This window comes from Nonomuraea sp. NPDC048901 (assembly GCF_040649695.1).
Taxonomy (GTDB): domain Bacteria; phylum Actinomycetota; class Actinomycetes; order Streptosporangiales; family Streptosporangiaceae; genus Nonomuraea.
Genome location: NZ_JBEZFW010000007.1, coordinates 340,144 through 396,616, shown reverse-complemented (window position 1 = coordinate 396,616; position 56,473 = coordinate 340,144). Strand labels below are relative to the sequence as shown.

The 56,473-nt window shown below is 69.4% G+C and carries 54 protein-coding genes (1 of these 54 cut by a window edge); 25 read left to right on the top strand and 29 right to left on the bottom strand.

Annotated features, from left to right (window positions below; genetic code table 11):
- On the top strand, positions 1-805 hold the 3' portion of the coding sequence (locus tag AB0C30_RS26455) for a methyltransferase domain-containing protein (protein ID WP_357949026.1). 413 nt of this gene lie to the left of the window's left edge; 805 of the gene's 1,218 nt are visible here — the last part of the coding sequence; the start codon falls outside the window, past its left edge; its stop codon occupies positions 803-805.
- A gap of 95 nt (positions 806-900) precedes the next feature.
- On the opposite strand, the gene AB0C30_RS26450 is transcribed toward AB0C30_RS26455, so the two are convergent.
- Positions 901-1,161 (bottom strand): WhiB family transcriptional regulator, encoded by a 261-nt coding sequence (locus AB0C30_RS26450; protein WP_214633495.1) that lies wholly within the window; start codon positions 1,159-1,161, stop codon positions 901-903.
- A 322-nt stretch (positions 1,162-1,483) separates the two neighbouring features.
- Positions 1,484-3,526, bottom strand: coding sequence for a hypothetical protein (locus tag AB0C30_RS26445; protein ID WP_357949024.1), 2,043 nt, complete (start codon positions 3,524-3,526; stop codon positions 1,484-1,486).
- A 193-nt stretch (positions 3,527-3,719) separates the two neighbouring features.
- Between AB0C30_RS26445 and cofD the strand changes: the two genes are divergently transcribed.
- The 3 genes from cofD (at position 3,720) to AB0C30_RS26430 (ending at position 6,764) form a co-directional block, all read left to right on the top strand.
- The gene (gene cofD / locus AB0C30_RS26440; protein WP_357949021.1) at positions 3,720-4,658 is read left to right on the top strand and encodes a 2-phospho-L-lactate transferase; all 939 of its coding nucleotides are present in this window, start codon (positions 3,720-3,722) and stop codon (positions 4,656-4,658) included.
- Positions 4,659-4,663: 5 nt separating this feature from the next.
- The gene (locus AB0C30_RS26435; RefSeq protein WP_357949497.1) at positions 4,664-5,944 is read left to right on the top strand and encodes a coenzyme F420-0:L-glutamate ligase; all 1,281 of its coding nucleotides are present in this window, start codon (positions 4,664-4,666) and stop codon (positions 5,942-5,944) included.
- An 88-nt stretch (positions 5,945-6,032) separates the two neighbouring features.
- Entirely contained in the window at positions 6,033-6,764 is a 732-nt protein-coding gene (locus AB0C30_RS26430; RefSeq protein ID WP_357949018.1) for a lytic polysaccharide monooxygenase, read from the top strand.
- 68 nt (positions 6,765-6,832) lie between these two features.
- Here AB0C30_RS26430 and AB0C30_RS26425 read toward each other — a convergent pair whose 3' ends face one another.
- The 7 genes from AB0C30_RS26425 to AB0C30_RS26395 all read right to left on the bottom strand — a co-directional run bounded on the left by AB0C30_RS26425 (position 6,833) and on the right by AB0C30_RS26395 (position 16,385).
- Complete coding sequence (locus tag AB0C30_RS26425; RefSeq protein WP_357949015.1) at positions 6,833-8,581, bottom strand: substrate-binding domain-containing protein; 1,749 nt, start codon at positions 8,579-8,581, stop codon at positions 6,833-6,835.
- Between the two features lie 79 nt (positions 8,582-8,660).
- Positions 8,661-11,219, bottom strand: a complete 2,559-nt coding sequence (locus AB0C30_RS26420) for a bifunctional FO biosynthesis protein CofGH (protein WP_357949013.1) — start codon at positions 11,217-11,219, stop codon at positions 8,661-8,663.
- 49 nt (positions 11,220-11,268) lie between these two features.
- On the bottom strand, positions 11,269-12,135 hold the full coding sequence (locus AB0C30_RS26415; protein ID WP_357949010.1) for a DNA-3-methyladenine glycosylase 2 family protein: 867 nt from the start codon (positions 12,133-12,135) through the stop codon (positions 11,269-11,271).
- Between the two features lie 201 nt (positions 12,136-12,336).
- Positions 12,337-13,428, bottom strand: a complete 1,092-nt coding sequence (locus AB0C30_RS26410) for an NDP-sugar synthase (RefSeq protein WP_357949007.1) — start codon at positions 13,426-13,428, stop codon at positions 12,337-12,339.
- A gap of 20 nt (positions 13,429-13,448) precedes the next feature.
- A complete protein-coding gene (locus tag AB0C30_RS26405; RefSeq protein ID WP_357949005.1) occupies positions 13,449-14,567 on the bottom strand; it encodes a glycosyltransferase family 1 protein in 1,119 nt (372 codons plus the stop codon).
- Positions 14,568-14,661: 94 nt separating this feature from the next.
- Entirely contained in the window at positions 14,662-15,561 is a 900-nt protein-coding gene (locus AB0C30_RS26400) for a lysylphosphatidylglycerol synthase transmembrane domain-containing protein (RefSeq protein WP_357949002.1), read from the bottom strand.
- Positions 15,558-16,385, bottom strand: coding sequence for a class I SAM-dependent methyltransferase (locus tag AB0C30_RS26395; RefSeq protein WP_357948999.1), 828 nt, complete (start codon positions 16,383-16,385; stop codon positions 15,558-15,560). The genes AB0C30_RS26400 and AB0C30_RS26395 overlap by 4 nt, the downstream gene beginning before the upstream one ends.
- A 92-nt stretch (positions 16,386-16,477) precedes the next feature.
- On the opposite strand from AB0C30_RS26395, the gene AB0C30_RS26390 reads away from it, so the two are divergent.
- Complete coding sequence (locus AB0C30_RS26390; protein ID WP_357948997.1) at positions 16,478-17,437, top strand: lysylphosphatidylglycerol synthase transmembrane domain-containing protein; 960 nt, start codon at positions 16,478-16,480, stop codon at positions 17,435-17,437.
- On the opposite strand, the gene AB0C30_RS26385 is transcribed toward AB0C30_RS26390, so the two are convergent.
- From AB0C30_RS26385 to AB0C30_RS26375, 3 genes are all read right to left on the bottom strand, one after another.
- Positions 17,338-18,399, bottom strand: a complete 1,062-nt coding sequence (locus AB0C30_RS26385) for a glycosyltransferase family 4 protein (RefSeq protein ID WP_357948995.1) — start codon at positions 18,397-18,399, stop codon at positions 17,338-17,340. The two genes, AB0C30_RS26390 and AB0C30_RS26385, sit on opposite strands and share 100 nt — an antisense overlap.
- A 1-nt stretch (position 18,400) precedes the next feature.
- Entirely contained in the window at positions 18,401-19,294 is an 894-nt protein-coding gene (locus AB0C30_RS26380; RefSeq protein ID WP_357948993.1) for a glycosyltransferase family 2 protein, read from the bottom strand.
- Positions 19,295-19,378: 84 nt separating this feature from the next.
- Positions 19,379-21,415 carry a hypothetical protein gene (locus AB0C30_RS26375; protein WP_357948990.1) on the bottom strand — a complete coding sequence of 679 codons (2,037 nt, stop codon included), beginning with the start codon at positions 21,413-21,415 and terminating at the stop codon, positions 19,379-19,381.
- 157 nt (positions 21,416-21,572) lie between these two features.
- Here AB0C30_RS26375 and AB0C30_RS26370 point away from each other — a divergent pair, with 157 nt between their 5' ends.
- From AB0C30_RS26370 to AB0C30_RS26355, 4 genes are all read left to right on the top strand, one after another.
- Positions 21,573-23,003 carry a hypothetical protein gene (locus tag AB0C30_RS26370; RefSeq protein WP_357948987.1) on the top strand — a complete coding sequence of 477 codons (1,431 nt, stop codon included), beginning with the start codon at positions 21,573-21,575 and terminating at the stop codon, positions 23,001-23,003.
- Between the two features lie 170 nt (positions 23,004-23,173).
- The gene (locus tag AB0C30_RS26365; protein ID WP_357948984.1) at positions 23,174-24,805 is read left to right on the top strand and encodes an LCP family protein; all 1,632 of its coding nucleotides are present in this window, start codon (positions 23,174-23,176) and stop codon (positions 24,803-24,805) included.
- 175 nt (positions 24,806-24,980) lie between these two features.
- Positions 24,981-26,186 carry an acyltransferase family protein gene (locus AB0C30_RS26360; RefSeq protein WP_357948981.1) on the top strand — a complete coding sequence of 402 codons (1,206 nt, stop codon included), beginning with the start codon at positions 24,981-24,983 and terminating at the stop codon, positions 26,184-26,186.
- Between the two features lie 57 nt (positions 26,187-26,243).
- Entirely contained in the window at positions 26,244-27,209 is a 966-nt protein-coding gene (locus AB0C30_RS26355; protein WP_357948978.1) for a glycosyltransferase, read from the top strand.
- A gap of 101 nt (positions 27,210-27,310) precedes the next feature.
- On the opposite strand, the gene AB0C30_RS26350 is transcribed toward AB0C30_RS26355, so the two are convergent.
- Positions 27,311-28,186, bottom strand: a complete 876-nt coding sequence (locus AB0C30_RS26350; protein WP_357948975.1) for a helix-turn-helix transcriptional regulator — start codon at positions 28,184-28,186, stop codon at positions 27,311-27,313.
- Between the two features lie 309 nt (positions 28,187-28,495).
- Between AB0C30_RS26350 and AB0C30_RS26345 the strand changes: the two genes are divergently transcribed.
- Entirely contained in the window at positions 28,496-29,515 is a 1,020-nt protein-coding gene (locus AB0C30_RS26345; RefSeq protein ID WP_357948972.1) for a zinc-dependent alcohol dehydrogenase family protein, read from the top strand.
- Between the two features lie 28 nt (positions 29,516-29,543).
- On the opposite strand, the gene AB0C30_RS26340 is transcribed toward AB0C30_RS26345, so the two are convergent.
- The 3 genes from AB0C30_RS26340 to AB0C30_RS26330 all read right to left on the bottom strand — a co-directional run bounded on the left by AB0C30_RS26340 (position 29,544) and on the right by AB0C30_RS26330 (position 31,655).
- On the bottom strand, positions 29,544-30,170 hold the full coding sequence (locus AB0C30_RS26340) for a TetR/AcrR family transcriptional regulator (protein ID WP_357948969.1): 627 nt from the start codon (positions 30,168-30,170) through the stop codon (positions 29,544-29,546).
- A 98-nt stretch (positions 30,171-30,268) separates the two neighbouring features.
- Positions 30,269-31,216: a hypothetical protein gene (locus AB0C30_RS26335; RefSeq protein WP_357948966.1), complete on the bottom strand. Its 948-nt coding sequence runs from the start codon at positions 31,214-31,216 to the stop codon at positions 30,269-30,271.
- On the bottom strand, positions 31,209-31,655 hold the full coding sequence (locus AB0C30_RS26330) for an RNA polymerase sigma factor (RefSeq protein ID WP_357949494.1): 447 nt from the start codon (positions 31,653-31,655) through the stop codon (positions 31,209-31,211). Before AB0C30_RS26330 ends, AB0C30_RS26335 begins: the two co-directional genes overlap by 8 nt.
- Before the next feature lie 104 nt (positions 31,656-31,759).
- On the opposite strand from AB0C30_RS26330, the gene AB0C30_RS26325 reads away from it, so the two are divergent.
- Entirely contained in the window at positions 31,760-32,473 is a 714-nt protein-coding gene (locus AB0C30_RS26325; RefSeq protein WP_357948963.1) for an acetoacetate decarboxylase family protein, read from the top strand.
- Here AB0C30_RS26325 and AB0C30_RS26320 read toward each other — a convergent pair.
- The 7 genes from AB0C30_RS26320 to AB0C30_RS26290 all read right to left on the bottom strand — a co-directional run bounded on the left by AB0C30_RS26320 (position 32,470) and on the right by AB0C30_RS26290 (position 39,090).
- Positions 32,470-33,261, bottom strand: coding sequence for an ATP-binding cassette domain-containing protein (locus AB0C30_RS26320; protein ID WP_357948960.1), 792 nt, complete (start codon positions 33,259-33,261; stop codon positions 32,470-32,472). The genes AB0C30_RS26325 and AB0C30_RS26320 overlap by 4 nt on opposite strands.
- A 48-nt stretch (positions 33,262-33,309) precedes the next feature.
- A complete protein-coding gene (locus AB0C30_RS26315) occupies positions 33,310-34,194 on the bottom strand; it encodes a glycosyltransferase (RefSeq protein ID WP_357949492.1) in 885 nt (294 codons plus the stop codon).
- A gap of 187 nt (positions 34,195-34,381) precedes the next feature.
- Positions 34,382-35,149: a CDP-alcohol phosphatidyltransferase family protein gene (locus AB0C30_RS26310; RefSeq protein WP_357948958.1), complete on the bottom strand. Its 768-nt coding sequence runs from the start codon at positions 35,147-35,149 to the stop codon at positions 34,382-34,384.
- Positions 35,127-36,167: an iron-containing alcohol dehydrogenase family protein gene (locus AB0C30_RS26305; protein ID WP_357949491.1), complete on the bottom strand. Its 1,041-nt coding sequence runs from the start codon at positions 36,165-36,167 to the stop codon at positions 35,127-35,129. The genes AB0C30_RS26310 and AB0C30_RS26305 overlap by 23 nt, the downstream gene beginning before the upstream one ends.
- Before the next feature lie 28 nt (positions 36,168-36,195).
- Positions 36,196-36,927, bottom strand: coding sequence for a phosphocholine cytidylyltransferase family protein (locus AB0C30_RS26300; protein WP_357647960.1), 732 nt, complete (start codon positions 36,925-36,927; stop codon positions 36,196-36,198).
- Positions 36,928-37,006: 79 nt separating this feature from the next.
- The gene (locus AB0C30_RS26295; protein WP_357948956.1) at positions 37,007-37,630 is read right to left on the bottom strand and encodes a DUF5941 domain-containing protein; all 624 of its coding nucleotides are present in this window, start codon (positions 37,628-37,630) and stop codon (positions 37,007-37,009) included.
- Complete coding sequence (locus AB0C30_RS26290; protein ID WP_357948952.1) at positions 37,627-39,090, bottom strand: CDP-alcohol phosphatidyltransferase family protein; 1,464 nt, start codon at positions 39,088-39,090, stop codon at positions 37,627-37,629. Before AB0C30_RS26290 ends, AB0C30_RS26295 begins: the two co-directional genes overlap by 4 nt.
- A gap of 95 nt (positions 39,091-39,185) precedes the next feature.
- On the opposite strand from AB0C30_RS26290, the gene AB0C30_RS26285 reads away from it, so the two are divergent.
- On the top strand, positions 39,186-40,577 hold the full coding sequence (locus tag AB0C30_RS26285) for a bifunctional cytidylyltransferase/SDR family oxidoreductase (protein WP_357948949.1): 1,392 nt from the start codon (positions 39,186-39,188) through the stop codon (positions 40,575-40,577).
- 38 nt (positions 40,578-40,615) lie between these two features.
- Here the strand turns inward: AB0C30_RS26285 and AB0C30_RS26280 are convergent, their stop codons facing one another.
- A complete protein-coding gene (locus AB0C30_RS26280; RefSeq protein ID WP_357948946.1) occupies positions 40,616-41,632 on the bottom strand; it encodes a glycosyltransferase family 2 protein in 1,017 nt (338 codons plus the stop codon).
- Between the two features lie 69 nt (positions 41,633-41,701).
- Here AB0C30_RS26280 and AB0C30_RS26275 point away from each other — a divergent pair, with 69 nt between their 5' ends.
- The 4 genes from AB0C30_RS26275 (at position 41,702) to AB0C30_RS26260 (ending at position 45,294) form a co-directional block, all read left to right on the top strand.
- Entirely contained in the window at positions 41,702-43,144 is a 1,443-nt protein-coding gene (locus AB0C30_RS26275) for an LCP family protein (RefSeq protein ID WP_357948943.1), read from the top strand.
- A gap of 34 nt (positions 43,145-43,178) precedes the next feature.
- Positions 43,179-43,526 (top strand): STAS domain-containing protein, encoded by a 348-nt coding sequence (locus AB0C30_RS26270; RefSeq protein ID WP_357949488.1) that lies wholly within the window; start codon positions 43,179-43,181, stop codon positions 43,524-43,526.
- Positions 43,527-43,627: 101 nt separating this feature from the next.
- Entirely contained in the window at positions 43,628-44,458 is an 831-nt protein-coding gene (locus tag AB0C30_RS26265; protein WP_357948940.1) for a GNAT family N-acetyltransferase, read from the top strand.
- A complete protein-coding gene (locus AB0C30_RS26260; protein ID WP_357948937.1) occupies positions 44,455-45,294 on the top strand; it encodes an LLM class flavin-dependent oxidoreductase in 840 nt (279 codons plus the stop codon). Before AB0C30_RS26265 ends, AB0C30_RS26260 begins: the two co-directional genes overlap by 4 nt.
- A 43-nt stretch (positions 45,295-45,337) precedes the next feature.
- Here AB0C30_RS26260 and AB0C30_RS26255 read toward each other — a convergent pair whose 3' ends face one another.
- Positions 45,338-46,210: a hypothetical protein gene (locus AB0C30_RS26255; RefSeq protein WP_357948934.1), complete on the bottom strand. Its 873-nt coding sequence runs from the start codon at positions 46,208-46,210 to the stop codon at positions 45,338-45,340.
- Positions 46,211-46,324: 114 nt separating this feature from the next.
- Here AB0C30_RS26255 and AB0C30_RS26250 point away from each other — a divergent pair, with 114 nt between their 5' ends.
- Both AB0C30_RS26250 and AB0C30_RS26245 read left to right on the top strand, forming a co-directional pair.
- A complete protein-coding gene (locus AB0C30_RS26250) occupies positions 46,325-47,083 on the top strand; it encodes a hypothetical protein (RefSeq protein ID WP_357948931.1) in 759 nt (252 codons plus the stop codon).
- 140 nt (positions 47,084-47,223) lie between these two features.
- Positions 47,224-47,412, top strand: a complete 189-nt coding sequence (locus AB0C30_RS26245; protein ID WP_357948928.1) for a hypothetical protein — start codon at positions 47,224-47,226, stop codon at positions 47,410-47,412.
- A gap of 73 nt (positions 47,413-47,485) precedes the next feature.
- Here the strand turns inward: AB0C30_RS26245 and AB0C30_RS26240 are convergent, their stop codons facing one another.
- Positions 47,486-48,166: a hypothetical protein gene (locus tag AB0C30_RS26240; RefSeq protein WP_357948925.1), complete on the bottom strand. Its 681-nt coding sequence runs from the start codon at positions 48,164-48,166 to the stop codon at positions 47,486-47,488.
- 524 nt (positions 48,167-48,690) lie between these two features.
- On the opposite strand from AB0C30_RS26240, the gene AB0C30_RS26235 reads away from it, so the two are divergent.
- Positions 48,691-49,392, top strand: a complete 702-nt coding sequence (locus AB0C30_RS26235) for a TetR/AcrR family transcriptional regulator (RefSeq protein WP_357948922.1) — start codon at positions 48,691-48,693, stop codon at positions 49,390-49,392.
- A gap of 8 nt (positions 49,393-49,400) precedes the next feature.
- Positions 49,401-50,552 (top strand): NAD(P)/FAD-dependent oxidoreductase, encoded by a 1,152-nt coding sequence (locus AB0C30_RS26230; RefSeq protein WP_357948919.1) that lies wholly within the window; start codon positions 49,401-49,403, stop codon positions 50,550-50,552.
- A gap of 14 nt (positions 50,553-50,566) precedes the next feature.
- Here AB0C30_RS26230 and AB0C30_RS26225 read toward each other — a convergent pair whose 3' ends face one another.
- Positions 50,567-51,079 carry a GNAT family N-acetyltransferase gene (locus AB0C30_RS26225; protein ID WP_357948917.1) on the bottom strand — a complete coding sequence of 171 codons (513 nt, stop codon included), beginning with the start codon at positions 51,077-51,079 and terminating at the stop codon, positions 50,567-50,569.
- Positions 51,080-51,269: 190 nt separating this feature from the next.
- On the opposite strand from AB0C30_RS26225, the gene AB0C30_RS26220 reads away from it, so the two are divergent.
- The gene (locus AB0C30_RS26220; RefSeq protein WP_357948914.1) at positions 51,270-51,461 is read left to right on the top strand and encodes a hypothetical protein; all 192 of its coding nucleotides are present in this window, start codon (positions 51,270-51,272) and stop codon (positions 51,459-51,461) included.
- A 362-nt stretch (positions 51,462-51,823) separates the two neighbouring features.
- Here the strand turns inward: AB0C30_RS26220 and AB0C30_RS26215 are convergent, their stop codons facing one another.
- Positions 51,824-52,240, bottom strand: coding sequence for a spore-associated protein (locus AB0C30_RS26215; protein WP_357948912.1), 417 nt, complete (start codon positions 52,238-52,240; stop codon positions 51,824-51,826).
- A 364-nt stretch (positions 52,241-52,604) separates the two neighbouring features.
- Here AB0C30_RS26215 and AB0C30_RS26210 point away from each other — a divergent pair, with 364 nt between their 5' ends.
- From AB0C30_RS26210 to AB0C30_RS26195, 4 genes are all read left to right on the top strand, one after another.
- The gene (locus tag AB0C30_RS26210) at positions 52,605-53,060 is read left to right on the top strand and encodes a hypothetical protein (protein WP_357948909.1); all 456 of its coding nucleotides are present in this window, start codon (positions 52,605-52,607) and stop codon (positions 53,058-53,060) included.
- Positions 53,061-53,130: 70 nt separating this feature from the next.
- Positions 53,131-54,126, top strand: coding sequence for a serpin family protein (locus tag AB0C30_RS26205; RefSeq protein WP_357948907.1), 996 nt, complete (start codon positions 53,131-53,133; stop codon positions 54,124-54,126).
- A 95-nt stretch (positions 54,127-54,221) separates the two neighbouring features.
- A complete protein-coding gene (locus tag AB0C30_RS26200) occupies positions 54,222-54,563 on the top strand; it encodes a metalloregulator ArsR/SmtB family transcription factor (RefSeq protein WP_357948904.1) in 342 nt (113 codons plus the stop codon).
- A gap of 123 nt (positions 54,564-54,686) precedes the next feature.
- Positions 54,687-55,577 carry a TIGR03620 family F420-dependent LLM class oxidoreductase gene (locus AB0C30_RS26195; protein ID WP_357948901.1) on the top strand — a complete coding sequence of 297 codons (891 nt, stop codon included), beginning with the start codon at positions 54,687-54,689 and terminating at the stop codon, positions 55,575-55,577.
- Here AB0C30_RS26195 and AB0C30_RS26190 read toward each other — a convergent pair.
- Complete coding sequence (locus AB0C30_RS26190) at positions 55,574-56,467, bottom strand: MBL fold metallo-hydrolase (RefSeq protein WP_357948899.1); 894 nt, start codon at positions 56,465-56,467, stop codon at positions 55,574-55,576. The genes AB0C30_RS26195 and AB0C30_RS26190 overlap by 4 nt on opposite strands.
- Between the last annotated feature and the right edge of the window lie 6 nt (positions 56,468-56,473).

Here is a 56,473-nt window from a genome sequence, read left to right as displayed (position 1 = left end):
GAACGTGACCTCGATCGAGGTCGACCCCATGGTGGCGGACCAGGCCGCCAAGAACCTGAGCGCGGCCGGCGTGCACCCGCATCTGATCGTCGGCGACGGCGCGGCCGGCTGCCCGGAGCGGGCGCCGTTCGATCGGGTTCACGTCACCTGCGGCATCCGCACCGTGCCGTACACGTGGGTGGAGCAGTGCCGTCCTGGCGGGGAGATCGTGCTGCCCTACTGTCCCGGGTTCGGCGACAACCACGCCCTGCGGCTCGTCGTCGCCCCGGACGGCACCGCGTACGGCCGCTTCCTCGGCTTCGCCTCGTACATGATGATGCGCTCCCAGCGTCCCGTCGCGGACCGCCCGGCCCGTGGCCCAGAGGACAAACACCGCTTCACCACGCGCGTGGACCCCCGCACGATCGCCTACGCTCCGTCCGGAGCAGACCTCGCCATCTCGTCGCTGACGGGCCTGACCTCGAGCGGCAGTGCGGAACCGGACGAAGACGGAGAGCTGTACCGGATGTGGGTGTCCGACCCCGACGAGGCGTACTCCTGGGCGACCGTGGCGTGGCGACCCAACACAGAGGAGTACGAGGTCTACCAGGTAGGCCGGCGGCCTCTGTGGGAGGAGGTCACCGATGCCTACTTCCGCTGGGTGAGCTGGGGCAAGCCCGGCCGCGACCGGTTCGGCATGACCGTCACTCCCCACGGCCAGCAGATCTGGCTGGACGCCACGCCCATCGGGGAAGCACGGATGACGTGGCCGTCGGCTTCGGGAGCGGGGTCCAGGTTCGGGCGGGTGCCAGCGGCTGTTCGGTGATCGGCGACCCGCCCACCACGCATGCGAAAAGGGGTCCCACGGCAGCCCGTGCGACCCCTTCTCATATATCCCATATATCGCTAACCCTTATATCCCTAAACGGCCTCTCGCTTGATCCTTCTGCGCTCCCGCTCGGACAGCCCACCCCAGATGCCGAACCGCTCATCGTGTTCGAGTGCGTACTCAAGGCACTCCGCACGTACTTCGCATGATCGGCAGACCTTCTTGGCCTCTCGGGTGGAGCCGCCCTTCTCCGGGAAGAACGCCTCCGGATCCGTCTGAGCGCACAGCGCACGCTCCTGCCAGCCGAGTTCTTCAGCGTCAAGCTCATCCTGTGCGATGACCAGATCGGTCACTGCACACCTCCCTGCCGCCCGCCCGCAATGGAGCCCCCCATGGAACGCCTTCCTTACTACCCACCCACAGGAAGGCGTAACAACATGGTTGTAATTACACGCGTGTGCCGTACGTGGAGTCAAGCGGCATGCCGGTATCCGGGGAAAGACCAGATCTCGCCCCGGTGTGCATGGCATGTGATGTTCGCACCCCGGCCTCGTCCCTGTTTCCATGGCGTTGGCCTGGGGTGTTGCAACGTCTGGCAGTGGTCCGAACCGTACCAGGGCGGGAGAGACTTCCGCCCGTGGCCCACCTTCTCTCTAGCCGTGCTTTAACGGTCTCTTACCTGCGTGGCTCGTTGGGGCTGTATATGGCCGTGGGGTCGATCGGGTCGTCTCCCTGCCGGGGCGCGTCGCCACCCAGCGCGTCACCACGGAACATCGACTGGTCGAGCCGGACAGTGGACTCCGCCGGGTGGTCGCCCCATCCGGCCGCCTGGGGCTGCGACTGGTGGTGCGGCTGGTAGGGCTGCGGCTCGTACTGAGCCGGCTGAGGCTCGTAAGGGACCTGATGGGCGGGCGCCTGGTGGGCCGGAGGCTGCGTCGGGTAGCCCGGCTGCTGTTGCTGCGGGTGCCCGAAGGGGTCGTCGTACGGCCTGGCCTGCTGCTGGCTCGCGTAGTCGGGAACGCGCAGGTCGGAGGGGGCGCCGGCCGCCGAGTGCTGGTAGGTCTCGGCCTGCTGGTAGGCGTCCAGGAGCTGCTGGGAACGCGGGTCCACCGGCGGGTCGGGCTCCTGGTAGGCGGCCGGGGTGGCGTACTCGTGACCCGAGAAGCCGGTGAAGGGCTGGCCCTGCGGTTGGCTCTGGGGCTGGCTCTGCGGCTGGTCGAAGGCGTTGTGGCCGAAAGGCTGCTGGCCGAACAGGGGCTGCGGCGGGGCTTGGTTCTGCGCCGGGGGTTGGGCTGGGTCGGCGGGCGCCCACGGGTTCGGCTGGCTGTCGACCGTCTGGTAGGCGTTCGCCTGGCTGTCCATGGGGGCGTAGGCGTTGGGCTTGCTGTCCGCGGGGACGTACGAAGCCGCCTGGCTGTCCGGTGTGCTGAACGGGATCAGCTGGTTGTCCGGCGTGTTGTACGGGATCGCCTGGCTATCCGGGGTGTTGTAGGTGATCGCCTGGTTGGCCGGTGTGTTGAACGGCTGGGAGAAGGCGCTCGGCTGGCTGTCCGCGGGGACGTAGGGGGCGGGCTGGTACTCGGGCTTCGGCTGGTGGCCGCCGTCGGGCGTCGGGAAGCTCGGGTCCGTCTGGCCAAAGCCAGGCTGGGGCTGGGGCTGGGGGAAGCCCTGGTCTGGCTGGTCTCGGTCGGTCGTGGCGGGGAATGCGACGGTGACCGGCTGGGGGGTCGAGGCCGGCTCAGGAGTGTAGGGGGGCTGCTCGGGCTGGCCGCCGAAGCTGGGCGGCTGCTGGCCGTAAGCGGGCTGCTCGGGCGCGCCACCATAACTCGGCGGCTGCTGACCATAGGCGGGCTGCTCAGGCTGGCCGCCAGGGCCCGGAGGCTGCTGGCCGTAGCCCGGCTGCTCCGCCGGAGCTCCGAAGCCGTCCGGCTGGCCACCGAAGCTGGGCGGCTGCTGGGCATAACCGGCCTGACCGGCCTGCTCCGCCACAGCCGGACCGCCGTAACTGGGTGGCTGCTGTCCATAACCCGGCTGCTCACCGCCGTAGCTCGGCGGCTGCTGGCCATAAGCAGGTTGCTCAGGCTGGCCGCCAGGGCCCGCAGGCTGCTGGGCGTAGCCGGGCTGCTCGGGCTGGCCGCCATAGCTGGGGGGTTGCTGACCGTAAGACTGCTGATCGGGGAGTTGCTGACCGTACGGCTGCTGCTGGCTGGGGGGCTGCTGACCGTAAGGGGCGTTGGGGAACTGCTGGCCGTACCCCTGCTGGGGCTGGACGGCGGGGCGGTCGGGCAGGACCTGTGGGAGCAGGTAGACCAGCGCGATGGCCGTCAGCGCGAGCACCGGCACGCCCCTGATCACGAACTCCGCCGTCAGCCGCGCACCGCTGCCCGCGAAGAGCCCGAGGATCAGCGTGATCGCGCCGAACAGGGTGGCGATGCCGAGCATGGCCGCCGCGCCGAACGCGACCGGCTTGGCCTGGGACGACGGTGTGCCGACCTTGGTGAGCAGCACTACCGAGCCGAGGAGCAGCGCCGTGGTGACGGGGCTGGTGAAGTTCGCGAAGTTGCTGAAGGCACGGTCCGCGAAGGAGAGGTCGGCGACCACGGAGCCCGAAGAGCTGACCAGGACCTTGCCGATGGCCACGAGGATGTTCAGTCCGCCGCCGGCGAGCATGAGCCAGGCGGCCGGCTCCCTCAGCCGGGCGACGTCAAGTTTGCTCACAAGTACCCCCATCGGACCCTTTGGCCCGAAGGGAGTTTGCCACATCGATGACTTTGGCGGCGGATGTCCGAGCAACCTCTTACGTGCTAGACGTCCACATAAAGCATGGTTTGCTGGGTTTTTCGGAGACCGAAGCGTTGTAAAGCCGCCTCCCGAGACAGGCGTGTCGGTGGCCGGTGCGAGACTGGTCCGCATGCACATCGTGTCCCTCGCCGGCGGCATCGGCGGCGCCCGCTTCCTGCGTGGCCTGCGGGCGACGGCCCCCGACGCCCAGATCACCGTCATCGGCAACACGGGCGACGACATCACCCTGTTCGGCCTGCGCGTCTGCCCTGACCTCGACACTGTCATGTACACCCTGGGCGGCGGCATCGACGAGGAACAGGGCTGGGGCCGCGCCAAGGAGTCCCATGCCGTCAAGGAGGAGCTGGCCGCCTACGGGGTCGAACCGCAGTGGTTCGGGCTGGGCGACCGCGACTTCGCCACGCACATCGTCCGGTCGCAGATGCTGGAGGCCGGCTACCCGCTCTCCCAGATCACCGAGGCGCTGTGCGCGCGCTGGCAGCCGGGCGTGCGCCTGCTGCCGATGAGCGACGACCGCTGCGAGACGCACGTCGTGGTCTCCGACGAGCGCGGGCGGCGGGCGATCCACTTCCAGGAGTGGTGGGTACGCCTGCGCGCCGCCATCCCCGCCGAGTCGATCGCGCTGGTCGGGGTCGAGACCGCCAAGCCGGCGCCCGGCGTGCTGGAGGCCATCGCGGAAGCCGACGTGGTGATCCTGCCGCCGTCCAACCCGGTGGTGAGCATCGGCACGATCCTTCAGGTGCCGGGCATCCGCGAGGCGCTGCTGGCCAAGACCGTGGTGGGCGTCTCCCCCATCATCGGCGGGGCGCCGGTGCGCGGCATGGCCGACGCCTGCCTGACCGCGATCGGCGTCGAGACCAGCGCCCAGGCGGTGCTGGACCTCTACGGCGCGGAGCTGATCGACGGCTGGCTGGTCGCCGAGGAGGATTCCGGCGTCGCTCTCGACGGGGTCAGGGTGGAGTCACGACCGCTGATCATGCACGACGCCGACGCGGCGGCCGACATCGCCCGCGCCACCCTCGACCTGGCCCTGGAGCTCGCCCGATGACCCCCATGAGTCCGGCCGGTCGTGTCGAGGTGTTCGGAGTCCCGGGCATCGGTGAGGTGCGGCCCGGTGACGACATCGCGGCCCTGCTCGGCGACGCCGACCTGCGTGACGGCGACATCCTCGTCATCACCTCCAAGATCGTGAGCAAGGCCGAGGGCCGGGTCCGCCAGGCCCCCGACCGCCTGGCCGCCATCGCCGAAGAGACCGAGCGCGTGGTGGCCAGGCGCGGCGACACCGTCATCTCGCAGACCCGCCACGGCTTCGTCATGGCCGCCGCCGGGGTCGACGCCTCCAACACCGCCCCCGGCACGGTCCTGCTGCTCCCCGAGGACTCCGACGCCTCCGCCCAGCGCATCCGCGCGGCCTTGGCCACCCGCGCACGGGTGGGCGTGATCATCTCCGACACCTTCGGCCGCCCGTGGCGCCACGGGCTGACCGACGTGGCGATCGGCGCCGCCGGCGTGACCCCGCTCGAAGACCTGCGTGGCGGCGCCGACACCCACGGCAACCCGCTCAGCGCCACCGTGACCGCCCTGATCGACGAGATCGCCGCCGCCGCCGAGCTGGTCAAGGGCAAGCTCGCGGGCGTGCCCATGGCCGTCGTACGCGGCCTGTCCCACCTGGTGACCGAGGAGGACGGGCCGGGCGTCCGGGCGCTGGTCCGGCCGGCCGACGAGGACATGTTCCGCTATGGCTCGCGTGACGTGGTGTTCGCCCGCCGGACGATCAGGGAGTTCTCCGCCGAGCCGGTCGACTCCGATGCCGTACGCCGGGCGGTGGCGGCGGGCATCGCCGCGCCGGCGCCGCACCACACGACCCCGTGGCGGTTCGTGCTCGTGGAGTCGGCGCAGACGAAGGTGAAGCTGCTCGACGCCATGCGTGATGCCTGGATCGCCGACCTGCGGGCCGACGGGTTCACCGAGGAGTCGATCACCAAGCGGGTCAGGCGCGGTGACGTGCTGCGCAACGCCCCCTACCTGGTCGTGCCGTGCCTGGTGATGGAGGGCTCACACACCTACCGTGACGAGCGGCGCAACGCCTCCGAACGCGAGATGTTCATCGTGGCGACGGGCGCGGGCGTCGAGAACTTCCTCATCCAGCTGGCCGTCGAGGGACTCGGCTCGGCGTGGGTGTCGTCCACGATGTTCTGCCGCCCGGTGGTGCGCGAGGTGCTCGACCTGCCGGAGTCGTGGGACCCGATGGGCTGCGTCGCGGTGGGCCACGCGGCGGCCCCGCCCCGGGACCGTCCGCCCCGCGATCCGCACGACTTCATCCTGACGCGCTGACAGCCAGTCAAAGGCAGTCAAGGGCCCATTTACCGTTAATAAGGTTTCCTTTACATTCGGAGCATCCCCCCATGTAAAGGAGCACTCCATGAGAAGGATGCTCACGTTACTCACCGTGGCGGTGGTCTCGATCGCCGCCACGGTCTACGTCGCCGAGCCGGCCCTGGCGCACGGCTACATCAACTCCCCGCCCAGCCGTCAGGCCTTCTGCGCGCAGGGTCAGGTGCCCAACTGCGGCGACATCATCTACGAGCCGCAGAGCGTGGAAGGGCCGAAGGGGCTGCGTAACTGCCACGCCAACAACGCCCGCTTCGCCCAGCTCAGCGACGAGTCCAAGCCCTGGCCGGTCACCTCGGTCGGCAACTCGGTGACCTTCAGGTGGACGCTCACCGCCAGGCACTCCACCAGCACCTGGGAGTACTTCATCGGCAACACCCGGGTCGCCTCGTTCAACGACGGAGGAGCCCAGCCACCGGCGACGGTCACCCACACCGTGAACTTCGCCGGCTACAGCGGCCGGCAGAAGGTCCTGGCGATCTGGAACATCGCCGACACGTCCAACGCCTTCTACTCCTGCGTCGACCTGAGGTTCGGCGGCGGCGGCGGGAACCCGACCCCCACGCCCACTCCGACCCCCACCCCGACACCCACGCCGACCCCGACGGTGACCTCGCCGGGTGGCACCTGGGCGCCGAATGTCGCGTACGCGGTGGGCGCGATGGTCACGTACGCCGGGCTGTCGTACAAGTGCATCCAGGCGCACACCTCACTCCCCGGATGGGAGCCGCCGAACGTACCGGCGCTATGGCAGCGCGTCTAGCGCGCGGAATTCACGAGCGAGCGAGGGGGTGCCGGGGCTTCCCGGCGCCCCCTCATTACGTGTCTTCCTCAATACGTCGTCGGCTTGCAGGTGGGGTGGCACAGGCGGCGGGCGAGCGCGGCGAGGAAGACGTCGATGATCTCGTCCGGCTGCTGGGCGATGTGCAGGGAGCCGTTCGTGACCGACGTGATGTCGGACAGGCTCGCCCGGTCCGCGTTGCCGAAGGCGATGATGACGATCTGGATGGGCTTGTTCGGGTCCCACTCCTCGCGGAGCTTGCTGATCAGCTGCGGCAGCTTGATGCCGCGACCGTCGTCCTTGCCCGCGGTGATCACCAGGAGCGTGTTGTTCATCTCCGCGCGATACTTGCCCGCGACCTCGTGGAAGCCGCCGAGTATCGCGTCGTAGAGCGAGCTGTCACGGTCGGGATGCGCGGTGATCGTGGTGGTGAGCTGGTCGAGTACGCTCCTGCGGACCAGCTGGCCGCTCTCGGGGCGGTTGATCGGTCCCATGCTGACGCGCTGCTGGTAGCCCTTGGCCTGGCCGAGCCCGACGGCGAACTCCCACAGCCCCATGTACGTGGTGTCGGGGAAGAGCCGCAGCCCGATCTTGGCCGCGGCCAGCGAGACGCCCAGCCGGGTGGTGTCCTTCAGCTTCTCGGCCATGTGCTTGGAGGTGTCGGCGAGCACCAGGATGTTCGTCGGCGGCGCCAGCCTGCTCCACGCCTGCAGTGCCTCGTCGATGTCCTCGGGCGACACCGAGGGCCGGGTCTTCGGGGCGCCCGTCGGGATCTCCGGCCCCGGCGAGATCGGGCCCTGCGCGCCGTCGCCCGAGTGGAAGCCGGCCCGCCGTACCAGATCCTGGGCCTCGGCGCCGCGTAGCCAGTCGGCGAAGAGCGTCGAGGCTTCGGCGACCGTGGGGTCGGTGGCGGTGACGACGTACGGGTAGTCGAGATTGATCGTGCCCTCACGCGGGCGCAGCGCTACGACGGGGTCAGCCGAGGGCTGCTGGTTGTGCGTCCACACCGACTGCTCGGGCACGATGACCACCGGCCGCTGCCAGAACGTGTGGTCGTCCACAGCGGCCAGCATCGAGCGATAGTCGGGCGCCGAGCCCGCCTGCGCCCAGCGGACGAACGCGGTCAGCGCCTTGTCGGCCTCGGGCCCGTTGCCCACGACGTCCCTGGCGGCGGCGACCGTGGCGATGCCCGCGCCGACCAGTGACGGGTCGGGGACGCGCACGATGTCGGGCTCGTTGGCGTTGGGCGTGAGCCGGCCCCGCACGGTGGAGGGGAAGACCATCCGCCAGTTCATCTCGGTCTTGCCGACGGAGAAGCGCTGCGCCAGCGACGACCGCGTGGCGAACACCAGCGGCGACGTCGCCACCACGCTCTCCCCCGTGGGCAGCGCGCTCGCGCCCTGCTTGCGGGCTAACCGGATCCAGGCGGAGGAGTCGGCGATCCAGCCGTCGGGCCGCTCGCGCAGCACGCCGGCCCGGTCGCCGATCAGCGTACGCAGCACGGTGGCCGGAGGCTGCTCGGTGACCTGGACGAGCACGCACCGGCCGCCGATCGAGTTCTTGGCGTCGTTGAACTTCCCGGCCGCCTCCATGGCCGCCGGAGCGATGTCCACCGCGGCGGCCACGCTGACCAGAACAGGCTCTCGTGTCGTGCACAGCGCGCCGGCTCCGCCGAAGAGCACGACCACGGTGGCGGTGACGATGGCCAGCGCCCCCGCCCCCGCCAGCAGGCCGCGTTGCAGTGCCTTCCTGCGGCGCTGCTCGGCGGGCAGCGCCGCCCGGTGTCGACCCAGCCGCACGGTGCACCTCTCTTCGGGGACTGCCGATTCTTCCAGCGTCGCCCACGACTGGCGCAAGACTCGGTAGAACTTGTTATAACTACGCCATCGGGAGTACCCGCCTGACGCTCTGGCAGACACCGTCGCTCGCCGCCGACGCGGCCAGCCGCTCGTCGTCGGGCCGGCCGTACTCCGTCGTCCGCTGCCGCACCGGCCGGCCGGTGACCTCGACCATCGCGCGCAGCTCGCTGATCGTCTTGTACGAGCCGTTCTCCGACCCGGCCATCCGGCTGATGGTCTCCTCCATCAGCGTGCCGCCGAGGTCGTTCACCCCGCCCTGGAGCACCTGGTGGCACAGGTCGTCCTGGAGCTTGACCCAGGAGCACTGGATGTTGGAGATCGCGCCGTGCAGCAGGATCCTGGCCAGCGCGTGCACGGCCCGGTTCTCCTGCGCGGTCGGGCCCGGCCGGGCGACGCCCGCCAGGTAGATCGGCGAGCTGGTGTGCACGAACGGCAGCAGCACGAACTCCGAGAACCCGCCGGTCTCCTCCTGCAGCCGCCTGATCAGCTTGATGTGCCTGACCCAGTGCACGTGGGTGTCCACGTGGCCGTACATCATCGTGGACGTCGTCGGGATGCCCACCCGGTGCGCGGTGGTGATGACGTCGATCCACTCCTTGGTGGGCAGTTTGCCCTTGGTGAGCACCCAGCGGACGTCGTCGTCGAGGATCTCCGCCGCGGTGCCCGGCAGCGAGTCGACGCCCGCCTCCTTGGCCGCGTGCAGCCAGTCCTCGATGGACAGGTTCGTCCGGCTGGCGCCGTTGATGACCTCCATCGGGGAGAAGGCGTGCACGTGCATGCCCGGCGTCCTGGCCTTGACCGCCTTGGCGAGGTCGAAGTAGGCGGTGCCCGGCAGGTCGGGGTGAATGCCGCCCTGCATGCACACCTCGGTCGCCCCGGCCCGCCACGCCTCCTCCGCACGGTCGGCCACCTGGTCCAGGCTGAGCGTGTAGGCGTCGGCATCGGTCCTGCGCTGGGCGAACGCGCAGAAGCGGCAGCCGGTGTAGCAGACGTTGGTGAAGTTGATGTTCCTGTTGACGACGTACGTCACCTCGTCGCCGACCGCCTGCGCGCGCAGGTCGTCGGCGATGCGGGCCAGCTCGTCGAGCGCCCCGCCGTCGGCCGACAGCAACGCCACGGCCTCGGCCTCACTCAACCCCGCCGGATCCGCCTCCGCCCGCCGCAACGCCGCCCGCACCTCGGACGGCGTATGCCCCCCAGCCGCGCCGGAGTCCAGGCGCTCGCGCAGGGCCTCCCAGTCTCCGTAGACGTTGTCGAAGTCGTCGCGCCGGTCGTTGGTCCGGCCCGTCGTGTCCACCTCGACGTGTAGATCCACCCGTCCAGAAGCCGCGAATCCCCCATCCGGCTCCTGCCACGGCCGCCCCTGGAGCACCGCGTCCTCCCGCGCCAGCCCCGTGACCGGATCCGCCAGCGCCGCCACGTGCGCGAACAGCCGAGGGTCCAGCCACGGCTCCCCCGCCAGCACATACTCCGGATAGATCGTCAGCCGCTCCCGCAGCTGGAACCCCGCCTCCCCGGTCCGTGCCGCCAGGTCGTCGATCTGCGGCCACGGCCGCTCGGGGTTGACGTGGTCGGGCGTCAGCGGCGACACCCCGCCCCAGTCGTCGATCCCGGCCCGGATCATCAGCTCGTACTCGGCGTCGACCAGGTTCGGCGGCGCCTGCAGCCGTACCCGGGGCCCCAGGACGAGCCGGGCCACCGCGATCGTGGCGGCCAGCTCCTGCAGGTCGGCGTCCGGCAGGCCGCGCATGGCGGTGTCGGGCTTGGCGCGGAAGTTCTGGACGATGACCTCCTGGACACCGCCGTACTCGCGCGCCACCCGCCGGATCGCGAAGATCGACTCGGCTCGGTCCTCGATGGTCTCGCCGATGCCGATCAGGATCCCGGTGGTGAACGGCACGTTCGAGCGGCCCGCGTCCTCCAGCACGCGCAGCCGTACCGCCGGATCCTTGTCCGGAGACCCGTAGTGGGCCGCCCCCTTCTCCTCGAACAGCCGCCGCGAGGTCGTCTCCAGCATCATGCCCATCGACGGCGCGACCGGCTTGAGCCGCTGCAGGTCGCGCCAGCTCAGCACGCCGGGGTTCAGGTGCGGCAGCAGCCCGGTCTCCTCCAGCACCCTGATCGCCATCGCGCGCACGTACGACAGCGTGTCGTCATAGCCGTGCGCGTCGAGCCACTCGCGGGCCTGGTGCCAGCGGTCCTCGGGCCGGTCCCCCAGCGTGAACAGCGCCTCCTTGCACCCCATCGCCGCCCCCTGGGCGGCGATCTCCAGCACCTCGTCAGGACTCAGGAACGGCGCGGGCAGTTTGTTCGGCGCCGTCGCGAACGTGCAGTAACCGCAACGGTCCCGGCAGAGCCTGGTCAACGGGATGAACACTTTCCTGCTGTACGTGATGACGCCTTCCCTCCCGACCGCCGTCAATCCGGCATCCCGGATCCGGGAGGCGTGTTCGAGCAACGCGTCAAGGTGCTCATCGCGGGCGTGGAGCAGCACGGCCGCCTCGGTGACGTCGAGGGTCTTGCCGTCGCGGGCCCGGGCGAGAGCACGGCGGAGTGCGGAATCACTTACGAGACTCATACCGGCACACTACGACGGGCTGGGTTCACGACCCGCACCTAGGGGAGGGTCAAAAGGCGCGGTAGTCGCGCACCGGCATTCTCGGCCCGCGCGCGGGCGGCCGCAGCCCGGTGAGGTAGATCAGGACCGTCGCCCGGTGCCGGTGGCCCATGTAGGGCTCCAGCAGCCGCATCATGCCAGGATCGTCGGTCTTCTCGCCGGTCAGCGTGTAGCCCACCAGCGTGGCCAGGTGGAAGTCGCCCACGCTCACAGCGTCGGGATCGCCGAAGGCCCGCTGACGCACCTCCGCCGACGTCCACACCCCGATGCCCGGCAGAGCCCGCAGCAACCGGTCGAGCTCCTCGCTGGTGGCGGCGGCCTCCAGCTTGGCGGCGTGCCAGGCCGCCGTGGCGATCGTCCTGGCCCGCACGGCCTCGGCACCGGCCCGATGCCAGTGCCAGGACGGCACCTCCCGCCACACGCCCGTCTCGGGCACGACCCGCATCCCGTCGGGCGCGGGTCCCGGAGCGGGCTCCCCATAGCGGTTCAGCAACCACCGCCAGGCCCGCCACGCCTCACGCCCGACGACCTTCTGCTCAAGTACGGCAGGCACCAGGGCCTCCATGACCCGGCCCGTCCTGCCGATGCGCAACCCCGCGTGCTTCCTGGCCACGTCCTCCAGCACGGCGTGTCGCACGCTGAACCCCGAGGCGTCGTCATCGGCCCCGAGCAGGGCGGGCAACGCCTCGAGCAGCCACGCGGCGCCCGGCCCCCATGCCTGCCCGCACACGCTCCCCGCCCGCACGCTCACCCGCAGGGTGCCAGGGCCGTCGGGGGTTCGGGAGGTGCGCCACACGGCACCGTCGTGCGTGGTGCGCCAGGTGGGATCGCCGGTGCCGCGCCGGTGCGGGCCCAGCACAAGGCCCAGGTCCAGCACACGCCCAGGCTCCCACCACCGCTCCATCACCCCTACAGTCTGCCGTCCCCGTACGCCTCCGGGCGCCGGTGGCCCTTGTCAGGGGCGCGCGTATCGGCGGCCGGCCATGTGCGGGTTCAGCGGGCGTATTCCTGGAGGCCCCCAGCCCTGTATGGCGGGTGGCGGGTGCCCACCGCTTGCCGTACAGGAAGAAAAAAGGGTTTAGACGTCGCTTGAATAGCGAACAGCGCGCTCAGGAAGCTCGATGCCAGGCCAAATGCGTACACCTGCCTGGAGTTCGTTGCCCGGGCCCACCACCGCGCCGTCGCCGATCACCGCGTCGCACACCACCGCGCCCGCGCACACCCGCGCCCCCCGGCCCACCACCGAGTCCGTCACGGACGCGCCCGCGTGGATCACGCAGTCGTCGGCCAGCACGCTGCCCAGCACCGAGGCGCCCGCCTCGACCACGACGCGCGCCCCCACCGTCGAGCCGCCCTGCACCTTGGCCTCCGGCGAGACCACGGCCCCGTCGAGCGCCAGGTATTCGCCGGTCGGGCCGGGCAGCGCGGGCGAGGCCAGCCGGCCGAGCACCAGGTCGCGCGAGCCGCGGACGAACGCGGCGGGCGTGCCGACGTCGAGCCAGTAGGTGCGGTCGGCGTAGCCCAGCACGAGCTCGCCCGACTCGATGAGCCCCGGGAAGGTCTGTCGCTCGACGGACACGACCTCGCCCCTGGGGATCTGGTCGATGACCGAGCGGGTGAACACGTAGCAGCCCGCGTTGATGCGGTTGGTCACCGGGTTGGGCGTCTTCTCCAGGAAGTCGGTCACCCGCCCGTCGTCGTCGGTGGGCACGCAGCCGAACCGGGTCGGATCGTCGACCTCCGTCAGATGGAGCGTTACAGCAGCGGAACGGTCCACATGGGTGCGAACCTGGTCGCCTATGTCGTGGCCGGACAGGATGTCGCCGTTGAGTATGAGCACGGGATCGCCAGGACCCGAGGTGAGCGCCTCGGCGGCGTTGCGGATCGCGCCGCCGGTGCCGAGCGGCGTCTCCTCGGTCATGTATTCGAGCGAGAGCCCGAACGCCTCCCCGTCACCGAAGACGGGCTCGAACATCGAGGCTTTGTAGGAGGTCGCGAAGACGATCCGGCGCACCCCGAAGGATCGGGCACGGGCCAGTTGATGTGCCAGGAACGGCACTCCGGCGGTGGGAAGCAGCGGCTTGGGCGTGCCCAGTGTCAGCGGACGCAGGCGCGTGCCCTGCCCTCCGACCAGGAGGATCGCCTCAAGGTCTGGCAAAGAGCTCTCCATCACTCGGTGAGGTTATCCAACTATTCGATCGCGCGCTGGTAGGAGCTGAGATGCGCCTCCACGGACGCCTCCCAGGTGAACTCGCGGGCTCTGGCCAGACCCGCCTCGCGTAGCTGCAGCCGCCGCTCGGTGGAGGCGAGCAGCTGGCCCAGCTCTCTGGCGATGCTGTCGGCGTCGGGCTCGGTGTAGGCGACCGCGTCGCCGCCCACCTCGGGCAGCGAGGTGCGGTGGGTGGTGAGCACCGGCGCGCCGCAGGCCATCGCCTCCAGCACGGGCAGCCCGAACCCCTCGCCGCGCGACGGGAACGCCACCACGACCGCCCCGCCGAGGAACCCCGGCAGGTCCGGGATGCTCAGGTAGCCCGGCCGCACCACCTTGACGGTGGCCTCGACCTCCCGGCAGGCCTCGTCGACGTCGTCCTCGTGGACCCCGCCGCCGAGCACCAGCGCGGGCGGGTGGTCCAGGCTCTTGACGGCCATGGCGAAGCCGCGGATCAGGTTGGGCACGTTCTTGCGCGGGTCGAGCGCGCCGAGGAAGGCCACGTACGGCTGGCCGTGCAGGCCGCACCTGGTGACCGCGCGGAGCATCTCGGCGTCGCTCGGCGGGTGGAAGACCCGCTGGTCCACGCCGTGGTAGGCGACGTCGATGCGGGTCGGATCGGCGGCGAGCACGCGGATCAGCTCGTCCCTGGTCGCCTTGGACGGCACGATGACGCGGGTGGCGTGACGTACGGAGGTGCGGGTGGCGGACCTGAAGAACGAGGCCCGGACCGGGCTGTGCTGGTCGGGCTCGGTGAACCAGGTGACGTCGTGCACGGTCACCACCGTGGGCAGGCCCGCGCGGATCGGCATCGAGTAGTAGGGGGCGTGGATGACCTGCGCCCCCGCCTGGCGGGCGAGCAGCGGCACTCCGGTCTGCTCCCAGGCGAGCCTGGCCGCCCGGTTGGTGATGGCGACGGGGCCAGGCATGATCCGGGCCGAGGGCGCGAGCCGCCCATAGCGGTCGGCGTCGGCGCGCTGGCAGACCACCGCGAGGTCGGCACCCGCCCGGTCGAGACCGGCGACGAGCCCGTCCACGTATCTGATCAACGCCCCACGGTCCGCGGGGACCGCCGCGGCGTCGACGAGCACTCGAGGCATTACGAAGATCTTCTCCCCTCAAGATCAACGTGGGACCTTTCGCCCCCCTCTACGGTTCAGCTTATGACCACTGAGCCCCAAATCGTGGTCCAAATCACACCGAGTCGCGCCGAGCTGCGATTCCCGCCATACCCGCGCAGATCAGGTCGCCAATGATGATGACGATCCGCGATGAAAGAGCCACGGCGATGGCCGGCCCGGCGGGCATCACCGGCGACAGCACGCCCACCATGACCACTTCCCGCACACCGGCACCGGCGGGAACGACGAACGACATGATGCCCAGGGACCACGACAGGGCGAAGGCGCCGATGGCGAAGAGCAGGCCGCTCTGCGGCACGATGAAGTAGAGGTGCACGCCGTAGGAGATCCAGCCGGCCAGGGCCCAGCCGAGCGCGGTGAGCATGCCGCGCCGGGTCAGCCGGCGTTCGAGGGGCTCGCGCTTGAGCTTACGCAGCCCGAACCCGATCAGCCCGTTGATCACCTTGGGCTCCAGCAGCACCAGCAGCACGGGGACGAGGAGCAGCAGCCAGCCGAACCGGTCCCAGCCGAGCATGGCCAGCGTGACGAGCAGGCCGCTGGCCAGCTGGATCGGCATCATCAGGAAGAACGCCGCCGCGCTGCGCGGGCGGGGCACGCCGAGGTCGCGGCCCATCTCCATTTGGGCCAGGACCGGCCAGACCGCGCCGGGGATGTACTTGCCGAGCTGGCCGACGAAGAACACCTTGGCGGCGGGGCGCAGGGGCAGCGGCGAGCCGAGGTCGGCCAGCAGGGTGCGCCAGGTCATCATGGCGCACAGCAGCGCGGCCACCACCCCGACCAGGGAGGCGGCGAGCAGCGGCCAGCTCAGCCGGGCGAACCCGGCGACCACGGCGTCCCACTGCGACGCCACGGCCCACCCGCCGAACCCGAGGGCGACCAGCAGGAACCCGAACCGCACGGCCTTCCGCAAGCCGGGCGCCTTGCCGGATGTGCCGGGCTTGATGGTGCTCACAGCGGGCGGACCCGCTCGGGCGGCTGCGGGAGGTCGGCGCCCGCCGGGCGCCGGGGCGTCTTCGTCGCCACCCACAGGTAGGTGGGCACGATCGGCAGGAGCAGGCGCAGCACCGCGCGCGGGGTGCGCGCCAGCACGGTTCGCACCACGCGGCCCAGCGCGCCGGGGAACAGCTCGGACCCGGCGAACCGCGTCGGCGTGGCCAGCACCGGGAAGGTGTAGTCCCACACGTGGAAGGCCCGCAGCATCCGGCGTAGCCCGCGCCGGGTGCGGTAGCGCTCGTAGTAGTGGTCGGCGCGGCCGAAGGCGCGCACGTAGCGGTCGGCGAGCGCGGGCGGCAGGTAGGACAGGAAGGGCAGCTTGTAGTGCGGCTCCATGACGCCGAGCCGGTTGCCCAGCCCCAGGTAGAGCACGCCGTCGTCGGACAGCACCCGGTGCATCTCGGCGACCACGGCGTCAGGGTCGACCACGTGCTCGTAGATGTGGTTGAACACCAGCACGTCGAGCGACCCGTCGGGGAACGGCAGCGCGGTGCCGTCGCCGCAGACGAACGCCACCCGCTCACCGAACCGGTCGGCCGCCTTGCGCAGCCCGGGCACGTCGATGTCGATGCCCAGCGTGTGCTCGGCCCCGGCGCCGGCCAGCTCGTCGGCGATGAACCCGGCCGAGCAGCCGACGTCGCCGACGGTCAGCCCGCCGAGCGGGCCGTGGAAGTGCTCCACCACCGCGATGATCTTGGCGGCCTTGCGCCGGCGTTTCTCCTCGTCAAGCATCGCCGACTGGAACTCGGAGTACTCCAACTGCGCGACCCGTTCCTTACCCACGCCGCCCAACAGTACCCGCGTACGAGAGGCGCCGAACGATCGAAGACCCGATCGTCTGGCTATCCGTGACCGCCCCCGGTTAGCCTTGGCCAATGCTCCGCCGCCTGCTGCGCGTCGTCCTGGCGCTGGTCGCGCTCGGTTTCCTCGGCTACGGACTGGCCAGGAACTGGGGTGAGACCACCGCGGCCGTGACCGCGCTGTCGCCGTGGGCGGTGCTCGGGGCGTTCGCCGCGGTGCTGGCCGGGCAGTTCTGCATGCTGCTCGCCTGGCGTGGAGTGCTGGCCGGGCTCGGGTCGCCGCTGCCGTTGCCGGTGGCCGGGCGGATCATGTTCGTGGGCCAGCTCGGCAAGTACATCCCCGGCTCTGTGTGGGCGTACGCGGCGATGATGGAGCTCGGCCGCGACCACGGCAGCCCGCCGCGCCGGACGTTCGCCTGCATCTCGCTGTCCCTGGTGATCAACCTGGGGGTCGCGCTGTCGATCGCCGCCGCGACGCTGGCGACGCAACAGGCCGTGCGCCAGGCATGGTACCTCCTGCTGCTGGTCCCCGTGATCATCGTGTGCCTGCATCCCAAGGTGCTCACCTGGGGTCTCAACCTGGCCCTGCGTCTGGCGCGCAAGGAGCCGCTCGAAAGCGTGCTGCCCGGCCGTACCGTGCTGGTCGCGGTGGGCTGGACCGCTTTGGGCTGGTTCGTGTACGGCCTGCACACCTGGCTGCTGTCGGGCAGGTGGGACCTCTACGTGGTGGCGACCGGGGCCTACGCGTTCGCCTGGGCCACCGGGCTGCTGACGTTCGTCGTGCCCGCCGGGGTCGGGGTGCGCGAGGGCGCCATGATCCTCGTGCTCTCGCCGCTGCTCGGCACCGGCCCGGCCTACGCGGTGGCGGTGGTGTCGCGGGTGGCGTTCACCCTGGGCGACGCCGTCGCCGCGGGCATCGCCTTCCTGCTGGGCCGTCAGGCGTCGAGGAGCACCGCGGAGTACGACGACCAGAACGGCTCCGGGTCGACCGCCTTGACGCCCGACCGCAACCGCTCGGGCTCGCCCGGGGCGTAGAACCGCTTGATCGCCCCGTGGAGCGCCTCGACGTCGTCCGGCTCGACCAGCAGCCCGTCGACGCCGTCCGTGATGTGGTCGGCGAGCGCGCCGACGCGGGTGGCGATCACCGGCACGCCGTGCTCGTGCCCGAGCCAGACGTTCTGGCTGGCGGTCGCGTTGCGGTAGGGCAGGACGAGCGCGTCCGCCGCGGCGAACAGCTTCGGCACGTCCTCGGCGGCCACGTAACCGGGCCGGAGCTCCACCCGGTCGCCGATGCCCAGCTCACCGATCAACGCCTGGGTCCCGTCGAGCCCGCCCCAGAACTCACCCGCCACGGTCAGCCCGACCCCCTCCGGCAGGGCGCGCAGCAGCAGGTCGAGCCCCTTGTACGGCCGGACGATGCCGAAGAACAGCAGCCGCCCGTGCACCTCGGCGGAACGCTCCCCGGTCGTGGACGGCAGATGCGGCGGCAGCCCGGCCACGCTGACAGGCTTGCCGGTCAGGGACGCCGCCAGCTCCGCCTGCTGGTCGGAGTGGGTGAGCACGGCGTCGACCCGGTTGAGCAGCGCCTTCATCAGCGGCCGGTCGTAGGGCTTGCGCTCGTGCGGCAGCACGTTGTGGCACAGGGCGACGGTCCTGGCCTTGCCGCCCAGGCCGTACAGGATGCCGAGGTAGGCCGGCACCTGCACCGGGCTCAGGACGGCCAGGATCACCAGGTCGGCCGAGCGCAGCCGGCGCCCGCACGCCACCCAGCCGCCGGGATTGCGCCAGTCGAGCCGGCGCAGCGTCTTGGGGAAGGGGGTGCCCTCGGGCGCCGAGATCGTCTGCTGCCCCGGATAGAGGAAGGCCGGGTATTGCGCCCGCCATGACTCGATCACCACGTCGTGGCCGAGTGCCGTCAGCCGGTGCGCCAGCTCGGTGGTGTGCTGCGCCCCGCCCCCTTTGTAGGGATAGGTGGGGCCGACGATGGCGATGCGCACGCTATTCGCCCCGCGAGCGCACGATCAGGTCGGCCAGCAGCGCCACGGACCCGATGAGCAGTCCCGACAGGAAGATCATGACGGTGTTGGCCGGGAAGTAGAACGGATGCTGGATCATGTCCCAGATCCCCTTGACGAACCCGATCGCCACCAGCCACAACGCGGGCGGCATGAGCACCTTGAGCGGGTTGAAGTACATGATCATCCGCAGCACCTGCAGGATGTAGCGGTAGGCGTCGGAGACGAAGCTGAACTTCGACTTGCCCGCCCGCTTGGCGTAGCCGATCGGCATGTAGTAGACGTCGTGCTGGTTCGACAGGAACGACAGCGTGATCGTCGTGACGCAGGAGAACCCGGGCGGCAGCAGCCGCAGATAGGGCTTGGCCACCGACTTGCGGAACGCGCGCAGCCCGGAGTTGAGGTCGGGGATCTTCTGCCCGGCGAGCTGCTCGGCCACCTTGCGGATCACCCACTTGGCCGGGACGCGCAGCAGCTTGTGCGACCCCTCCTCGCTGGTGCGGGCGCCGACCACCTGGTCGACGGTCGTGTCCTTCTCCAGGATCTGGACCAGCTCGGGGATGCGCTCGTTGGGGTAGGTCATGTCCGCGTCGGTCCAGACGACGATCTCGCCCCTGGCCTCCTGCGTGCCGATGCGGCGCACGGTGCCCGACCCGCCGTTGCGGTGGAAGGCGCGGATCCGCAGGTGCTCGAACCGGGGCGCGGCCTCCTGCAGCCTGGCCAGCGTCTCGTCGGTGGAGCAGTCGTCGACCGCCACCAGCTCGTAGGTGTAGCCGCTGGAGTCCATCGCCTTGGTGATGCGCTCGACCTCGTCGATGACGTGATCCTGCTCGTTGTAACAGGGCAGGACGATCGTGACGTATGGCGCTTCTTCCACGGCGTTTCCACTCTGGGGGGTCTCAGACGTGCTCACGTGCGTCGAGGGTACTCTGCCCAGCAGGGAGAAAAGTCCACACACAGGTCAGGCAACGGCCATCCACACGCTGATCCCGAACCCCCAGGTGCCGTTCGGCGCGTCGATGAGCGAGCGCTCGTCCTGCCGCGACACCAGGGCCATGACCTGCGTCTTCGGACCGTACGGGGCGACCTGGCCCGCTTCGGCGGCCAGCAGGACCGGGACGCGTCCGACGGCGCGGACGCGCTCGATCAGGCGGCGCACGTCTTCTTCCTTTGCCGTATTCTTCCCGGCCTCCACCAGAACCTGGGCCGTCGGGCGGTCGCACATGCCCCGGACGACCTGGGTGAACCGGTTGGCCGTCACCCGCTCGATGATCAGCACCGAGGCGTTCGGCGGGATCTTGGCGCACATCGCCTCGACGGCCGCTCGCTCGCCCCGCTCCACCGGGGTGAACGCGGTCCCGATCGAGGTGATGGCCGGTGGCACCAGGATGAGCAGGGCGCCCACGACGGCGATCCACCGGCCGTACCCACGCATGGGCGCCCGGGTGCGCACCCACTCCAGCCCCCACACCGCCAGCAGGATCATCCCGGGGATCACCACCGGGACCAGCCGGCGCGCGGCCCACGGATGGTCGGGGGTGATCTCCGGGCGCAGCAGCGTGGTCACCGTGGTCCAGCCGATGACGGCCAGCGGCAGCAGCCACTCGGCCGGGGTGCCGTTCCTGAGCAGCCGCCGCACCAGCACCGCCGCGGCGAGCGTGGCCAGGACGATCACGGGGATGCCGACGTACCAGCTCACCCAGTGCAGGGACAGCTCCGAGTACAGCCGGGTGCCGTCGACGGGCAGGCCGTTGGCCTTCTGCGTCTGTCTGATGAACTCGGAGGTGAGCCGGTCTTCCTGCGTCGTGGCCACCCGTCGCACGGTCTGCAGCCACGGCCTCACGGCCAGTCCCACCATGACCAGGACGACCAGCGCGGCTCCCACGTTCGGAAGCCACCTGGGCAGCCGGATGCGGGCCAGCCGGGGCGCGGCGAGCGCGCCCGCCAGGGTGAGCAGGAGAACGGCGGCGCAGATGGCCAGCAGCGGATTGACCGACTTGGACAGATGGGACATATACGGCCGCGCCAGCACGTACGCCGCCAGCAGCCCCAACCCCGCACCGGTCGCGAGCCCGGCCAGGAGCGGCAACCCGAGCGCCCCCTGGGGCCTGCCGAGGCGCCGCCAGGCGATCAGCGCCCCGGCGAACGCCAGGACCGGCAGCACGTCACGCAGCCCGTCGATCCTGACCAGCACGGCCAGCCCGAACACCAGCCCGCCCAGCCCCGCCGCCCAGCCCCGCGACCTGTCCTCCCGCGACAGAGCGTCGTGGACCAGCGCCAGGCCGCCGAACAGCAGCACCAGCGAGGGGATCTCGCTGAAGGTGGTCCGCGAGGTGTAGAGGATCGGCAGGCTCACCGCGAAGGCCAGCGCCGCCACCGGCGCCCAGCGTCCACCGGCGAGCCGGCCCACCACCCCCGCCAGCGTGAGCACGGCCAGCGCCCCCAGCACGGCCGGTGTCAGCAGCATGGCGCCGAGCCCGCCGAGCCAGTCACCCGCGGCGAACAGCAGCGGCGGTCCCGGCATGAACTGCGGCACCACCGCCCCGTCCGCGGGGTAGAACCCGATGCTGTCGAACTTGAGCGCCGGATCGGGCCCGCCGAACGCCTCCACCTGCGGGGTGATCGGCAGCGAGCCGTGCCGGGCCAGCCAGATGGCGTACTGCGCGTACGTGGCGGGGTCACGCCTGACGATCAACTGCTCGGTGTGCGTGATCGCGTTGAACACACCCGACCCCACCGCGACGGCGACGACCGCGCCGACCTGCCGCCCGGTCGCCTCGACGACCTTCAGCGGCCCGCGAACGGCGAAGCGGCACAGCAGCCCGATCACCACCACGCCGAGCACCAGCGCGGGCACCGGCTGGTACCAGCCCGCCAGCAGCAGCGGAAGCGCGGCGAGCAGCCAGCCGGCCACGATCAGGGCAGGCAGGATCGAGACCACGGCGAGCACCCGGCCCGCCGACGGCCTGCGCGTCCGGTCCGGCCAGGCGATTCTCATCGGTGATCGCGAGCGTATCCAACGCGCGGGCCCCGCGACGCAGCCACGGGCCTTCGGCGCGTCAGGTGCGTCTGGTGAGCGCGGTGGGACTCCGCCGCACGTCCGGTGTGGGCGCCGGTTACGCGAGATCGTCAGAAACGCGGGTAGCGTACGCGACGTGCCGGTGAAACGGGAGCGGGAGAACGTACAGGTGGAGGAGGCGACGCCCGTCGGCGCCCCCGCCCGGACGGCCTCGCTGGTGCGGCGGCACGGCTGGTTCCTGGCGATCCTGACCCTGGGCACCGCGCTGCGGGTGATCACGATGCTGGGCTACCGCCCGGCCCTGTGGTTCCCCGACTCCTACACCTACATCGTCACCGTCTTCCATCCGCGCCCCGACCTGGTGCGTCCGGCCGGTTACTCGGCCTTCATGAAGGCGCTCGAACCGTTCCACTCGTTCGGCGCGGTCACCGCCGCGCAGCACCTGCTCGGCCTGGCGACCGGCGTGCTGGTCTACTGGTGCGCGCGCCGGGCGCCCAGGTGGGCGGCGACGCTGGCCACGGTGCCGGTGCTGCTGGACGCCTACCAGATCGAGCTGGAGCACCTGCTCGTCTCCGACACGCTCTTCATGTTCCTGATCGTCGCCGCGGTCGCGCTCACCCTGGCCGACCGGTCCGTGGTGGTCGCCGTCGGGCTGCTGCTGGCCGCCGCCACGCTCACCAGGACCGTCGGCCAGCCGCTGATCGTCGTCGTGGCGGCCTGGTTCCTGCTGCGCAGGCGGGTGGGGCCGGCCGGGGTGGTGGTCGTGGCCGCGCTGGCGCCGATCCTCGCGTACGGGGGCTGGTTCTACGCCACCTACCACCGCGTCGGCATCGTCGGGGCGAACGGCGCGTTCCTGTACGCCCGGACGATGTCGTTCGCCGACTGCGCCAAGATGGACCCTCCACCGGATCTCAAGGTGCTCTGCGACCCCCGGCCGCCCGATCAGCGGCCACCCTCGCAGGAGTACATCTGGGCCAAGGACTCTCCGCTCGTCGCGCTGCCCGACATCACCTTCACCCAGCAGACCGACGAGCTGGCGGCCAGGTTCGCCTCGCTGGCCATCCGCAAGCAGCCGCTCGACTACGCCGCCTCCGTGCTGTCGGAGCTGGGCCGTTCGTTCGTCTGGGGCCGCCCGGTCTACCCCGACCACGAGATCTACGACTACTACGAGTTCCCCGCCACCTCGCCGCCGCCGCCCGGCCGGTGGGCCGCGCAGCTGGGCGTCGACCTGGGCAAGCGCTACGAGCAGGGGCCGATCGGCACCGAGGTCGTCGAGCCGTACGCGGGCTGGATGCGCGCCTACCAGGACGTGGCCCGGCTGCCGGGGACCGTGTTGCTGGCCGTCCTGCTCGTCCCGCCCGCCCTGGCAATCGGGCGGCGACGCTCCAGGCTCGTGAGGGGGATCTATGAGCCGCCCGCGTGGCTGCTGCCCTGGTCGACGTCGGTACTTCTGCTGGTGATGCCCGCCGCGGTGGCCGAGTTCGACTACCGGTACGTCCTGCCGGCCGTACCCCTGGCCTGCCTGGCGGCGGCCCTGACCACCCGCCTCGACCTGGGCAAATCCTAAGAGTTTGCCCAGGATATTCCACGATATGTCCAGCTCTGAGTATGCTTTTGCCCGGTAACATCACGCCTGAGTCACGGTCGATTCTCTTGGTCATGGCTGCGGGCACGCCGTCCGTGACCTAGTCTCGTGGCGCAGAACGACCGAGCCGACCGGACTGGGCGAGGGGGCGCATGAGTGACCATTGGAGCGTGTCCGTGGAGGACCGCAGGGTCGCCTCTACACAGCCCGGCAGCCGGATGTCGCGCCGGGCGGCGGCGTCGAACCCTCCTCCGCCGCCACCCGAGGATTTGCCGCCCCGCGGCCACCGCGGCGGCGGTAACGGCGGCGGCAACAAGATGCGCGTGCTGGCCTGGATCAGCATCGCGACCACCTCGCTCATGGTCGCCGGCGCGCTGACCGGATACACGCTCTACCGCGACGCCTTCAGCAACATCAACCAAAAGGGCTTCAAGGAAGACATCCTCACCCCCCGGCCTCCGGACACCGGCGCGCTCAACGTGCTGCTGGTCGGCTCCGACACCCGTGCGGGCAAGGGCAACGCGAAATACGGCCAGAAGCTCGCCAGGACGGCCGACGCCGGCGGCAAGCGCACGGACACGATCATCCTGATGCACATCTCGCCCAACCGGGACCAGGCGCGGCTCATCAGCTTCCCGCGTGACTCGATGGTGCAGATCCCCAGGTGCAAGAACGACACCACGAAGCAAGAGATGCCGTCCCGCCGCGACATGATCAACTCGGCGTACAGCTCGGGCGGGGTCGCCTGCACGATGTCCACGCTGGAGACCCTCACCGGCATCCGCATCGACCACTACGTCGAGGTCGATTTCAGCGGCTTCAAGGCCATCGTCGACGCCCTCGACGGCATCGAGATCTGCCTCCAGAACGGCGTCGACGACAAGAACTCCCACCTGAAGCTGCCCCCGGGCAAGAGCCTGCTGAACGGCGAGCAGGCGCTGGGCTACGTCCGGCTGCGCCACTACGGTGACGGCAGCGACATCCAGCGGATCAAGCGTCAGCAGATCTTCCTGAGCAAGGTCGTGCAGAAGGCCACCAGCAGCCAGCTCCTCACCGACATCGGCAAGCTCACGAGCTTCATCAAGGCCACGGCCAAGTCGGTGACGATGGACCCGGAGCTGGCCAACGACACCGCTCAGCTCATCGACATCGCCAAGAGCGCGCAGAAGATGACGGCGGGCGGGGTCAAGTTCACCACGATCCCGTGGCAGCCGGACCCCGAGGACAAGAACCGGGTGGTCTGGAAGCAGCCCGACGCCAACGACCTGTTCAACGCGATCAAGAGCGACGTCGAGCTGCCCGAGGCCGCGGCGACGACCAGCACCACCAAGCCCAAGATCAACGTAAAGCCGGAGCAGGTCCAGGTCCAGGTGCTCAACGGCACGACGACGCAGGGCAAGGCCCGCGAGGTCGCCGACCTACTGAGCAAGGAGGGCTTCAAGGTCACGGGTGTGGGCAACTACCTGGCCGCCGACGGCAAGAGTCAGGCCAACACCCAGGTCCGCTACGCCAAGAAGGCGGCCGACGGCACCGCGTACAGCGACGTGCTGATCAAGGCGATGCAGCCCAAGCCGGCCCCGACGGCGGGCAAGCTCAAGCCGACCACCACCGACGTCTACACCCCTCCGGTGCCCGTGCCCTCGTCGACCCCGGCCACGGCGAACCCGCCCGTGATCCAGCTGATCATCGGCGAGGACTTCAAGTCGGTCAAGGTCACCAAACTCCCCGACAGCGTCACCAACAGCACGATCTCCGCGGACAAGCAGAAGAACGTCTGTACCTGACCTCCAAGTTCCCTGTGTAACCGGGTGTTCTCGCACCGCTAGTGAGACAGGAGCCTCGCGGCCGGGATAATGTGTTGCGGTCGGCGACGCGGGTTCGCCCCACGCGATCAAGGACGCGTGCCGCGTGCTGCCTGTCGCGTTCCCCCGACCCCGAGTGAAGCTGAGCGACTCCGTAGTGTCTGACACGAAGCACTCCCCACCGACCACGACTCCCCAGGGCCCCGGTGACGCCGATGAGGCCACCGGTCCCGCGAGCACAGGAGCTCAGTGGCCGCTGCCGGAGGAGGCTTTCTGGAGTGAGAAGACGGATCCGCACGGCACCACTCCGCCCGAGGCGGGGCAAAAGGAGCCCGAGCCGGAGCCGTCACCTGAGCCCGAGGCACCCAGACGGAAGCGCGACCCTTATCTGGACAACGTCAAGTTCGTCCTGATCGCGTTCGTGATCGTCGGCCACTCGCTGGTGCCGACGCTCAACACCGACTCCGCCAGGTCGCTCTACATCTTCATCTACACCTTCCACATGCCGCTGTTCGTGCTCATCAGTGGCTACCTGTCCAGAAATTTCTGGAACTCCAACGCGAAGACCAACAAACTGGTCGACACGTTCGTCGTGCCGTACGTGATCGTGGAGGTCGGCTACGCGCTGGTCCGGCTTGGTCTGGGGCAGAAGTGGAGCCTCACGATCATCGACCCCGCGTGGATCAACTGGTATCTGCTGGCGCTGCTGTTCTGGCGACTGTCCACACCCGTGTGGAAGCGGATGAAGCACCCGATCCCGGTGGCGATCGCGATCTACCTGTTCGCCGGGTTCTCGCAGATCTCCGGTGACTTCAGCATGGACCGGTTCTTCGGCCTGATGCCGTTCTTCGTCATCGGGCTCGTGATGCAGCCCGAGCACTTCGAGCTGCTCGACCGCCGGTGGATCAAGATCGTCTCGGTGTTCGTGGTGCTCGGCGCCGCCGCGGTGTCGATCTTCATCGCACCCAAGGCGCCGCTCAAGCCCTTCTACTACAAGCACAGCTTCCAGGACATGGACCTGTCCTGGTGGATGGGCCTCGGCGTACGCGCCGGGCTGCTGATCTGCGGGCTGGCCATGAGCTATGCCGTCCTGTCGCTGGTGCCCAGGCGTGAGACGTGGTTCACCGATCTCGGCACCCGCACCCTCTATTGCTACCTGCTCCACGGCATCCCCGTCCTCATCGCCAAGGACCAGGGATGGCTGGAGCTGCCCTGGCTGCACGGCCCGCTCGGGGTGCTGGCGATCAGTGCGAGCTGTTTCGCCCTGGCCATCGTGCTGTGCCTCCCCGAGACGCGCACCGTGTTCAAGTGGGTTCTCGAACCCCGCCTAACCTGGCTATACCGCCGCCCTTCAGGAAGTTAAGCGGCAATTCCCCCTGCATTTACGCCGTTGACCGGGTGACCGCGCAGCATCGTCCGCATGCGGGTTTGCGTCGCCACCACCGTCCACCATCCCGAGGACGCCCGGATCATGCACAGGCAGCTCCGGGCGCTGCTCGACGCGGGCCACGAGGTGACCTACGTCGCGCCCTTCACCTATTACAACGTGACGCCCGCGATGGGCGTCACCGCGATCGACGTGCCGCGCAATGCCGGCTACGGCCGGGCGCGGGCAGCGCTCCGGCGCGGCCTCAAGCGCGCCGACCTGCTGATGGTGCACGACCACCGGCTGCTGCACGCCCTGCCCTTCCACCACCCGCCCATTGTCTGGGATGTACGGGAGCAGGTCACCGCCAGGCAGATGGCCCGGGCCGAGAGGCGTCACCACGTGATCACCTCCGCCGTGGTGCCGGAAGCCACCCTGGTGTCGGCGGAGCCTCCACCTCCCAGTGACACCAGGGTGGTGCACATCGGGCGCCTGTCCGCCGAGCGCGGCGTCTCCGAGCTCATCGGGCTGGCCGAGCGACTCGTCCCGCACGGCATCCGGATGGACCTGATCGGCGCCAGTGACCGTGAGATCCGGCCGCTGCTGCGGGACGCGCAGCGGGTCGGGCTGCTCGACTGGTTCGGGTACGTCCCGAACCGCCATGCCCTGCGCATGGCCGAGGGCGCCCTGGCCGGCCTGGCCCTGTCGGAGGAAACCGGTCCGAGGACGCCGACCAAGATCCTCGACTACATGGGCCGGGGGCTCCCGGTGATCACCACGCCGCATGGCTCGATGGCCGAGCGCGTCGGGTGCGGGCTCGTGGTGCCGCTCGACGTGGACGCGCTCGTATACGCCGTACTCGATCTCAAGGAGGACCCCGCGCGGCGGGCGGCGCTGGGGGCGCGCGGCCACGCGGAGGCCCGCCTACGGCACCACTGGCCCGATCACGCGGCGGAGTTCGTGACCAGGATGGAGAGGTGGGCCGGGGTCAGCATGCCCGCCCACTCCCTGGCCGTCTAGGAGGCAGGCCGGGATGACAGTTCCCGGCTGGTCGGGCCCCGGCCCGTGAGCTCTTCAACCGCCGCGTCACGCCAGGCTTGGGGGCAAACCGGGGGTGACGGTCAGACCGGTGGCGCCGCGACGCCGGGCACGAACATGTGGGTTGCGGCCCAGCTGGCCAGCAGGCGGAGCTTGTCCTCGGAGTCGCTGCCGGGTTCGGTGCCGTAGGCCACCAGGGTGAGGTCGTCGGCGGCCAGCGCGAGGGATTCGTAGGTGAGATGGAGGTCGCCTACGACGGGGTGGTGGAAGGGTTTGGCGCCCTTGTGGTGCTGGCGGACGTCGTGGTGGGCCCAGCGGGCGCGGAAGTCGTCGCTGCGGGTGGACAGCTCGCCGATGAGATCGGTGAGGGTCTTGTCGTAGGGGTCGCGGCCGGCCTGGGTGTGCAGGAGGGCGACGGTGTCGTTGGCGGCGCGTTCCCAGTCACCCCAGAACTGGTGGGATCGGGCGTCGAGGAAGATGAACCGGGCGTGGTTGGGGGTGGCGCCGCGGGCGGCTTCGATCATGGGGGCGTACAGGGCGCGGCCGAGCAGGTTGGTGGCCAGGACGTCGCCACGGCCGTTCATGACGAAGGCCGGTGCCTCGGTCATGGCGTCCAGCAGCCGCTGCACATTGGGCCGCACGGTGTGCGGGGCGGGGCGGCGCCGGCGGCGCGGGCCGGGTCCGGCGGTGCGGGCCAGGTCCTCCAGGTGGGTGCGTTCTTCGTCGTTGAATCGCAGGGCGCGGGCCAGGGCGTCCAGGACACTGCCGGAGACCCCGGACAGATCGCCGCGTTCCAGGCGGGAGTAGTACTCCACGCTCACCCCGGCCAGCTGGGCGACCTCGGCGCGGCGCAGGCCGGGCACCCGCCGCCTGCCGGAGGACGGCAGCCCGGCCTTCTGCGGGCTGATCCTGGCCCGGCGGGAGGTCAGGAACTCACGGATCTCGCTGCGGTTGTCCACTTTTCCAGGTTAGGCGGCCTTCCCCCAGGGAGGGGTGCCCTGTCATTACACCTTTAGCCAGTGCCTTCCACCCTGCCTGACCAGCGCTTTTGATGGGTAGTGGCTGATGCCTGAAACGGAGGGCCCGGCCAGGCTCGCGACGGCTTCGAGCCGCGCCCGCCCGCAGGGGGCCGACCGTTTCGAGCCGTCCCCACCTGCGGGAGGCCGGCCGTTTCGAGCCGCGCCCGCCCCAGGGGCGGGTTGGCCGTGCGGACAGAGCATCTGCGAAAAGAGCAATCTGCGAAAAGAGAATCTGAAGGAGTGAAGGTTATGCGTGGTGTGGTGATGCACGCTCCCGGCGACGTTCGAGTGCAGGACCTGGACGACCCGCGGATCATCGAACCGACCGACGCGATCATCCGCGTCACGGCGACCTGCGTGTGCGGGTCGGACCTGTGGCCCTATCGCGGCGTCGAGGAGGTCCACGAGCAGCCCATGGGCCACGAGTACGTCGGCGTGGTCGAACAGGTCGGCAGCGAGGTCAAGACCGTCAAGCCCGGCCAGTTCGTCGTGGGCACGTTCGTCGCCGCCGACGGCACCTGCGAGATCTGCCGCTGGGGCTACCCCTCTTCCTGCGTCCACCGGGTGTTCGTCGGCCAGGTCGGCACTCAGTCCGAGCGCGCCAGGATCCCCTGGGCCGACGGCACCCTGGTGGCCACTCCCGGCGCCCCCGGACCCGACCTGATCCCCAGCCTGCTGGCCGCCTCCGACGTCCTGGGCACCGGCTGGTTCGGGGCGGTGGGAGCCGAGGCCGGCCCCGGCAAGACGGTCGCGGTCGTCGGCGACGGCGCGGTCGGCCTGCTGGCCGTGCTGGCGGCCAAGCAGCTGGGCGCCGAGCGGATCATCGCCATGAGCCGCCACGAGGCGCGCCAGAAGCTGGCCATCGAGTTCGGCGCCACTGACATCGTCACCGAGCGCGGTGACGAGGGTGTGGCGAAGATCAAGGAACTGACCGGCGGGCTGGGCGCGCACTCGGTCGTCGAGGCGGTCGGCACCCAGGAATCGATGCGGCAGGCCATCGGCTCCGCCCGCCCGGGTGGTCACGTCTGCTTCGTGGGCGTCAACCACGACGTCAACCTCAGCGGTGAGGACCTCTTCTTCGCCCAAGTGCACCTGCTCGGCGGGCCGGCCCCGGTGCACCGGTTCCTGCCCGAGCTGATCCAGCTGATCTGGGACCGGAAGATCGACCCCGGCAAGGTCTTCGACCTCCAGCTGCCCTTGGAAGAGGCCGCCGACGCCTACAAGGCGATGGACGAGCGACGCGCCATCAAGGTGCTCCTGACCGTCTGACCCCGGCCAAGACCGGTCTGCTGTCTGATCACTCTGCGGTGGAACCACTCGGCGCGTCGACTGCTGATGGCGCGTTGCCGCGCAGGATGAACGCGATCGTGTCGCCCAGGCTCCGCTCGATCTGCTCGGCCGGAATCGCGCCGCTCACCGCCACCGTGCCGAAGCCCTGCAGCGTGGCGGTGACCGGCAGGCTGACGCGATCCACCGGCCCCGCGCGGACCTCGCCCCGGCGCTGTCCGTGCTCGATCAGCTCCATGGTCAGGGTCTCCAGGCGCTGCTTGGCCGCGATCAGCTGCTCGGAGGCGGCGGTGTCGTGCTTGACGGAGTACATCAGGTCGAGGAGGGCCGCGTTGGCGGTGGCGAAGCCCACGTAGGCGCCCGCGATGGCGGCCAGCCGGTCGGCGAAGGAGTCGTCGGCCCGTTCCAGTGCCCCGGTCATCGCGGTCGCCAGCCGCTCGTGCCCCTCCAGCGCCAGCGCGTCCAGCAGGGCCTGCTTGCTGGTGAAATGGCGGCTCGGCGCGGCCGGACTGACCCCGGCCTCACGGGCCAGCTCGCGTAGTGACAGCGCCCCCGGCCCCTTCGCAGCCAGCGTCTGCTCGGCGCGGGTCAGCAGTGCGGCGCGGAGGTCTCCGTGGTGGTAAGGCCGGGTCTTCATGCTCTTCAGCCTAGCCCTGAGTGAGCGGCGTTCACATTGTTATCACTGCATACATTGGGGTGTGGCGAAGACATCCGGCTGGAACGCGCTGCCTCCGTCTAGGGCCGTTCGAGGTCGTAGGTGACGTCCGCCAGGCGGATCGTCTGGACCAGCGGGTCCTCGATGATCTTCCGCAGCTCGCCGATCGTGGCCAGCGAGTCCACATAGGCGTAGGCCAGACCGTCGTTCGCGGCTTTGCGGAGGCGGGCCAGGCTCAGGTCGAAGTCGTGCAGGTTGTCGTCGTCGTAGTCCTTGAGGATGCCCACCCAGCGGCGGAAATTCGCGAGGTCCATCTTGATCGCCTCGTCGGGCAGGATCTGGTGATCCTTCTTGGTCGTCAGTTCGGGCATCGGGGCTCTGTCCCACGTCGTCATCCCGCCCCACGTGATGGGAATCGAACTGGGGCGCCGCTCATACACCACCTTGTCGACGGAGCCCCGGTATCTGGCGGTGAAGGCGCTGAGTTCATCGGCGGTAAGTGGCTTGGCGAATTCGATCACGGCCAGCGCATTGAGCCGCTCGGGCAGCCTGGCGAGGACCTTGCGGCTGTCGTCCTTGCGCTGGCTACCGGTGCTCACGTTGGCCAGGGCTCTGCTGAGGGTGGTGTTGGCGCCGTTGCCGAGCGGCAGCCTGCCCACGTGGCCGAAGAAGTCCTGGGTGATGATGTGCTCCGCGCCTCCGTAGCCGGCGACGAACCCGCCGGTGGCCCGCACCGGGTTGACGGAAACGGTGAACGACATCGACAGCGGCGTGGTGGCGCCCGTTTCCCGGACCTCGATGTCATAGCCGGGGTTGTAGATCTTGAAGGCGGTGCCGAGCACGTCCGTCATGCGCATTTCCCGGTCGCCGCGCCGCTGGATCAGGCTGGAGCCGACCGTCGCCACCAGGACGAGCACGACCAGCGCCGCCAGGACCATCGTGGCCGTACGCGTGAGGCCCCGCCGCACGGCCCGGCGGGTCGCCTTCCGGTCGAAGTCGGGCATGGGCAGCAGATCTTCGTCAGTCATGGGGAACTCCGTAGATATCGGCGAAGGCGGCTCTGGCCCGCCACACGGCGGTCTTGATCGTGGCGTGCTTCTTGCCGGTCATCGCGGCCACCTCGACCAGCGAGAAGCCCTCGAAGTAGACCAGGGCGAGGAGCCTGCGGTGCTGCTCGGGCAGCCTCTCCAGGGCGTCGCGCACGGCCAGCGACTCGGCGTGCAGCGCGGGCACGCCGAGCTCGTCGGGGTCGGGCAGGGCCAGCTCGCGGCGGTGGCGCCGGACATGGTCGACCAGGACGTTGCGGGCGATGGTGAGCAGCCAGGCGGCCGCGTTCTCGCCGCGCCAGCCGAGCAGCGCCCGGGTCGCCTTGACGAATGTCTCCTGGGCCAGGTCTTCCGCGAGGTGGGGGTCACGGGTGCGGCGTAACAGGAACCCGCACACGAGCGCCCAGTGCTCTCGGTACAGCTCCTCGATGATGATGCCCTCCGCGTTCTTGCGATTGTCACAACAGAGCAGACGCGATCGGGGCAGGAATGGTCACACGGCTTTCCGGTTGATGTACTGGACTCATGTCTTCGCATCTGATCCAGGGCCGCACGGTGAGCATGCCCGTCCAGGTGAGAGACGCCACGGTCTGCAGCGTCATGTATCCCGTACGGGCCGACGCCGCCAGGGCGGTGATCGCCTACTCGGGGCTGGACGTGGCCGAGGTGTTCCCGGGCAAGGCCATCTGCGTGCTGGTGTTCGTCGATTACCGGGAGAGCGATCTGGACGCCTACCACGAGGTAGGCGTGGCGTTCCTGGTGCGTCCGCCGGGCGTGGCGCAATCGGTCGGGCTGGGCGATCTGCGGCGGGCCGGGGTGTTCATCCACTGGCTACCGGTCGATCAGGAGTTCACCTTGGACGCGGGCCGCCGCATCTGGGGCTTTCCGAAGGAGCTGGCCGACATCGACCTGCGGCTCGACTCGGCGTACAAACGCTGCGTCCTGCGCAGGGACGGGCGGCTGGTGCTCGACCTGCTGCTCAGACCGGGCCTGCCCGCGCCGGGCGCGGGCGCGCTGGTGCCGCTGGACGCCTTCACGCATCGGGAGGGCGTGACGCGGCGCGTCCCGTGGTCGGTGACGGCCCGGGGCGTCCGCGTACGGCCCGGCGGCGCGCTGATCCGCCTGGGCAACCACCCGATCGCCAAGGAGCTGAGCGAGCTCGGCCTGCCGAAGCGCCCCCTGCTCACCACCACGGTCGCCCACGCCGCCATGACCTTCGGCGACGCGATGGCCATCTAGGCCCGGGCGCTCCACCGTCCGTCGACGCGGCTGATCCGCACCGGGTGGTCGAAGCACTTGCTCACCAGGTCGGTGGTCAGCACCTCGTCCACCGGCCCCGACGCCATGCACTCGCCCTCCCGCAGCAGCAGCGCGTGGGTGGTGCTGGCGGGCAACTCCTCCAGATGGTGGGTCACCAGTACGGTGGCCAGCGCCGGGTGCTCCCGGCGCAGCACGTCAAGGCTGGCGAGCAGTTGCTCTCGGGCGGCCAGGTCCAGCCCCGTGGCGGGCTCGTCGAGCAGCAGCAGCCGCGGCCTGGGCATGAGAGCGCGCGCGATCAGCGCCCGGCCCCGCTCGCCCTGGGACAGGTAGGGCCAGTGTGCCTCGGCCTTGCGCGCCATCCCCATCATCCCGATCAGCCGCAGGGCCTGCTCCTCCTGCTCGGCGGTGGGCTGCCAGCGAGGGACGAGCTCGATGGTGTTGGTGGCCCCGGTCAGCACGAGGTCGCGCACCCTGAGATTGGACTCCAGCGAATGGCGTGGATTGACGTGTCCCAGGAAGGAGCGGAGCTCGCGCATGTCGACCCGGCCGAGCCGATGCCCCAGGACCTCGACAACACCTCGCGTGGGGTGCTTCACCGCCCCCAGGAGGTCGAGCAGCGTGCTCTTCCCGGCCCCATTGGGCCCCAGCAGGGCCCAATGCTCGCCCGGCCCGACCGTCAGAGAGATCGAGCGCAATAGAGAGGTGCCATCACGCACCACATCAACCTCGACGGCACGCAGAACGGGCCCACCGGCAACAGGATCCATCTACGCAGGCTATCAACAGTCATCAGATGTCTGAGGACTGACCGGTCCTCAGACGATCGGCGGGCGGCCCAGCTTCACCATGCGCCACGCGGTACGCCAGGCCATCGGGCGGCGCTCGCCGGCCGGTGTCCGCAGTCCCTCGAAGAACCCGGTGAACCACGCCTTGATCGCCACCCCGGATCGGCGCTCCCTGATCAGCGTCAGCACCACCCAGTCGAGCAGGTAGAGCGCCGCCAGCGGCCACGGCAGGTTGCGCCGCGCCAGCCAGACCCGGTTGCGCGCGTTGAGCCGATAGAACTCGGCGTGGCGCGTCGGCGGGACCTGCGGGTGGTACATGACCGTCTCGGCGTCGTACTCGATCCGGTAGCCCTCACCCAGCAGCCGCCAGGCCAGGTCGGTCTCCTCGTGAGCGTAGAAGAACTGCTCCGGCAGGCCGCCCACCTGGAGGAAGGCCGAGCGGCGGATCGCCGAGGCGCCCCCGAGGAAGGTGGTGACCGGCGAGGATCGTTCGGGGTCGCCCGCGCGCAGGCGCGGGACGTGGCGCCGCTGGCCGATGCCGCCTTCGGGGTCCATCACCCGGAAGGAGATGACCGCGAGGTCGGGCTCGGTGGCGAAGCGGTCACGGACGTGGGAGACGACCTTCTGGTTGGCGTACCAGCCGTCGTCGTCGAGGAACAGCACGACATCACCGGAGCACTCCTCGACGCCGCGGTTGCGGCCGGCCGGGATGCCGGTGTTGCGTTCGAGCCGGACCGTCTTCACGGTCGCGGACGAGCCCACGGGTGGCGTCGCCGACACCTCGGGCACGTCGGCGCCGTTGCCCACGATCACCACCTCGACGTCGCCGTCGATCTGGTGCAGCGCGGACTCGACCGCCCGGTTCAGCTCCGCGACCCGGTTGCCCATGGTGAGGATGACGCACGAGATCTTCAACGGGTCATCGTCCTGACGCGTCGAGAACACGGGCGGAGCATTCTTTCATGATCACCGAGTCTGCTGGTATGCATATTTCCTGATATTGGTGGAGCCAAGCGTATCGGAACCGAAGGTGAACCCCCGCCAAACTGCGGACGTCCGATCAATACGACGAGCGAGGGGCCTCGCCGGTTCCGATGTGTGCTCACGCAAGCCGCCTCGATGCCAGGATGCTGACCAGGTGCAGGACGGTCTGCAGGACCGCGGCCACGAAACAGGCGATGAGCAACACGCGCGAGGCGAGTAGATCGCCCGCGACGGCGTCGATCACCGCGGCTACGACCGCGAGCATGGACAGCTCGATCGGCTGCACGATCCGGTGGAACTTCGTCGCCCCCACCACCCGCCGGGCCAGGCCCAGCAGCCCGGACCGCAACTCCCCCGCGGACGCCTCGGTGGCGGTCGGCAGACCCCCCTTGGCTCTGGCCACGTCCACGAGGTCGGTCTCGGCCTTGATGAGGATCGCGCCGAGCGCGGCGGCGACGCCGAGCACGGTGTACCAGTCGGGCAGCACGGCCGACGTCCGCCAGCCCAGCCCGATCAGCAGCGCGGCCTCGGTGAAGTAGGCGCCGACGCGGTCGAGGTAGACGCCGACCAGCGAGGTGCGGCCCGTCCAGCGGGCCAGCTCACCGTCGGAGCAGTCCAGCAGCAGATAGACCTGTACGAGCAGAGCGGCGCCCACGGCGGCCCACAGCCCCGGCAGAGCCAGTACGACCCCGGCCACGATCCCGGCCAGCGTCATCACCCAGGTGAGCTGGTTGGGCGTGATGGAGGTCTTGGCCGTCAGCCAGGTGACGTAGATGGACAGCCGGCGCATGTAGAGCACGCCGGCCCAATGCTCACCGTTTCTGCGCTCGAGGTGTCCGGCGGGCTGGGCGACCCGCCGGATCTCAGCGACCGAAGGCCCGGACATAGTCCCCCACCCGATCGCGGACCTCGGACTCCGACATGCGCAGGTGCTCCAGGATCGTGTAGCGGCCGGGACGGGTGGCAGGTGCCAGCGTGACGGCCTCGGCGAACTGCTCGCCGCTCAGGCCGATGTCGGCCGGGACGACGGGCAGCTCATGCTGTCGCAGGCAGTCAGTGACCTGCTTGAGCCGGGCGGCGTCCTCCCTGAGGAAGAAGCAGAAGGCGGCACCGATCCCGGCGAGCTCGCCGTGATTGGAGGTGCCGGGGAAGAGCTGATCCACGGCATGAAGGATCTCATGGTCTCCACCACTCGCGGGCCGAGACGACCCGGCGATGACCATCGACATGCCCGACAGAATCAGCGATTCGGCCAGAACCGTCAGGAAGGCATCGGACTCGATGGAGTCGGTCCGGCCGACCAGCGCCTCGGCCGCCATGCGGGCCATCGAGCAGGCCAGCCCGTCGATGGGCTCGCCGCGCTCCACGTTGCCGAGCTGCCAGTCGTCGATGGCCGACAGGTTGCTGACCACGTCGCCGACCCCCGAGCGGACCAGCGACTCGGGAGCGCTGTGCACGAAGTCGAGGTCGACCAGGACCGCCAGCGGCATCGGCACGCCGAACGTGCCCTTGCCGCCCTCGTACACCAGCGAGGCCGTGGGCGAGCAGATGCCGTCGTGGGAGAGGTTCGTGGCCACGGCGACCATCGGGATGCCCGCCAGCGAGGCGGCGTATTTGGTCGCGTCGATGGTCCTGCCGCCGCCGACGCCGACGACCACCTCGTAGGCGCCCTTGCGCAGGTCGGCGCCGAGCGAGACGGCCGCGTCGACCGAGCCGTCGGACACCCTGAACACCTCGGCCTCGCCGAGCGTGGGCGCGATCAGGCCCTCGATGTGGTCGCCCTGACCGGGGCCCACGGCGACGGCGACCCGGCCGGAGGTCGCCACCCGGGTGTCGGCCAGTAATGCGCCGAGCTCCGCCACCGCGCCCCGCCTGACCATGATGGCCAGGGGCGCGGGCAGCATCCGCGCTAGAAGCGGCATGCCCGCCTCCTCAGTAGCGAACGGCTATGGTACGAGCCTTGGCCAGGTCGTCGTGGTTGTCCACCTCGACCCAGTCGACCTCTCCGATGGGCGCGACGTGGATCCGCTCGCCGCGCGCCACCATCTCCTGGTAGCCGTCCTCGTAGTAGAGCTGCGGATCGCGCTCGAAGGTGGCCTGCAGCGCGTCGGCCAGGCGCTCGGCGGCGCCGGGGCGGATGAGCGTGGCGCCGATGTACTCGCCGTAGGCGGTGGCCGGGTCCATCAGCTTGGTGATCCGCTTGAGGTCGTCGCCGTCGAGGGTGACCTTCATCTCCTCGTCGGCCAGCCGCTTCACGTTGTCGACCGCGAGCAGGATGTCGCTGGTCTCGGGCGCCGACAGCAGCGTCTTCTCGACCGAGACGGGGTGCACGGTGTCGCCGTTGACCAGCAGCGCGCCCTGCGCGAAGTAGTCGCGCGCGCACCACAGGGAGTAGGCGTTGTTCCACTCCTCGGCCTTGTCGTTGTGCACAAGGGTGAGCTTGACGCCGTGCCGCTTCTCCAGCTCGTCCTTCCGCTCGTGTACGGCCTGCGCCGCGTAACCGACGACGATCACGACCTCGCGCAGGTCCACCTCGGCGAGGTTGCGCAGCGAGATGTCCATGATCGTGGTCTCACCGTCGACCGGCACCAATGCCTTCGGCAGCGTGTCGGTGTACGGTCGCAGGCGTCGTCCGGCTCCAGCGGCCAGCACCATTCCCAGCAACGTGCACTCCTCAGTCGAGCATCTACTCCGTAGGACCCAAAGGTTAGTTGGCTTTTGGCCCTCACCGGGTAATCGACCGTTAGTCTCGCGTTTCCGTAGCGGTCGCGGCCACCCCCGAGGGAGAGGTGGCGAGCCAGCAGGTAAGGCTCTCCCACCCGAACAGAACCCACAGATACGCGGCGAGCAGCACGAACCCGCCGGTCACCACGCCCACGATCGCCGCCAGTGAGATCACGATCATCCGCCCCTCCCAGCCCAGCCCGTACGTGCTCAGCCACGGCGGCGGATAGGCGCGCTGGCGCAGGCGATAGATCAGGTCGTAGTGGTGGAAGGCCAGCGCGCCGAGCAGCACGAAGATCAGCACCGGTGGCACGTCGTGGGCGAAGCCGCAGGCCGCGATGAAGGTGTATTCGATCAACCGCAGGATCGGCGGCACCAGCCAGTCGATGCGGCCGTCATGCGGATGGGAGCTGCCCGGCCCGGCCAGCAGCAGCGTCACGGCCGGCGCGAAGACCGCCAGCCCGTCGGACCCCGCCACGCCGATCAGCAGCAGCACGCCGATCACGAACGCCCCGGCGATCAGCGGGGGCAGCGGCGGGAGCTGCCCGGACACGAGCGCGCCCATGCCGCGCGACAGCGGCCCGTCGTCGCGGTAGGCCACGACGTTGCTGCTCGGCACGGGTGTCATCTGCACCGAGGTCATCGCGCGGACCTCGCGATCCGGCCGAGGAGCAGGTAGACGGTCGCCACGCCGCCCCAGCCGAGGAGCGCGACGAAGGTGACCCGGGCGTTGTACACGCCGGCGGTGATCGCGATCAGCGCCATCCGCTCCCCGATCGGCAACACGATCGCTTTCTTCATCCACCGGAGGACCTTCTCTCGCTCCATGCGGTGTGCCAGGCGGAGGACTCCCGGCTTGGGTACGCCGTGATGCTCTCCCTCGGCCGAGTTGAGCAGCGAGCTCACCGGCTTGGCACCCAGGGCGCCGGCCCGGTTCGCGTCGGCCACCCCGCCCGCGAAGGAGTAGTTGATCGAATGCCGTACCGTCTGCAGGATCATCGCGGCGACGGCGAGATACCAGATGCCGTCAGGGCCGCCCTCGCTCAGCGGCAGCCCGGCGGCGTAGCCGAAGGCGAGCCCCACATAGACGACATACTCCTTCAGCCGGTCGGCCATGCTGTCGAGCCACGCGCCCAGCGGCGTGAAGGCGCGGGTGTAGCGGGCCAGCTGGCCGTCGAGGCAGTCGCAGGCGAACGACAGGTAGAGCAGCCCGGCCCCGGCGAGCTGCGCCCCGCGGTTGCCCGCCCCGAACCAGACCGCCGACAGCACGGCCAGGCCGATCGAGATGCCGGTGACGGCGTTCGGCGTGAGCTTCAGCCGGGCGGCGGGGCGGATGAGATGGCGGGTCCAGGACGAGACGAGGTAGGTGCTGACGAAGCCGTCGTCCGCCTTGACCGAGGTGTCGAGGCGTACCTGGGACTCGTCGACGTCGGCGAGCCTGCTGACCGCGGTGTCCGCCGAGACCTGGCCGGTCACCCGGTCGCAGTGCAGCTGCCCGATCCCGGCGGCGCGTACCTTCACCCCCGATCTGACCAGGCCCACCAGCAGCAGGTCGACCGCCTCGACGGTGGTGACCGGGCCGAGCTTGCCGGTCTCGGCCAGGTCGGCCAGCTCCTCGGCGACGTCGGCCAGCGCGATCAGGTCGGCCTGACCGGCCTGGAGCACGCCGCGGAAGGTGGCGTTGGCCTCGGGCACGAGGTGGAAGGAGCTGCCGGCCGCGACGATCTTGCCGCCCTCGACCCGCACCGGCGGCCGCATCGGCGCGGCCGTGGCGTCGTAGGAGACCAGGGCGCTCGTGTCGCGCTTGGGATGCTCCAGGAGCAGCGAGAGTGCCTCGGTGTGGGTGACGAGGTCGGCGGGCAGCACGGCCAGCGTCCCCGGCGCGGCGCGCGCGAGCTTGGCCACGCCGCGCAGGTCGGTGCTGAGGCCGCCGAGCCCGTCATTCGGCGACACCACCTGGACGTCGAGGACGGACAGCTCGGCCAGCTGGCCGTTGAGCCGGTCGAGCAGCGTGCCGTCGGCACAGGACAGTCTGCAGGCGGGCGTCGTGGCGAGCAGCACCACCGAGGTGGTCGTACTCTCGCGGGTCAGTGAATCGGTCACGGCGCAGGTCTCCTCCCGGTCGCGAGGGAGTGCGTGGACACAGCGTAGCGACAGGGCAACGCGATATCACGGAACCGGACCGTTACGCTCCCCCTATGGAATCTCGGCTGCGCTCCGTAGGGGTGGTCCTGGCAGGTGGCGTGGGTCAGCGTGTCGGCCTCAACACCCCCAAGCAGCTCATCAAGATCGCCGGTAGGACGATCCTGGAGCACACGCTCGCCCTGTTCAACGGCTCGCCCGACATCGACGAGGTCGTGGTGCTGATGGCTCCGGGCTTCGCCGACACGGTCAAGGAGATCGTGGAAAGGGGCGGTTTCGACAAGGTCAGTCAGATCGTCGAGGGCGGTGCGAGCCGCCCTGAGAGCACGTGGCGCGCGCTCAAGGCCCTGGGCCCGAGGGAGTGCAACGTGCTTCTGCACGACGCTGTACGGCCCCTCCTGGAGCCCCGGATCATCACGGAGTGTGTCAGGGCCCTGCAGACGCATTCGGCCGTGGGCGTGGCGATCCCGAGCTCCGACACCGTCGTGGTGGCCGCCCCTGGGCCTCATGGCGAGACCATCCACGACGTTCCCGACCGATCCCGGCTGCGGCGCGTCCAGACGCCGCAGTGCTTCCGCCTGTCGCTGATCCGCGAGGCGTACGAGCGGGCCTTCGCCGACCCCGACTTCGACCGGCGGCCGGCCACCGACGACTGCGGCGTGCTGCTGCGCTACCTGCCCGACATCCCGATCCACATCGTGCCGGGCAACGAGAGCAACATGAAGATCACCCATCCGGTCGACGTGTACATCGCCGACAAGCTCCTCCAACTGGCCGCCACCAGCGCGCCGGTTCCCGACCCGAGGGACTACCGGGAGGCGCTCGACGGCCGGACCATGGTGGTCTTCGGCGGCGGCTACGGCATCGGCGCCGACGTCGTCGAGCTGGCCACCGGCCACGGCGCCCGCGTGCACTCCTTCTCGCGTACCCAGAACGGCGTGCGGGTGGAGGACTACGACCAGGTGGCCAAGGCGCTGGCACAGGTGGGCCGGATCGACTACGTGGTCAACACCGCGGACGTGCTGCACATGGGCAAACTCGCCGAGGTCACCGACGAGACCATCGCCGAGGCGGTGGGCGTCAACTACCTGGGCCCGGTCAACGTGGCCCGCGCCGCCTACCCGTACCTGCGCGAGAGCGCGGGCCGCCTGCTGCTCTACACCTCTTCCAGTTACACCAGGGGCCGGGCCGACTACAGTCTCTACTCCTCGACGAAGGCCGCCGTCGTCAACCTCACGCAGGCGCTCGCCGACGAATGGGCCCCCGACGGCATCCGGGTCAACTGCGTCAACCCCGAGCGCACCGGCACACCCACGCGCGAGCGCACGTTCGGCGAAGAGCCTCCGCACACCCTGCTCTCACCGCGCGCGGTCGCCCAGACCTCGCTGGACGTGCTCATCTCCGACCTGACCGGGCAAGTGATAGACGTGCGCCTGAACGACGCTTGACCCGCTCAGGCCGGAGTTTCCGGAGGGGATGACCAGGTTCAGCGCGGCGGTCGGGCGAGTCTGCGCGGGCTCGTGAGGAAGCCCCAGCCCCAGGACATGTGCATGGCGGCGTACACGATCGGCAGTCTGGCCTTCACCGCCCCCGGCAGCCCGCTGCCGGTCAGGACGGACCCGGCCACGATCGCGAGGGCGTAGCCGCCGGGCGCGATCAGCGCGAGGGGGAAGAACGGCGAGACGAGCAGGCCGAGCAGGATCGCCAGCACCGCGGCGGGGGGCGCCAGGTAGCGCAGGTTGATCGTGCCCTCGTGGGTGCGCGAGACCACCCGGCGCCAGCGCCCGTAGTGGAAGTACTGCTTGGCCAGCGCCTTCACATTGGGACGGGGGCGGTAGGAGACCCGCATGCGCGGCTGGAACCAGACCAGCCCGCCGGTCTGGCGGATGCGGTGGTTCATCTCCCAGTCCTGGGCCCGCTGGAAGTGCTCGTCGTAGCCGCCGACCCGGTCGAGCGCCGCGCGCCTGAACACCCCCAGGTAGACGGTGTCGGCGGGGCCCGCCGTGCCGCCCACATGGAAGGCGGCCGCGCCCACGCCGATCTTGGAGGTCATCGCGCACGCGACGGCCTTCTCGAACGGCGTGATGCCCTCGGCCGCCATGACGCCGCCGACGTTGTCGGCGCCGGTCTCCCTCAGCGTCTCCACGGCGACGCGCAGGTAGTCGGAGGGCAGCATGGCGTGCCCGTCGACCCTGGCGATGATGCCGTTGCGGGAGGCGCCGATGGCGGCGTTGAGCGCGTTGGGCGTGCGACCTGTGGGGTTGGGCACCACGGTCACCCGCCGGTCGGCCGCCGCGATGGCGTCGGCGACCTCTTGGGTACGGTCATGTGAGGGCCCCACGGCGAGAACGACTTCGATCTCACCTGGGTAGCTCTGGGCGAGGACCATGTCTACGGCCTCGCGTAGATGCCGCTCCTCATTGAGGACCGGCATGACGACGGAGATGGGCGGCCAGCCGTGCGTCTCCGCTGGCGCGTGCGGCGAGTCGGGGAACTGCTTCATGGCGGGGCTCACGCTACTGTACGAGCAGGGGAGGACGGCAATCCCGCGGTGGCACGAGGGGGGCAGGGCATGCGCGACCCGGGCGAGGAGGACGCTGGAGTACACGTGGGCGGCGACGCCTACGGTGGCGTCAAGCTCGTGGGCAGGCGCACGCGCAGGCCGCTCAAGAGCGCCAAGGCCCGGCGCCGGAATCTGATCCTCTCGGGTGTGCTGTCCGTGGGCGTCCTGGCCGGCACCGGCGTGGTGTGGGCGGCGCCGACGCGGATCGGCACGGTCGACGCGGGCGTGACCGAGGCGGCCCCCCGCGGCGCCATGAACATCCTGCTCGTCGGCGTCGACAAGCGCGACGACCTCACCCGCAAGCAGCAGAACGAGCTCAAGCTGGGCCGCGAGTCGGGCCAGCGCACCGACACCATGATGGTGATCCACCTGTCGGAGGACCACAGCAGGGTCACCGTGGTGAGCCTGCCGCGCGACACCTGGCTGACCATCCCCGGCAAGGGCGATCACAAGATCAACTCGGCCTACCAGTTCGGCGGCCCCAAGCTCGCCCGCCAGACCGTCGAGCAGGCCACCGGGCTGCGGATCAACCGCTACATCGAGGTCAACGTCCTCGGCTTCATCAACGTGGTCGACTCCCTCGGCGGTGTCACCGTCTGCACGCCCGTGCCGATCAAGGACCCCAAGGCCGGGCTCGACCTCGCGGCCGGCACCCACGAGTTGAAGGGCGTCCAGGCGCTCGGCTACGCCCGCACCCGCGCCACCGCCCGCTCCGACCTCGACCGCATCGACCGGCAGCAGCAGGTCATCTCGGCGCTGCTGAACCGCGCGCTCAGCGCCAGCACACTGGCGAACCCGGCCCGGCTCAACTCGTTCGTCAACTCCACGCTGAGCACGATCAAGGTCGATCCCGACGACGACCTGATCGGGCTGGCCACCCAGCTCAGGGATGTCTCGCTGGACAACGTGAAGTTCGCCGACGTGCCGCTGGCCAACGTGGACTTCAAGGCGCCGACCGGGGAGTCGGCGGTGCTCTGGGACAAGCAGGCTTCCCGTGACCTGTTCGCCAAGATCAAGGCCGACGAGGACCTGTCCAAGCCCAGCCCCACTCCCAGTTCGTCCGCTTCGTCCTCTGCCAAGCCCACCATTCCGCCGGATCGGATCGCGCTCAAGGTGCTCAACGGCACGCTCATCACCGGTCTCGGCGCCCGCACCAAGACGGCGCTGGTCGCCGCCGGGTTCAACGTCTCCGGCACGCCGGGCAACACCAAGCGCAAGGACTACAAGAAGACGGTCGTACGTTATGGGCCCGGTCGCGAGGACTCGGCCCGCACGGTCGCCGCGGCCATCCCCGGCGCCGATCTCGTCCAGATGGACGAGGACGGCATCGAGGTGATCGTCGGCAGCGACCAGCCGAAGATCGGTAAAGTGAAGACCTCGACCACGCCAAGCGCCAAGCCCACAACTACGCCTGTAACTAAAACGGCGACCCAGAACATATGTAAGAAATAGGCATATCCGCCAGCCGTTCGGGCACGTGACAGCCATGGTGGTCAGGTCGTGGCGAGAGGAACCGCTCACTGTCTTGCATGCCGTCGGAGACCTCGACGTGGCCGGCGCCCCGCGCCTCCAAGCCGCGCTCGACCAGGTGCTGGCCTCCGCCGACCCCCCGAAACTGGTGCTGGATCTGACCGACGTGCCCTTCTGCGACTCCGTGGGGCTGGGTGTGCTGGTGGCCACCCACAACCACGTGCAGCACGCGCACGGCAGGCTCATCCTGGTCCTCGCGCCCGGCATGATCAGTCATCTGCTGACGATCACGAACCTCGACCGGCACTTCGAGACCTGCTCGTCGCTGCTGGAGGCACGGGCGGCGCTCGGGGCGGCGGCCTGAGATCGAGCATTTGTGGAAGGTGTGCTAAACGATGTTCATGACATTCGGGTTCATGAAATTCGGCGCGCATCTTCCAGCGGTCTCGTAGGGAGCCAGTCACGTTGTTCGATCAGTTCCCCGAGCCTGCCCGCAGTCAACTGGCCACGGCCTTCGACGAGGGCAAGACGCGGCCGGAGTGGTGTTTCACGGAGGGCCCGGCGCGGCTGGCGTTCTGGGCGCCCTACCGCGGCGCGGACCCGGTGATCACCTGGCAGTTCGAGCCCGGCCCCGACCCCGACCGCGCCGCCGGCCTGCTGCGCCGCGGCCTGTCGGAGATGGGCCTGGACAAGATCATCCACGACATCTCCCTCAAACCCGGCCTCACCCCGCTCGTCGACCGGGCCGTCGAACACCAGGCGCTCCTCAGCGCCGGGTTCGTGATGGAGGTCGAGCGGCTCATGCTCGAATGGGCGGCCGGGAGTGACGTACCGGTCGATCCGGGCCGGCTGACCTACCGCCCCGCCCGCGGCCTTGGCGCCGCCTCCATACTCGACCTGCTGGTACGCATCTCGGAAGGGTCGCTCGACTACGACACGCAGGTGGAGCTGGCCACGGCCGGTGCCGAGCACGAGGCCCGGTGGATGTACGACGACCTGGTCAACCGCAAGGGCAAGCCCGACTGGTTCGTCGTCGGCTACCTGGGCGATGACCCGGTGGGACTGGTGGCGCCGGACGATCATTCCATCGCCTACATCGGCGTGGTGCCCGAGCACCGGGGCCACGGCTACGTCAACGACCTGCTGGCCAAGGGCACCGCGACGCTGGCCGAGACGGGCGTCGAACGCATCGTGGCGGCCACGGACGTGGGCAACACCCCCACGGCCAACGCGTTCCGGCGCGCGGGCTATGCGGAGGTCGGCCGGCTTTTCCGCTATTACTGGAGGAGATCTTGAAACTTGGTGTCATGTTCGACCGCGCCCTGCCGCCGGAGGAGCTGATCCCCTTCGCCAAGGAGCTGGACGGCACGGCGGTCGACGACCTGTGGGTAGTGGAGGACCTGGGCTGGACCGGCGCCATCTCCTCGGCCGCCACCGCCCTGGCGGCCACGTCCCGCCTGCGCGTGGGCATCGGCATCACCCCCGCTCCCCTGCGCAACCCGATGCTCCTGGCCATGGAGCTGGCCAACCTGGCCCGGCTCCACCCCGGCCGCCTGGCCGCCGGGATCGGTCACGGCGTACGTGACTGGATGCGCCAGGTGGGCGTCGCACCCCCGTCACCTCTGGCGCTCCTGGAGGAGACGATCACCTCGGTCCGCGGCCTCCTCCGGGGCGAGACGGTGACCCTGCACGGCCGCTCCGTACACCTGGACGGCGTCTCCCTGGTCCATCCGCCCGCCGAACCGCCTCCGGTCCTGGCCGGCGTCCTCGGCCCCCGCTCCCTCGCCCTGTCGGGCCGGGTGGCGCAGGGCACGATCCTCCCGGAGGGCTTCAGCCCCGAACAGCTCCCCACCCTCGTGAGCCACATCGGCGCCCCGGCCGACCACGAGGTGGTGACCTTCATCCACCTGTACATCGGCCCCGACGCGCGGGAGGCGACCTGGGACGTCGCCGTGGGACAGGCCGGGTTCCTCAAGGTACGGCCGGAGGAGGTCGTCATGGCCAGGGGCTCCGCTTCGGAGGCCGCCGACATGGTGCGGCAGATGTGGGCGGCGGGCGCCCAGACGGTGGCGGTACGACCGTTCGGCGCGGATCCGCTGTCACATGTGACGAAGCTCTTGGCGGCCTTGTAGCGCCTATACCGTCAGGATCTTGGGGCCTGGAGGCTTGGGTACGTCAGCTGTTGTCGCCGCCGCTGCCGAACTCCCCCTCCACCCGCCGCACGATCTCCATGCTCCTGGGCAGGTAGGCGGCGTAGAAGTCCTTGCCGCACTCCAGGTCGTCGAGCGCGGCCTTGATCTCCCTGCTCAGGTATTGCCGGGCGGTGCCCACCGGAATGCGCGGCTCGTAGTACTGCCCGGCGGGCAGCCCCTTATCGGGAATGTCATCGTTCAGGGCGATCTGCTGCTTCTGGGCCTCGAACTCCTGGCCGCCCCGCCGGCTCATGTCCACCGGCCTGAGGGAGGCCACCTGGTGTCCCTTGCTCTTGAGGCAGTCGCCCATGGCCGAGGCCAGCCCGACGAGCTTGGGGTCCACGTTGAGGTCGCGGTCCAGCCGCTGGGCGATCAGCTCGTTCTCCTGCTTGGCCCAATCCTCGTCGGACGTGACGACCTTGCCGGTGACCTGCTTGAGCCCCTGTGATCTGCACGCGGTCAGCGCCTTGCCGTAGGCGGCCCGCTGGGCGGGCGACAGCTGATTTTTGATGGCGAAGTTGGGGCTGTCCGACTCGCGCCAAAGAACACGCTTCTCCCTCTGCTCGGGGTGGACGAAGTCGACAAAGACCCCGAAGCCCTGCTCCGTACGCTCCTTCTTCATCGCCTCGTAGTCGCCCAGATTTGCCCTGTCGGCATCCTCGGAGATCTTCACCTCCGGGACCCAGGCGACGTACTTGAAGCCGCGCTGCTTCATGCAGTCCGCCACGACTGTCTGGATCCGCCGGGGCTGGTCGGTCCTACCGCCGCTCACGACGACCGGGGCCACCGGCGGGGCGGCGGCGCAGCCCGCGGCGAGGCCGAGCCCCACGAGAGCCAGAGTGCATCTCTTGATCATGACATGGAAGGATACACCGTTTAACGAAGCATGTGCAGAAGGCGGCCGAACGGCGGATGCCCAATCAGTCGAATGGCCGATGGCGACGCCCGGCCGCCAAGCCACGATCGCTACATGAGGCGAATCACGGCAATACCCAAGGCCCCCCTGACCGCCTTAGCGCTGGCAGGGCTGACCGGACTAATCGCACTGACTGGATGCTCAATAGAACTGGACGCCAAAGAGGTACACACCGCCCAGTCCTTCCCCTACAGCGGCCCCCAGCTCACCATCAAGTCCTCGCTCGGCGGCCTCCGCATCATGCCCGGCACCGGCGCGACCGTGCAGGTGGAACGCTGGCTCCGCGGCAAGGCGACCAACGAGGGCAACGCGTCGTGGTCTCTGAGGGACGGCACCCTCCGCCTGAGCGCCAACTGCACGGTGGTCTTCGGCGACTGCGGCGCCCGCTACCACGTCAAGGTGCCGCCCGGTATGCGCCTCGTCGTAGAGGGGGACGACGACGGCATCATCCTCCAGAACCTCACCCAGGACGTGGACGTCTCGAACGGCGGCTCGATCAAGGCGTACGACACCTCCGGCAAGCTCCGCCTCCTGAGCGACGACGCCACCATCTCCGGCGAACGCCTCAAATCCCCCAACGTCCGCGTCCGCTCGAACACCGGCGCCATCGACCTGTCCTTCGTCACACCCCCGACCAACCTGGACCTCCTGTCCAAGGACGGCTGGGTGACGGCGACCGTACCCGACGGGGCCTACCGGGTCACAACGAAGAGCCAGGACGGACGCGAGCGGTCGGAGATCAAGAGCACGGAGAGCGACCGGACCATCGTCGCGAGAAGCGGCACGGGAGACGTACGGATCCTCGCCAAGTAGGGCCCCCTCCGACCGGCGGGGCTGTGCGCGCGCCAGAGGCGTAAATTGATTTACACTTATTTCAGTAAGTTGATCTACGTTGTTCTCCGTAAACTGGTTTACGCTAACCCTCTGGATCACGCCCAGCAAGAGAGTCACACATGCGCAAACCAGCCGCCATCGTGGGCAGGGACCGCCAGTGGCGGACCATGGAACGCTTCCTGCTGGACAGCGTCCCTCGCATCGCCCTGTTCTCCGCCACCGGATTCACTCCCGACCTCGTTGAGGCAGCGGGCTCTCGCCCCGACACGGTGCTCGTGGATCTGAAGCGGCTGTACGGGCTGAGCTGACCTGATTTCGCGTCGGCCACGATCGGGGCCGCCTCGCGAAATAGGCGTCCGAAGCTTGAACAAAGCGCAGACATCAGCCTTGGTAGAGGCGGTCAAGCCCGACAAGCATGATCCGGGAGTCGGCATCGGCAGCCGTCGTCAACTCTCCCGTGAAACCACATCCCCCGTAACAGGTCAGGACAGTGTCACGCGTGTCATAACCCTTCTTATCGAGCAGTGTACGAGCCCTGGCCAGGCGTTCCAGGTGATGGTGGCTTATCACCTCACCCCATTTGACCTCACCGAGCGACAGAATTTTCCGCGGCAGCCCGGGCTCTTGCCCGGCGAGAACCGCGACGTCGATCTCGATCTGGGTCCGCTTCGCGGGATCACCCACCACTCCTGACCCGACCTCAGCCGAAAAGCCGCCGTACAGCGTTTCCCCCGGTCTCAGCGCGAAGTCCCGGCACAGGGATTTAAAGTGCGGACCCACGACCTGAGCGAGGAATGTCTGCCGCACGGACCCCCACACCCTCTCCGCCCGGTGAATCTCCAGTTCCGGCCAGCGCCGCCGCATGATGGCCTCATAGAACGTGATCAGCGGCTCCACAATGCGATAACGGAACCGCCCGGACCTGAACAGGCCGGGCTCGCGCGCGACCAACGCACAATCCTCAAGAACTTTCAGAGGGTGAGTGATCTGATCGGACCTGCGTCCGACGTAATTGGCGATCCCGCCGTTGGTGGTGTTGCCACTGGCGATGGCGGCCAGCACCGAGTGATACAAAGCGGGATCCCGGATATCCGATTCCTCCGCCAGCAGGTATCTCGCCTCGCGGAAGAGCGGAGTCTGCGGATTCAGAACCGTCCTGATGACCCAATCATCGAAATCCGCCAGGCCCGCCGGCGCATCTCCCCGCGTGAACTCGTACCATAAGCCGGCGTCCCACCGAGAATCGTGTGCACGAGTACGGCCAGCCGCGGGTCCGTGATTCCCCAAAACTCGGCGGCGTCCCTATAGCGAAAGGGGTGGATGACGAGTTCGAGACCGGCCCTTCCGCGCAACGGCGCCTGCCCCGCAAGCAGACCGCCCATCACGGACATCGCCGACCCGCAGAGCACCAATCGCGCCTTACTGTCCCGCCCGCTGCCTCCCGGCCCTAGCTCCCGCTGGATGATCGACGGCGGCGCCGGCGAGGTTCGGGACAGGAATGGGAACTCATCGAGTCGGCCACACCGCCTGGATGATGTGTTCACGAACATGTTCGTTACGAACGCGTTCGTGGTACTGTGCTCTTCATGAGCACGAGCGACAGCGCCCAGCAGCCGTCCCGCAGCCGCCGCGAACGCCCGGCCAAACCCGCGTTGACCAGGCAGGGGATCATCGACGCCGCGCTGACGATCATGCGTGACGAGGGTCTGCACAAGGTGACGATGCGCCGTATCGCCATCGCCCTCGACACCGGGCCCGCCTCGCTCTACGTCTACGTCCGCAACACCGAGGACCTGCACGCCCAGATCCTCGACGCCCTGCTCGGCTCGATCACGGTGCCCGCCCCCGATGCCGGGACCTGGCGCGACCGCCTCAAGGCCCTGCTGAACAGCTACCGCGACGTGCTGTTCCAATATCCGGATATCGCCAGGATGGCGCTCTCCACCCAACCCAGCGGCCCCAACTACATGGCACTGGTCGAGGCGGTGCTCGCCCTGCTCGGCGAAGGCGGCGTGACCGGGCGGGCGGCGGCGTGGGGCCTAGATCTCTTGCTGCTGTATCCGACCGCGTCCGCCGTCGAGCACAGCCCAAGATCGGCGGCCCAGGAGGCCGCCGACCTCTCCGCGCTGGGCGAGCAGATCGCCGCCGCGGATCCAGCTCGCTACCCGCACATCGCCGGACTCGGCGACGAGCTCATCTCGGGCGACGGGGCCAGCCGCTCCGACTGGGCGTTCCACGTCCTGGTCGACGGCATCCTCGCCGCCATCCCCCGTACCCCTCACGCATAGGAGCCAGCATGTCCGCACGTTCCATCGCGATCGTCGGCGCCGGCCTCAGTGGCCTGGTCCTGGCACGCGTCCTGCAGATGCACGGCATCGAGTCCACCGTGTACGAGGGCGAGTCCGCCGCCGATGCCCGCAGCCAGGGCGGCTTCCTAGACATGCACGAGGAGTCCGGCCAGTACGCGCTGCGCGAAGCCGGCCTCTACGAGCGGTTCCGCCGGCTCACCCAACCACAGGGCGAGACCCTGCGCGTCCTCGACAAAGCGGGCACGGTCTTCATCCACCACGAGCCCGAGGGCGGCTATGGCGGGCGCCCCGAAATCGACCGGGCCGCACTGCGCAACCTGCTCATCGAGTCCCTCGACCCCGGCCGTATCGCCTGGGACCACAGGGTTACCACGGCCCGCCGGCTCGCCGACGGCCGGCACGAGCTGACCTTCGCCAACGGCAGGAGCACCACCGTCGACCTGCTGATCGGCGCGGACGGCACCTGGTCCAAGGTACGCCCCTTGGTCTCGCCTGCCACCCCGCGATACTGCGGAATCTCCTACCTGGAGCTGCAACTCACTGATGTCGCGACACGCCACCCTGAATCGGCCACCGTCGTCGGTCCCGGCAGCATGTTCGCCCTGTCCGACGGCAAGGCCCTGATGGGCCACGGCGGCACCGACATCCACCTTGGCGCCTCACTACGGGTGCCGCAGGACTGGACGACCACCTCCGGCGTCGACTGGTCCGACGCGTCCGCGGCCCGCGAAGCCCTGCTCAAGGAGTTCGCCGGCTGGAGCACCGAACTGACCGACCTCATCCGCAACTGTGACGACACGATCGTCCCGCGACTGATCTACGCCCTGCCGACCGGCCACTCCTGGCCCCGGACCCCCGGCGTGACGCTGGTGGGCGACGCCGCGCATGTGATGTCGCCGTACGCCGGCGAGGGCGCCAACCTCGCCCTGCTCGACGGCGCCGAACTGGCGCTGGCCATCGTCGCCCATGGGGACGACGTGGAGGCCGCGCTGACCCAGTACGAGACGGCCATGTTCCCCCGCGCGACCGCCTCGGCCGAAGGGTCCGCCCAAGGTCTGGACATGTGCTTCGCCCCGGACTCGCCGCGCGCCATGGTCGACTTCTTCGGCAGCGCCGGCGTACCCGTGGAGGAGCACTGAGCCGACGGCGGCAGCTACGCTCGCGCGGCGGCGCGCTGGCCGTAGACGTGGACCGTCTGCCCACGGTAGCCGGTGTCGCGCAGGTGACGGTGACCGATGCGTTCGGCCACCGAAAGGGAGCGCACGTTGCCGGGCAGGATGAGGGAGATCACCTCATCGGCGCCCAGCGCGCCGAAACAGTAACCGAGGGATGCACGAGCCGCCTCGGTGGCGTAGCCCTTGCCCCAGTGCTCGCGAGCCAGGCACCACCCGACGCCCAGCCCGGGGAAGCCGTGCGGTCGCCACGGCCCGGCACGACCGACGAACCGGCCCGTGGCCTTCTCGACGAGCGCCCAGTGCGAGTAGCCGCGGATCTCCCGATGTCCGATGAACGTGGCCAGACTCCGCCAGGCATCAGCCGGCGAGGTCCCCACAGTCTCCGCCAGCCCGCCGGTCACCTCGGGGTCGGCGAGCATCCTGGCGTAGTCGTCGAAGTCGTCGCCGGTCAGCGGCCGCATCACCAGCCGCTCGGTTTCGATCACGGTCATGACGAGGAGTATGTGCCACGCGCCGCCGGCGCCTCAACCGGCCACCGCCCCTGCCCTGACGGGTCTCACAGGTTCCTCGCGATGGTGACCTGGGGTCGCTGATCGTAGAAATCGCCCCACGTGCGCATGTCCGGATCTGTGGGATAGCGGTCATTGTGGACCTCTCACCGGGGCCGCCAGGCTTGACGCCGTGAAAGATCTGGTGGTCGCCCTGCTCTCAGGGCCGATCGGCACGCTGCTGGTGCCGGGATACGCGCCGCCGGACGGCAACCGCCCCGGCGTGGCGTACCTGAACCTGCTGCACAGCATCGGCACTCACGCCCGCCGGGCGGCGTCGGTGTGCGGCGGACCCGGCGTGTACGCAGAGATCAAGCGAATGTGATCCCGGCCGCGTTACGGGAGGCCCCGCCGACCGGGGCTGACCATGGCGTCGGTGTGTACCGGCGCGCTGCTGCTGGGCGCGGCGGGCCTGGTCCGGGACCGGCCGTGCACCACGCACCACCGCAGCAAGGACAAGCTGGCCGAGCAAGCGGCCAGGTCATCAGCGGACCGGGCGATGGCGTTCACGACGGAGAGCCGCGAGGAGGAGCGGGTGCTGGAGGCGGCAATGGCTCAGGGTGCCGCGGACCCCGTGGCGGGGTGGCGGCACGTCCGGGATCGCGCAGCATGGGGGTGTCGGTCGGCCCGAGGCGGACATGCGGGCGAGACCGCTTGCGATCGTCAGCGGTCCCGCCCAGAGCATCATCAGCCGCAGTGCACACCAGACAAGAGGCGGGATTCATCCTTGACGCCCGCCTCAACATCGAGGCATTTGCCGGGAGCTGAGACGTACACCGGCCCTGCGTACTGCGCATAATTCCCCGCGTCGACGTCGGCCCACCACCCACCACCAGCAACCATGATCTTCACCGACTTCCAGGTGGTGGTTCCCGCCGTGGAGCCGTAGCCGTAAGTGAGGGCGCAGTTCTTGTTCGAGCTGGAGTTGTAGTGGACCTCCAGAGTGCCCACCCTCGTACCGGTCTTCGGGATGGCGTAGACGCCGACCCTGGTGTACCCGCTGCCGCAGGGACCGGCCGCACCGGCCGGCGTGGCTCCCACCATCAGCGAGGAAGCGACTGTGGCCGCGCTTACCAGGGCAGCAAGTTTCGTGCGCATCAGCATCCTTGTCCTTCCGGGCCTGTCACTGTCTCTCGCAAGCCCCATGGGTTTAGCCGGCGACCGTACTACATTCAACGTAGTATGGTCAATGCGGTGTGTCGCCACACCCAGTCCGGAGCCGACATCGCCCCAGCCGTCTCAAGAACGGCCCTCAACAGAGGCAAGAGGAGTCAGCCGCTGGTTGGACATGTCCAGAACGCGGACCCGCTGGTCACACCATCTGTCCGCATTCAAGATCGACATAAGCGTGAATGAGCGGCGGTTATGCTTCCCGACGTCTCGCATCACTTCTCGTACGCTCGCATCAAGCCGATTCCGGCACTTCCACGGAACGGCGACGGACCAGGAACGGAGCTTGGAGGCCGCTGTGGCGATGCCCAAGAAAGGATCACGGCTCATCACCGTCGGCGACACCGCCTTCCGCTGGCGAGTCCGACACAAGCCCACCCAACGCCAGGGCGACAACTGGTCTCCACTCACCTTCACCGTTGAGCGAGCCGAGGAGCCGGGGAACGTTCTTGTGGTGTCTCTCCCCTGCGCCCGGCCGGACAACTGGCAAGGAGAGCGAACAATCGCCATCCGCCCGGTCCTCGTCGCCGGATGCGTCCAGAGAGCCCTCGAACAGGGCTGGAACTCCGGCCAACGGGGCACGCCGTTCACCCTCACCGTTACCGAGGACGAACTACCCGGCCTCCTGGGCGAGCCGCCGCAATACCTGATCCCCTTCCTCTGGGGCATGATCCCGGAAGGTGGCGGCATCGAAGACCTCCCCCGATGCACTCAGATCTGGAGCCGAACCGACCAGCTGCCTTCTGATCAGTAGCGGCAGTGCTCCGGTGCCGGCGTTGTATTGGCGTTGCCTCGTCGTCGCGCTGGTGGGACGATCACAGGCCATGTCGCTCAACGGTAGATCGCAAAAGGATCTGGCGGCCGCGGTGAACGTGCTGACCGCCCGCTGGGCAACGACCTGCTCCGGCGAGTCGGCCGTCATGTCCGGAGTGGGCGCCTGGCCGCTGCTGGCATATCTCGCGACAGCGGCCGACGGTCCGGGACGGGTCGAACTGCAAGACGCCATCGGAATGGACGCCACCGCAGCCGCCCCAGCAGCGCGGGCCGTCCTGGCGGCTCTGAACGCCTCGCCAGCGATCAAGGCGGCATTGGGATTGTGGACCAGGCACGACCTGCCGCTACGGCCGACCTGGGCCGCGGCGCTGCCCGCGGGCATGCGCGGCGAGCTGACAGGAGACACGTCCGCAGATCAGCTCCAGCTCGACGCGTGGGCGGCTCGCCAGACCGATGGAGCAATCCCCACCATGCCCGTCTCCGTGACCGAGGAGACACTACTCGTCCTGGCCAGCGCGCTCACCGTCCGTACCACCTGGCTCCGCCCATTCACCGAAGGTGCCACTCTCGTCGAGGCAGGCCCGTGGGCCGACCGGGAGATCGTCGTGTTGCGGCGCAGCACGCGAGTCCTCAACCGTGTCCAGGTGGCCGATACACCGGCCGGTCCGCTGACCATGTTCCGCATCATGGGCACAGGCGGGATCGACGTGCACCTCCTGCTCGGCCACGATTTCCGGAAGGTCGCCGACGTGCTCAACCCCGCCCGGGGGCACTTCCCCGGGATCAGTACTGAGCCACTTGCCATCGCCCAAGCCCGCCAGAACGCCACCGCCACGTTCCAAGCGCACGGCTTCGAAGCCGCCGCAGTGACTGCGATGGGTGCCGTCGCAGCTGGCATCGCGCCACGGCCTCCTTACCGAGCCAGAAGAGTCGACGTCGACTTCACGCGTCCTTTTGGTTTCCTCGCCGTCGACCGTCGAAGCCGGCTCATCCTGACCGCCGGCTGGGTCGCGGAACCCGAGACCGAGCACCCAGAAGAGATCTAAGAACGTACCCGAGACGCTGCGGCCGGGCGAGGTCCGAGGGAGGACCGCGCCCGGCACTTCCTCATGATTTGACCCTATAATCGGCTCGACGACCTATGACGACACACGCCGAACCCTCACAAGACGCCTCCGCGCAGCTGGTTGACGTGTTCAAGGCGCTCGCCAACCCCGTACGGCTCCAGGTGCTCCAGTGGTTGCGCGATCCCGAGCACCATTTCCCGATGGAGCAGGCGATCGCCGACCCGTACGAGGTCGGTGTGTGCGTGAGCCACATCCAGGCCAAGACCGGGCTCGCGCAGTCGACCGTCTCCGCCTACATGGCGTCGTTGCAGCGTGCCGGGCTGGTCCGCGCCACTCGTGTCGGGAAGTGGACGCACTACCGGCGTGACGAGGAGCGCATCGCCCGGCTCGTCGACGTGCTCGGACGCTCGCTCTAACAACCTCACCCACGCGCTCCCTGCGCTGCGACGTTTTGCCTCATATCGACAATATGCGATACTTCGCTGCGTTCCTGGTCATGGTTGAGGCGGTTCCGTACCGTCGGATAGGCAGGAGAAGACATGGGCGCGATCAATGGGATGGATCTGGGGCGCTTCGGGGTCTGGACGTTCGACTTCGAAGACCAGCCCGCGAGCATGATGCGAGAGTCCATCCAGGAGCTCGAAGAGCTCGGCTGGCCGGCGTTCTGGATCCCGGAGCGGGACGGACGTGAGGCGATGACGCACGCCGGATTCCTGCTGTCGTGCACCGAACGCATCAGTGTCATCAACGGCATCGCGCGGATCTGGTCCCGCGAGCCGCGGTGGACCCAGGGGGCGGCATTGCTCCTGGCCGACGCCTACCCGGATCGCCACCTGCTCGGCCTCGGTTTCGGAGGTGAGCGGCCCGGGACCAAGCCGCTGCAGGCGATGAGCGAGTACCTGGACGAAATGGACGCCACAACGAGCGCCAATCCCGCGCCTCGGGCGCCAATGCGACGCCTGCTGGCGGCGTACGGACCAAAGATGCTGGAAATGGCCCGTGATCGGTCCGAAGGCGCTCATACCTACCACGTGACGGTGCGGCACACGGCACAGGCGCGGGAGGTGCTGGGCGGCAGCCCGTTCCTCGGCGTCGAGCAGGCGGTGCTCCTGGAGAGCGACCCGGACAAGGCGCGGGCGATCGCGCGCGAGCATCTGCACGTGTACTTCACGACGAAGTACAACATCGCCAAGTTCCTCCGCCTGGGCTACACCGAAGCCGACATCGACGGCGGCCGTGGCAGCGACCGGCTCGTCGACGACCTCGTGTACTGGGGCGACCTCGACACGGTCGTCGGCAAGCTGTACCACCACCTGGACGCCGGCGCCGATCACATCGGCATCCAGGTCCTCGGCATCGAACCCGGCCAATCGGCCATGCCGCAGTGGCGCCGGCTAGCCGAGGCGCTGCTGCCCAAGCGCGCCGCCTAGGCGGTGTGCTCCGAACACAGGCAGCCGACCCCCTTCTCGATCCACTCCTGGCCGTCCCACACAGGATGCCGCGCGATCATCAGGGCCGCCACCTCTGCGGCGATCGTCTCCTCGCTCATGGCGGAGTCGCGGCGTACCCAGGTCTCGTCACGCAGCAACTGAAGATAGTCCCGTACGTCGGCCAGGAGCTGAGGACCGCCCACATCGCCATGGCCGGGCACCACCACCCGCGGGCTTTCGGCGGCCAGCCGATCCATCACCGCCAGCCAGCGGGTGCCCGACACATCGGTGTCATGCGGCGGGAACCAGGGGAAAATGGCGAACTGCCCGGCCTCCACCAGATCGCCGGTGAACATCACCCCCGCGTCCGGGACCGTGATCACCTGATCGCCCTTGCTGTGGGCCCGGCCGGTGGCCCGCAACTCGACCACCCGACCGCCGAGGTCCAGATCATGCTCATGGTCGTAGACGACATCGGGAGTCGCCAATCGGACCCCCTCAAGCCGACGCGCGACCGACTCCCCAAGCCCCTTGAACATCTCGATATAGCCGGGCCCCTTCACCTTCAGGTCCTCGGCCTGCGCCCGGTTGATCAGGAACGTCGCCTCCCCCGCGAACACCTGAGCGCCGAACGCGTGCTCGGGATGAAAATGCGTCGTGGTCAGGTACAGCTTGCGCCCGTTGGCGAAGTCGGCCGCGAACTTCAACACGGTTTCGGCGTTCGCCGTACCCATACCGGTATCGACGACAAGGACCGAATGCGTACCGCCGATGAGACCGATGTTCGGCACCAGCGGCACCCGCCGGTTCGGAATCACCACCAGATCGCGGGCGAGCTCCTGTACGTCAGTGACCTGAACAACGGGGTCGGCCACCACAAACTCGGCCATACGGAC

Excerpts from the sequence above, each read along its gene's own strand:
- cofD (WP_357949021.1), top strand. The coding sequence starts at position 3,720 with ATGCACATCGTGTCCCTCGCCGGCGGCATCGGCGGCGCCCGCTTCCTG.
- AB0C30_RS26435 (WP_357949497.1), top strand. The coding sequence starts at position 4,664 with ATGAGTCCGGCCGGTCGTGTCGAGGTGTTCGGAGTCCCGGGCATCGGT.
- AB0C30_RS26430 (WP_357949018.1), top strand. The coding sequence starts at position 6,033 with ATGAGAAGGATGCTCACGTTACTCACCGTGGCGGTGGTCTCGATCGCC.
- AB0C30_RS26420 (WP_357949013.1), bottom strand. The coding sequence starts at position 11,219 with ATGAGTCTCGTAAGTGATTCCGCACTCCGCCGTGCTCTCGCCCGGGCC.
- AB0C30_RS26410 (WP_357949007.1), bottom strand. The coding sequence starts at position 13,428 with ATGGAGAGCTCTTTGCCAGACCTTGAGGCGATCCTCCTGGTCGGAGGG.
- AB0C30_RS26405 (WP_357949005.1), bottom strand. The coding sequence starts at position 14,567 with ATGCCTCGAGTGCTCGTCGACGCCGCGGCGGTCCCCGCGGACCGTGGG.
- AB0C30_RS26390 (WP_357948997.1), top strand. The coding sequence starts at position 16,478 with ATGCTCCGCCGCCTGCTGCGCGTCGTCCTGGCGCTGGTCGCGCTCGGT.
- AB0C30_RS26375 (WP_357948990.1), bottom strand. The coding sequence starts at position 21,415 with ATGAGAATCGCCTGGCCGGACCGGACGCGCAGGCCGTCGGCGGGCCGG.
- AB0C30_RS26365 (WP_357948984.1), top strand. The coding sequence starts at position 23,174 with ATGAGTGACCATTGGAGCGTGTCCGTGGAGGACCGCAGGGTCGCCTCT.
- AB0C30_RS26355 (WP_357948978.1), top strand. The coding sequence starts at position 26,244 with ATGCGGGTTTGCGTCGCCACCACCGTCCACCATCCCGAGGACGCCCGG.
- AB0C30_RS26345 (WP_357948972.1), top strand. The coding sequence starts at position 28,496 with ATGCGTGGTGTGGTGATGCACGCTCCCGGCGACGTTCGAGTGCAGGAC.
- AB0C30_RS26340 (WP_357948969.1), bottom strand. The coding sequence starts at position 30,170 with ATGAAGACCCGGCCTTACCACCACGGAGACCTCCGCGCCGCACTGCTG.
- AB0C30_RS26335 (WP_357948966.1), bottom strand. The coding sequence starts at position 31,216 with ATGACTGACGAAGATCTGCTGCCCATGCCCGACTTCGACCGGAAGGCG.
- AB0C30_RS26325 (WP_357948963.1), top strand. The coding sequence starts at position 31,760 with ATGTCTTCGCATCTGATCCAGGGCCGCACGGTGAGCATGCCCGTCCAG.
- AB0C30_RS26320 (WP_357948960.1), bottom strand. The coding sequence starts at position 33,261 with ATGGATCCTGTTGCCGGTGGGCCCGTTCTGCGTGCCGTCGAGGTTGAT.
- AB0C30_RS26310 (WP_357948958.1), bottom strand. The coding sequence starts at position 35,149 with ATGTCCGGGCCTTCGGTCGCTGAGATCCGGCGGGTCGCCCAGCCCGCC.
- AB0C30_RS26305 (WP_357949491.1), bottom strand. The coding sequence starts at position 36,167 with ATGCTGCCCGCGCCCCTGGCCATCATGGTCAGGCGGGGCGCGGTGGCG.
- AB0C30_RS26295 (WP_357948956.1), bottom strand. The coding sequence starts at position 37,630 with ATGACCTCGGTGCAGATGACACCCGTGCCGAGCAGCAACGTCGTGGCC.
- AB0C30_RS26285 (WP_357948949.1), top strand. The coding sequence starts at position 39,186 with ATGGAATCTCGGCTGCGCTCCGTAGGGGTGGTCCTGGCAGGTGGCGTG.
- AB0C30_RS26280 (WP_357948946.1), bottom strand. The coding sequence starts at position 41,632 with ATGAAGCAGTTCCCCGACTCGCCGCACGCGCCAGCGGAGACGCACGGC.
- AB0C30_RS26275 (WP_357948943.1), top strand. The coding sequence starts at position 41,702 with ATGCGCGACCCGGGCGAGGAGGACGCTGGAGTACACGTGGGCGGCGAC.
- AB0C30_RS26270 (WP_357949488.1), top strand. The coding sequence starts at position 43,179 with ATGGTGGTCAGGTCGTGGCGAGAGGAACCGCTCACTGTCTTGCATGCC.
- AB0C30_RS26255 (WP_357948934.1), bottom strand. The coding sequence starts at position 46,210 with ATGATCAAGAGATGCACTCTGGCTCTCGTGGGGCTCGGCCTCGCCGCG.
- AB0C30_RS26250 (WP_357948931.1), top strand. The coding sequence starts at position 46,325 with ATGAGGCGAATCACGGCAATACCCAAGGCCCCCCTGACCGCCTTAGCG.
- AB0C30_RS26245 (WP_357948928.1), top strand. The coding sequence starts at position 47,224 with ATGCGCAAACCAGCCGCCATCGTGGGCAGGGACCGCCAGTGGCGGACC.
- AB0C30_RS26235 (WP_357948922.1), top strand. The coding sequence starts at position 48,691 with ATGAGCACGAGCGACAGCGCCCAGCAGCCGTCCCGCAGCCGCCGCGAA.
- AB0C30_RS26230 (WP_357948919.1), top strand. The coding sequence starts at position 49,401 with ATGTCCGCACGTTCCATCGCGATCGTCGGCGCCGGCCTCAGTGGCCTG.
- AB0C30_RS26225 (WP_357948917.1), bottom strand. The coding sequence starts at position 51,079 with ATGACCGTGATCGAAACCGAGCGGCTGGTGATGCGGCCGCTGACCGGC.
- AB0C30_RS26215 (WP_357948912.1), bottom strand. The coding sequence starts at position 52,240 with ATGCTGATGCGCACGAAACTTGCTGCCCTGGTAAGCGCGGCCACAGTC.
- AB0C30_RS26205 (WP_357948907.1), top strand. The coding sequence starts at position 53,131 with ATGTCGCTCAACGGTAGATCGCAAAAGGATCTGGCGGCCGCGGTGAAC.
- AB0C30_RS26200 (WP_357948904.1), top strand. The coding sequence starts at position 54,222 with ATGACGACACACGCCGAACCCTCACAAGACGCCTCCGCGCAGCTGGTT.
- AB0C30_RS26195 (WP_357948901.1), top strand. The coding sequence starts at position 54,687 with ATGGGCGCGATCAATGGGATGGATCTGGGGCGCTTCGGGGTCTGGACG.
- AB0C30_RS26190 (WP_357948899.1), bottom strand. The coding sequence starts at position 56,467 with ATGGCCGAGTTTGTGGTGGCCGACCCCGTTGTTCAGGTCACTGACGTA.